This is a genomic window from Piscinibacter defluvii (assembly GCF_004011805.1).
In the GTDB taxonomy this organism is placed as follows: Bacteria; Pseudomonadota; Gammaproteobacteria; order Burkholderiales; family Burkholderiaceae_C; genus Piscinibacter; species Piscinibacter defluvii.
Map to the genome: position 1 here is coordinate 112512 of NZ_RCHJ01000004.1, position 57671 is coordinate 170182.

Here is a 57671-nt window from a genome sequence, read left to right on the forward strand (position 1 = left end):
CTGCTGTGGCCGATCAAGCAGAAGTACGGCCGCAAGCTCTCCTGGGCCGACCTGATGATCCTGGCCGGCAACGTCGCGCTCGAGTCGATGGGCTTCAAGACCTTCGGCTTCGCCGGCGGCCGGCCGGACATCTGGGAACCCGAGGAAGACATTAACTGGGGCACCGAGATGAAGTGGCTCGCCACCAGCCAGGAGGCGAACAGCCGCTACTCGGGCGACCGCCAGCTCGCCGACCCGCTCGGCGCGGTGCAGATGGGCCTGATCTACGTGAACCCGCAGGGGCCCGACGGCCACCCCGACCCGGTGGCCTCAGGTCGCGACGTGCGCGAGACCTTCGCCCGCATGGCGATGAACGACGAGGAGACGGTGGCCCTGGTGGCCGGCGGCCACACCTTCGGCAAGGCGCATGGCGCCGGGCCCGAGAGCCATGTCGGCCCCGAACCCGAAGGTGCCCCCATCGAGGAGATGGGCCTGGGCTGGAAGAACAGCCTCGGCACGGGCCGCGGTGTGCACACGATCACCAGCGGCATCGAAGGCGCGTGGAAGCCCAACCCGACGAAATGGGACATGGGCTACTTCGACATGCTGTTCGGCTACGAGTGGGAGCTGACGAAGAGCCCGGCCGGCGCGCACCAGTGGACGCCGAAGAACTGCAGGCCGGAACACCTGATTCCCGACGCGCACGACCCGTCGAAGAAGCACCCGCCGATGATGACCACGGCCGACCTGTCGCTGCGCTTCGACCCGGCCTACGAGAAGATCTCGCGCCGCTTCCACCAGGACCCGGCGGCCTTCGCCGACGCCTTCGCGCGGGCCTGGTTCAAGCTGACGCACCGCGACATGGGCCCGCGTGCCCGCTACCTCGGCAAGCTGGTGCCCGAGGAGGTGCTGGTGTGGCAGGACCCGGTGCCCGCCGTTGACCATCCGCTGGTCGACGCGCAGGACATCGCGGCGCTGAAGGCCAAGGTGCTCGCCTCGGGCCTGTCGATCGGCCAGCTGGTGCGCACGGCCTGGGCCAGCGCCTCGACCTTCCGCGGCAGCGACAAGCGCGGCGGCGCCAACGGCGCGCGCATCCGCCTCGCGCCGCAGAAGGAATGGGCCGCCAACGACCCGGCCGAGCTGGGCCGGGTGCTCGCGAAGCTGGAAGGCCTCCAGAAGGAGTTCAACGCCTCGGCCGCGGGCGGCAGGAAGGTCTCGCTGGCCGACCTGATCGTGCTGGCCGGCGGCGCCGCCATCGAGGCGGCGGCGCAGAAGGCCGGGCACACGGTCAGCGTGCCCTTTGCGCCCGGCCGCACCGATGCGTCGCAGGACCAGACCGACGTCGGGTCCTTCGCGGTGCTCGAGCCGCGCGCCGATGGCTTCCGCAACTACGTGCGCAAGGGGCTGGAGGCCGCGGTGCCGGAGCTGCTGGTCGACAAGGCGCAACTGCTGCGCCTGACCGCGCCCGAGATGACCGTGCTGGTCGGCGGCCTGCGCGTGCTGGGCGCCAACGCCGGCGGGTCGAAGCACGGCGTGTTCACCACGCGGCCCGAGACGCTGTCGAACGACTTCTTCGTCAACCTGCTCGACATGGGCACGCAGTGGCAGAAGTCAGCGACGGAGGGTGTGCTCGAGGGCCGCGATCGCAAGAGCGGCGCGCTGAAGTGGACCGCCACGACGGCCGACCTGGTGTTCGGCTCGAACTCGCAGCTGCGCGCGCTGGCCGAGGTCTACGGCTGCGCCGACGGCGAGGCGAAGTTCGTGCGGGACTTCGTGGCCGCCTGGGCCAAGGTGATGAACCTGGACCGCTTCGACCTGGGCTGAGCCGCACGGCTCAGGACGCCGCCGCGCCCTTTATCTGCAGACCCTTGCAGGGGTCGTCGCGGGGCGCGGCCGGCGTCACCCAGACCAGGTCGTACTCGCTCGCCGTGGTGGCCTGGCCCGGCTCGACGAAGCCGACGGCAAGCAGGCGCCGGCCCGGCAGCTGCGGCGCCAGCAGCTGCGGCACGCCGTAGTCGCGCCGCACATGGCCGTTGCCGGCGATCAGCAGCACCGGTCCGCGTGGCTGGGCGACCAGGGCCTCGCGCAGGGCCTGTGCCATCGCGGCGTCGCGCCCGCGCTGCGCCCACACCATGCCCGGCATGCGCGCGGCCGGCAGCTGGCCGCAATGGCCTTGCTGCAGGTCGTCCTCGAGTGCACGGCGCGCCTGCGGCGCCAGCGGCGCGGCGTCGACCGGCGCACGCAGCTCGGCCGGCAGCGCCTCGCCCCCCTCGCGGGCCAGGCGGCGGGCCAGTTCGCGCGGCAGGTTGCCGCCGCGCACGCCATGACCGGCTCGCGCCGCCGCGGCGAACACCGGCTCGTGCGCGGGCCAGGCCCAGCCCTCGGCATCGAAGCCGGCGCGCACCAGAGCGTCCCGCAGGGCGGCCCGGTCGGCGTCCGGCGGCAGCGCCGGCGCCGCGCCGCGCGGCAGCTGCTCCACCACCACCGTCGTCGGCGCGCCCAGCGCGGTCAGCAGTTCGGCGCGTATCGCGTGGTGGTGGGGGTTGTCGTGCAGCTCGCCGAGCAGCACCACGTCGCTGGCACGCAGGCGCTCCATCAGCTCGGCGCGCGTGAGGCTGCGGCCGCTGGTGGTCTCGACGATGCGCTGCGCGGGCGCGTGCAGCCCCGCGCAGCCGCCCAGCAGCGCAAGCACCAGCACCCCACGCAGCGACCGGATCAGCACGCACCGATTCTGACGCAGGCGCGCCCCGCGCCCGCGGACTACCAGCGGTAGGTCAGCGACGCCACCGCATTGCGCCGCGCGCCCCACCAGCAGTCGCCACGTGCGAGGCAGTTCGAGACGTAGACCTTGTCGGTCGCGTTGTTGACGTTCAGCGCGGCGCGCCAGTGGGCGGACTCCCAGGCGAACATCAGGTCGAGCAGGTTCACCGCCGGCACCTCGGGGGCGGCACCGTCGGCGTAGGCGCTCAGGAAGCGCCAGCCGGCGCCGGCCGAGAAGCCCGGCAGCCCGGCCAGCGTGAAGCGCCACTTGGCCCACACCGAGGCCTGGTGGCGCGGCGTGTTCTCGAGCTGCGGGTCGAGCTCGGTGTACTGGTAGCTCGCGAGCAGGTCGATGGCCGCGCCCAGGCGGCCGCTGGTCTCGAGCTCGACGCCGCGCGCCCAGGTTTCGCCGAGCTGCGCGTAGACGTTGGGCGTGACCTCGACCACGCCGTTCTTCTCCTTCAGGTCGTAGACCAGCGCGCTGAAGGCCAGGGCATCGCCACCCGGCGGTTCGTACTTGACGCCGGCCTCCCACTGCCGCCCGCGCAGCGGGTCGAAGGACCGCGCCCCGATGTTGGCCACCGGCGTGAACGACTCGCTGTAGCTCAGGTAGGGCGCCCAGCCGTTGCCCCATCGGTGCATCAGGCCCAGGCGCTTGCTGGTCGCGCTGGTCTTCTCCTGCGTGCCGGGCGCGGGCTCGCTGGTCGCGCGGTCGTGGCGCAGGCCGGCGACCACGATCCAGCGCTCGCCGAGCGTCATCTGGTCCTGCAGGTAGAGGCCGACATGGCGCTGGCCCGACTCGCCCTTGTCGAACATCTCGGGCGGCGTGAAGCCGCCGTAGACCGGGTCGTAGGCGTCGATCAGCGGTACGGTGCCGCCGGCGTAGACCGGTGCGTCGAAACCGGTGCGGCCGTTCTGCGTGAAGCGCACGGCGTCCAGCCCGGCCAGCAAGGTGTGGCGCACCGCGCCGGTGACGAGCCGGCCTTCGACATGCTGGTCGGTCGCGAGCAGGCGCACCTTGTTCAGGTCGGCATAGGCGTAGCGGCCGAACAGGCGCTTGCCGACGGGGTCGCCGGCCCAGCTGCCGGGCAGCGAGAACGAATCGCCGTAGAGCGAGCGGTAGTCGACCTCGTTGCGGCTCCACCTCAGGTTCTGGCGCAGCGTCCAGGCCTCGTCGAGGCGGTGCTCGAACAGCCAGCCGAAGCTCTCGCGGTCGGTGTCGTAGCGGTCCCAGCCCGGCTCGCCGATGAAGCGGTTCGTCGGCAAGGTGCCGTTCGGGTTCGGCGAGACCATGCCCTCCCAGGGGAAGAACTGCGAGGTCGAGCCGGTGCGGTCACGCTGCACCAGGCCCTGCAGCGTGAGCGAGGTGGCCGCGCTCGGGCGCCAGGTCAGCGAGGGGGCGAACACACGCCGGTCGTCGGGAACGAAGTCGACCTGCGTGTCGGCCTGGCGCGCCACCGCCACGAGGCGGTAGAGCCACTGGCCGTCGGCCGTCAGCGGGCCGGTCAGGTCGGCCTGCAGCTGGCGGCGTTGCCAGCTGCCGAGCTGCAGCCCGACCTCGCCGGCGGCTTCCGCCTGCGGGCGCTTGCTGACCATGTTGAGCACGCCGCCGGTGCTGCCCTGGCCGTACAGCAGCGCCGAGGGGCCGCGCAGCACCTCGATGCGCTCGAGCGTGAAGGGCTCGGTGCGGCCGTTGCTCGTGTACCAGTTGAACAGCTTGCGCAGGCCGTCGAGGTACTCGTCGGGATAACCGCCGCGGATGCGCACCGAGTCGGTCCGCGAGTCCAGCCCGTAGGCGTCGGAGCGCACGCCGGCGGCGTAGTTCAGCGCGTCCTGCAGGTTGGTGGCGCCCTGATCGATCATCTGGTCGCGTGTGATCACGGTCACCGCCGCCGGGGTCTCCGCGATCGGCGTGTCCGTCTTGTTCGCGCCGAGGTTGCGCGTGGCACGGTAACCGCTCACCGGGCCGGTGGGGCTCTCGCGTTCGGCGCTGGCGCGCACGCGCACGGCGGGCAGCGTGGCCTCGGGGGCCGAGGCGGCCGCGGCCGGCGCCGGCGTGGCCTGCGCCAGCGCCGGGTCGGCCAGCAAGGGCACGAGCGCCAGCAGCCAGCGGCCGGCGCAGCGGGAGGGTGGAGTCATCGAAGCGTTCCTTGCGGTTCGGAAAGGGAGCGAGTCGTCGCGCCGGCGGGGCCGGGCGCGGCGCGCGCCTCGTCGGGCAGCGGGCGCGGCTGCCGGCGCTGGAGCCACAGGTAGAGGCCGCTGCCCAGCACGACGATGGTCACGAGGTCGAGCAGTGCCCAGAGGATCTTCATCGGCAGGCCGCCGTAGTCGCCGAAGTGCAGCGGCTGGGACACCAGCAGCGCGGTCAGGTACCAGGGCAGCGTCGGGGCGGCGGTGGCCTCGCCGCTGCGGGCATCCACCAGCACCGGCTGCAGCAGCTTCGAGCTCAGGGGCGTCTGGCCGCGCAGGAACACGGTGTGGTGGTGCGGGCTCGAGAACGCCGTGCCCGGGAAGGCGATGAACGACAGCCGCTTGTGAGGCTGCTGCGCCAGCGCGACGTCGAGCGCGCGCTGCACCGGGCCGCGCCGGGCCTGCGGCACGACGGGCTGGCCGCGGTAGGGCGCGAGCAGCGTGTTCATGGTCTCCACCTGCCAGGCCTTGACCAGCAGGTCGGCCCAGGTGTTGATCACGCCGGTCGCGCCGACCACCAGCGCCCACACCAGCGTGACGATGCCCAGCAGGTTGTGCAGATCCAGCCAGCGGACCCGCGGCGAGCGGTCGCGCCGCACCGTGCCGAACTCGAGCTTGCGCATGAAGGGCGCGTACAGCACGACGCCGGAGACGATCGCGATCACCAGCAGCAGCCCCATCGCGCCGAGGAAAAGCTTGCCCGGCAGGCCGGCGAACAGGTCCACGTGCAGCTTGAACATCACCCACATGAAGCCTTCGTCGAAGCGCGGCTCGGCCAGCACCTGCGCCGTGCGTGCATCGACGGCCACGGAGCGGAAGTCGTCGGTCGGCTCCGGCGTCGGCGTCAGCGTGACGAACCAGATGCGGTCGTCGTCCTCGTCCTGCGAGACGAACTGCACCACACGCTCCGGGTGGCGCGCGCGGGCCGCCTGCAGCACCGCGTCGAGGCTGGCGCGCGGGCCGCGGTGGTCGATGTCCGGGGCCTCGACCTCGGTGCCGGTCAGGTGGCCGATCTCGTGGTGGAAGATCAGCGGCAGGCCGGTCAGGCACAGCAGCAGCATGAAGACGGTACACACCAGGCTGCTCCAGGTGTGCAGCCAGGTCCAGGTGCGCAGGGCGCGGGCGCTTGCCATGGTGGTCGGCCCTCAGAAATCGACCGAGCCGGACAGCACGAACGTGCGCGGCGTGCCCAGCACCAGGTAACCCGCCCCCGGGTAGCCGCCGGCCGAGGCCCAGTAGCTGCGGTCCGCGACGTTGTCGATGCGCGCGCGCAGCGCCACCTGCTGCGCGCCGAGCGCGAGCAGGTAGCGGGCCCCGATGTCCAGGCGCGTCCAGGCCGGCACGCCCTGGGTGTTGGCCGCGTCGGCGAACTGCGCTGCGGTATGCAGCACGCGTGCGTTCAGCGCCAGGTCGGGCCAGGCCGGCAGGTCCCACTCGGTGCCGAGGTTGAACTGGGTCTTCGGCGCGCCGATCGCCTGCTTGCCGCCCACGTCGGTGTCGAGCCGGCTGGCGCCGCCGAGCAGGCGCCACCCGGCGGCGGGCTCGCCGTAGACCGAGAGCTCCAGGCCGCGGTTGCGCTGGCGGTCGGTCTCGGTGAAGCGGTTCTGCGCGTCCACGCCGTAGATCGGCTTGCGCGCCTGGAACACGCTCAGCGTGGCACCCACGCGGCCCGCGTCGAGCTTCACGCCGACCTCGGTCTGCCGGGTCCGGTAGGGCGCGAACACCTCGCCCGCGTTGACGACCGGCGCACCGCCGGCCTGCGCGGGGGCGGTGTCGCCCTTCACCAGGCCCTCGACGTAGGTGGCGTACAGCGACAGCGACCTGCCCGCCCTGACCACCGCCCCCAGCACCGGCGTGACACGGCTCCTGTCGTAGGCCCCGTCCTCGATGCGCTGGTGGCGCGCACCCAGTGTCAGGCGCAGCGTGTCGTCGAGCAGTGCCAGCGTGTCGGCCGCCGCCAGGCTCGCGGTCTTCGTGTCGCTGATCGTCTCGCCCGGGAAGGCGCCCAGCGCCGGCGGGTCGAACGCGACCGGTGCATGGAGCGTGCCGGCGCTGACGCCGGCGAAGTCGGAGAAGTCGAACGGCGCGTTGGTCTTCGCGCGGTAGCGCGCCGCGGACAGCACCAGCGCGTGGCCGACGGCGCCGGTCTTCAGCGTGCCGCGCACGCCGAGTTCGCCGGTGGCGATGCGGTCGCGCCGGGTCCCGGCGAAACGCAGGAAGTTCAGCGTGCCGGCGGCGTCGACCACGGTCGGGTTCGCGAGATCGTTGCTCTCGTCGCCGCGGCGCTGCCCGTAGGCAGCCCACAGCGTCCAGTCGGGCGCGAGGTCGAGCTCGGCACGCAGCGTGCCGAAGGTGTCGCGCTCGGTCGACGCGGTCCAGGCCTGGCCGACGTTGCGCCGCGCCTCGGGTGCCGCGAGGATGGGCACGCCGGCCCCGAAGGTCACGCTCGGCTGCGCGCCGTGCAGGCGCAAGTCCTGCCAGCCCAGGTCGGCCGACACGCGCACGAGCGCGCCGCGGTAGTCCAGGCCGAGCGCGACGAGGCTCAGCGCGTGTGTCTCGTTCTCGACCTCGGTCCTGCCGTCGCGCCGCACCGCGTTCAGCCGCAGGCCGACGCTGCGGTCCGGGCCGAAGCGGCGCGCGATGTCGGCCGCCGCCTGGCCCTGGCCGCCACTGTCGGCGCCGAGCGTGAGCGTGGTCAGCGCCTCGTTGGGCGCGCGCTTGGGCACCACGTTGATCGAGCCGCCCAGCCCGCTGCCGCCCGGCGCCGCGCCGTTGAGGAAGGCGCTCGCCCCGCGCAGCACCTCGACCCGCTCGACCAGCTCGGCCGCCAGGACCTGGCGCGGCAGCAGGCCGTACAGGCCGTTGTAGGCCACGTCGTCGGAGAACACCGGCAGCCCGCGCACGAGGTAGACCTGCTGGTAGTTGCCGAAGCCGCGTGCGATGCGCACGCCCGGGTCGTTGCGCAGCACGTCGCCGATGCTGGTGGCCTGCTGGTCCTGGATCAGCGTCTGGGTGTAGCTGGTGGTGTGGAAGGGTGTGTCCATCAGGTCCTGGCTGCCCAGTACGCCGACCCGCCCGCCGCGCGCCACCTGGCCCCCGGCATACGGCGCCGTCAGGCCCCCGGCCGAGGCGTCGGCGCTGGCGCTGACGGTGACCGCCGGCAGCGTGGTCTCGGGCGCGCTGGCCGCCGCGGCAGGCGCGGCGGGCGCTGCGGTCTGGGCCTGGACGAGCAGGCTCGCGGCGGCCAGGGCGACGGCTGTGACCGGCAGGTGGTACGTCATAGGGGCTCGTGGGGGGTGTCGGATGTTTCGAGGGGGTCGCTCGCGCGCGGCGGGGCAACGAGGAGGTGGCGCGCGATCACGGCCAGCGGCAGGCCCAGCGCCAGCCAGGCCCAGGCATCGCCCCAGCCGTCCGAGACCAGGGCGCTGAGCAGCCCGCTGGCACACAGCAGGCCGAGGGCGACCGGCCAGCCCCACAGGCGCGTGTTCATGCCGCCTCCCCGGCCTGCGCCAGCGAGCGCAGCGCCCGCTGCAGCCCGCTGCGGCTCGGGTTGTCGACGAACACTCAGCGCTTGCCGGTGCGCTTGCAGTGGTCCTTCACGCGCCAGTAGGCGTCGTGGCTGATGCAGCCGGTCTGGCAGATCACCAGGTCGGCGCTGGCCAGCGTGTGGTCCAGCAGGCCGGGGTGGTCGTGTTCGCCGCCGTCGTGGTGCAGGAAGCGGCCGCCGAGGCGCTCGACCAGGCGCCGGTAGACCGGCACGCTGGCGACGCGCCCGCCGACGCACAGCACCGCGCGCTCGCCGAGCGCCGGCGCCACCTCGTCGGCGGGCTGCGCCGGCGCGGTGCGCACGGCCGCGGCACGCGCCAGCGCCTCTTCGGCCGTGGCGGCGCGGCGGCGTTCGGCCTCCAGCGCCGCGCGGGCCTGCGCCAGCTCGCGCTCGAGCACGCGGTTGCGCCCGAGCTGGCGCTCCAGCGCCTCGGTCAGCTCGGCGCGCCGGTCGCGTGCGCTGCCCGCATCCTCGTGCTGGCGCAGCTGGTCCCACACCGACGCGATCACCGTGTCCCGGCCGATCAGCTCGGCGCGGCGCGACAGCAGTTCGCCCTGCAGCTGCTCGATCTTGCGCGCCTGCTCGGCGGCGGCACGGGCGGAACGCTGCTGCAGCTGGGCCAGCTCGGCGGCCAGCGCGGCCTGCGCCTGCTGCAGCTGCGCGAGGCGGCGCCGCTCCTCGCCCTGGCGTTCGCCGAGCTGGTGCTGGCGCAGGTGGATGTCGTGCAGCACCTGCTCCTCGAAGGCCTCGTCGCAGCGCGCATGGGTCAGCGTGGCCCACAGCGCGCCGGCCAGGTCGTCGCCCTGCTGGGCGTCCTGCCACCAGGCGCGCAGCGCGTCGGTGGTCTTGAGCGCGGCCACGCGGCGCAGCGCGAGCGCGTGACGCCGGTCCAGCTCGCGCTGCAGCGCCTCGGCCAGGGGGCTGCGCTGCAGGCAGTCCTGCACCGCGCCGCTGTGCAGCGCGTAGTCGTCGGCCAGCACCTCGCCGCCGAAGGTCTTGCCGGCCAGGCGGCGCAGCGCGGCCAGGCTCAGGCACACGCCCACCACCGGGCAGTGGGCGCGCGGCGAGAGCTCCCACAGCCGGCGCCGCCGGCTCCCGGCCGCGGTCGCCGGCGGGCAAATCAGGGCCGGCGGGCAGCAGGCCTGCGCGGCGGGATGGGGTGCGTCCGACATGGCCGGTGCGTGTCCTCGAAAGGGGGCACGGGCTGGCGTCGGCTGGCTGGTGCGCGAAAGCGCGGCCACCTGGCCGCGGGCAGAGCGAAGGAACTACTTGGTCAGGATGAGCTTGCCGGCGGCCGTCAGCCGCAGGCGGTAGTGCTCTCCCCGGTGCTCGATCACCGCCTCGCGCTGCGCACCGAGCAGCGTCTGGCTGTCCCAGCGCGGCAAGGGCAGGTCCGGGCGCGCCCCGGGCAGCGGGGCAAGCGGCGCGGGGGCGGGTGGTGTCGACATGCGAAAGATTCTAAATAAGAACCAGTCGCATTTGCAACACCAGCAGGTCAGCCGGGGCTGGTGCGCCCCCGGTGCAACAGCTCCATCACCCGCTGCAGCACGCAGAACAGCCCGAGCAGCGCGCCGATCGCGATGCGCGTCCACCACGAGCTGAGCGAGCCGTCGAACATGATCAGCGTCTGGATCACGCCGAGCATCAGCACGCCGGTCAGGGTGCCGAGCACGTAGCCGACGCCGCCCGACAGCAGTGCCCCGCCGATCACGGTGGCGGCGATCGCGTCGAGCTCCAGCCCCTGCGCATGCAGGCCGTAGCCCGACAGCGTGTAGATGCCGAACAGCACGCCGCCGAGCGAGGCGCAGCCGCCGCTGACGGCGTAGACCGCGATGCGCGTGCGCGCCACCGGCAGGCCCATCAGCAGCGCCGAGCGCTCGTTGCCGCCGAGCGCGTACACGCTGCGGCCGAAGCCGGTGCCGTGCGCCAGCCAGACCGCCAGCAGCAGCACCGCGAGCGCGACCAGCACGCCGGGCGACACCTCGCCCAGCCCCGGCACCGGCAGGCGCGCCTGCGACCAGGCGGTGAGGCGCTCGTCCGAGATGGCGATCGAGTCGATGCTGATCAGGTAGCACAGGCCGCGCGCCAGGAACATGCCGGCCAGCGTGACGATGAAGGCCGGGATCTGGAAGCGCTGGATCACCCAGCCCATGCCGGCGCCGAACAGCGTGCCCGCGGCCAGCAGCAGCGGGACCAGCACGAACGGCGACCAGTGCGCCCGCTCCACGCCCCAGGCCAGGCCCATGGTGGTGAGCGCCACCACCGAGCCGACCGACAGGTCGATGCCGCCGGACAGGATCACGAAGGTCATGCCGATCGCCACCACCAGCAGGAAGGCGTTGTCGATCAGCAGGTTGAGGAACACCTGGCCGGAGAAGAAGCCGGTGTAGGCGAGCGAGCCGGCCAGGTACATCACGCCGAACAGCACCACGGCGACCCAGCTCGGCAGGGTCTGTGCGTTGAGCCTCATGCCGGTGCCCGCCTCCAGAGGCCGCGCACGAAGGCCCGCGCCTCGGCCGATTGCAGCAGGCACACCGCGAACACCACCAGCGCCTTGACCACCAGGTTCACCTCCGGCGGCACACCGAGCGAGTAGATGCTGGTGGTCAGGGTCTGGATGATCAGCGCGCCCAGCACGCTGCCGCGCAGGCTGAAGCGTCCGCCGAGCAGCGAGGTGCCGCCCAGCGTCACGGCGAGGATGGCGTCGAGTTCGAGCAGCAGGCCGGCGTTGTTGCCGTCCGCGCTCTTCACGTTCGAGCTGATCATCAGCCCGGCCAGGCCGGCGGTCAGGCCGCAGAAGGCGTACACGCCGACCAGCAGTCCGCGCGCGTTGATGCCGGCCAGGCGCGCCGCCGCCGGGTTGCCGCCGCTGGCCTGGATGAACAGGCCGAGCGCGGTGCGGTGCTTGAGCCAGGCCATCACCGCCAGCAGCCCGGCCACCAGCCAGAGCGAGAACGGCAGGCCCAGGAACCAGCCGCCGCCGATGAAGAAGTAGGGCTTGTAGTAGATGGTGATGATCTGGCCGTTGGTGATCAGCTGCGCGATGCCGCGCCCGGCCACCATCAGGATCAGCGTGGCGATGATGGGCTGGATGCCCACCGCGGCCACCAGCACGCCGTTGAACAGCCCGCACAGCATCGCCACGCCGAGCGCCGCGGCCAGCGCCAGCGGCAGCGAGGTGCGGGTCACGTAGGTCTGCTGGCCGTCGACGATCACCAGGTGCCCGCCGATCAGCGCGGCGGCCACCGCGGCGGCGATGGCCACCGTCGCACCCACCGAGATGTCGATGCCGCGCGTGGCGATCACCACCGTCATGCCCAGCGCCACCGCCATCAGCGGCGCGGCGCGGTTCAGGATGTCGACCAGCGCGCCGTAGAGGTGGCCATCGCGCCAGGTCAGCGTGAAGAACGACGGATTCAGCACGCCGTTGATGGCCAGCAGCAGCAGCAGCACGACGACCGGCCAGAACTGCGGATGTTCGCTCCAGCGCCTGGCGTTCATGCGGTCGCCTCCTCGTGCCCGGCGACGATGGCCATCACCGCGGCCTCGTCGAGCTCGGCCGCGGGCCGCTCGGCCACCTTGCGGCGCTCGCGCAGCACCGCCACGCGGTGGCTGGTGGCCAGCACCTCGGTCAGCTCGGCCGAGATGAAGACGATCGCCATGCCGTCGCCGCACAGCGCCAGCACACGCTGCATGATCTCCTGCTTGGCCGCGACGTCGATGCCGCGGGTCGGTTCGTCCAGGATCAGCACGCGCGGCCCGGTGGCCAGCCAGCGCGCCAGGATGGCCTTCTGCTGGTTGCCGCCGGAAAGCTGGCCGATCGGCGTCTCCGCGTCCGCAGTGACGATGCCGAGCTGCTCGATCAGGCGCTGCGCCAGCGCGCGCTGCTCGCGCGGCGCGAGGTGGCGGAACACGCCGCGGCGCGCCTGCAGCGCCAGCACGATGTTCTCGCGCACGCTCAGCTCGGCGACGATGCCTTCGGTCTTGCGCTCCTCGGGGCAGAAGGCCAGGCCGGCATGCAGCGCATCGCGCGGCGAATGCAGGGCCAGCGGCCGGCCGTCGAGCGTGAGACTGCCGCTGTCGGCCCGGTCGGCGCCGAACAGCAGCCGTGCGGTCTCGGTGCGGCCCGAGCCGAGCAGGCCCGCGAGGCCGAGCACCGCACCGGAGCGCACGTCCAGGTCCAGCGGCAGCACGCTGCCGCGCCGGCCCAGTCCGCGCGCCTCCAGCAGCGGGCGGCTCTCGCCCTGCGCGGGGCGCTGCGCCGCGAGGTCGCCCTCCTGCAGGCTGCGCCCGACCATCGCGCTGACGAGGGCGAGGCGCGGCAGGTCGCGCGCGAGGTGCTCGCCGACCACGCGGCCGTTGCGCATCACCGTGATGCGGTCGGCCATTGCGTAGGTCTGGGCGAGGAAGTGGGTGACGAACAGGATCGCGACACCACGCGCCTTCAGCCGCCGCATCACGGCGAACAGGCGCTCGGTCTCCGCCTCGTCGAGGCTGGAGGTCGGTTCGTCGAGGATCAGGATGCGTGCCTGCTGGCTCACCGCGCGCGCGATGGCCACCATCTGCTGCACCGCGACCGGGTACTCGCCGAGCAGGCGGTCCGGGTCGACCTCGATCTGCAGCGCCTCGAGCGCGGCACGGGCCTCGCGCCGCACGGCGCGCCAGTCGATCAGCCCGAAGCGGCGCGGCATGCGGCCGGCCAGGATGTTCTCCGCCACCGACAGGTTGGCGCAGAGGTTGACCTCCTGGTAGACGGTGGCGATGCCCAGCGCCTGCGCCTCGTGCGGCGAAGCCGGACGCACCTCCCGCCCGGCCAGCGTGATGCGGCCCGCGTCGGGCGGGAACACGCCGGTCAGCACCTTGATCAGCGTCGACTTGCCCGCGCCGTTCTGGCCCATCAGCGCGTGCACCTCGCCCGGGAACAGGCGGAAGTCGGCCTGCTGCAAGGCCTGCACGCCCACGAAGGAGCGGCTCACGCCCTTCAGCTCGAGGATCGGATCGATGGCGCAACCCTCACGAAAAAGGGCCTGCGCGCACCCTCACGCACGCGCAGGCCAACCCTGGTCGGTGGAGACACCGCCAACCAAACTGTCGTCGAAGCTCAGTACTTTCGCTTCGGGAATTCCTTGGCCGCCACCTCCATCGGGAAGATGCCTTCCTCGGTGACGATGCGACGCGGCAGCGTCTTGCCGGCCTTCAGGTCCTTGACCGCCTGCATCAGCTGGGGCCCGAGCAGCGGGCTGCACTCGACGCTGACGTTCAGCTTGCCGGCCATCATCGCCTCGAACGCGCCCTTCACGGCGTCGATCGAGATGATGATGATGTCCTTGGCCGGCTTGAGGCCCGCTTCCTCGATGGCCTGGATCGCGCCGATCGCCATGTCGTCGTTGTGCGCGTACAGCACGTTGATCTTCTTGCCCTCGGCCTTCAGGAAGGCTTCCATCACCTCCTTGCCCTTGGCGCGGGTGAAGTCGCCGGTCTGCGAGCGGATGATCTTGAAGCGCGGCTGCGCCTTGATGATCTCCTCGAAGCCCTTCTTGCGGTCGATCGCCGGCGCCGAGCCCACGGTGCCCTGCAGCTCGACGATGTTCACGTCGCCCTGGCCCTTGTAGTTCTCGAGCAGCCAGCGGCCGGACTTGCGGCCTTCCTCGACGAAGTCCGAGCCCATGAAGGTGACCCAGAGCGAATCGTCCTTCTCGTTGACCGCGCGGTCGGTCAGGATCACCGGGATCTTCGCCGCCTTGGCCTCGCGCAGCACCGTGCCCCAGCCCGACTCGACCACCGGCGAGAAGGCGATCACGTCCACCTTCTGCGCGATGAAGGAGCGGATCGCCTTGATCTGGTTCTCCTGCTTCTGCTGCGCGTCGGAGAACTTCAGCTCGATGCCGTGCTCCTTGGCCGCGGCCTTGATCGACTCGGTGTTGGCGGTGCGCCATTCCGACTCGGCGCCGATCTGCGAGAAGCCGAGCACGATCTTGCCCTGCGCACGGGCGAGCGTCGGGAAGGCCAGCGCGGCCGGGACCGCGGCGAGCGCCGCGAGGGTGTGTCGACGGGTGTTGTTCATCTTGTCTCCTGGTGGGTGGACGGCGTGTCGTCGAGGGTGGGCCGTGCCGGCAGGCCGTCGTGCGGCCGGTCGCAGCCCGGGGAGGAAACTCAGCCGCTGGCGGTGTAGGCGGTCTTCACGGTGGTGTAGAACTCGGCCGCGTACGAGCCCTGCTCGCGCGGCCCGTGGCTCGAGGCCTTGCGGCCGCCGAAGGGCACGTGCGGGTCGACGCCGGCGGTGGGCAGGTTGACCATCACCATGCCGGCCTGCGCATGGCGCTTGAAGTGCGTGGCCTTGGCGAGCGACTCGGTGCAGACCCCGGCGCACAGGCCGAAGGGCGTGTCGTTGGCCAGCGCCAGCGCGTGGTCGTAGTCGTCGGCGCGGATCAGGCAGGCCACCGGCCCGAAGATCTCCTCGCGCGCGATGCGGTGGCGCGGCTGCGCGATGAAGAGCGCCGGGCTCAGGTAGTGGCCGCGCGTGGGCCGCTCGAGGGCCTCGCCGCCGCACAGCCACTCGGCGCCTTCGTCGCGGCCGATGGCGACGTAGGCCAGGTCCTGCTCGAGCTGCTCGCGGCTGACGGCCGGGCCGATCTGCGTGCCGCGCTCCAGCGCGTGGCCGACCACCAGTGCGCGGGTGCGCTGGCGCATCGCCTCGGCGAAGCGGTCGAACACCGCCGACTCGACGATGATGCGGCTCGACGCCGTGCAGCGCTGCCCGGTCGAGTAGTAGGCACCCTGGATCGCGTGCTCGACCGCACGGTCGAGCTGCGCGTCGGCCAGCACGACGAGCGGGTTCTTGCCGCCCATCTCGAGCTGCACCTTGGCGCGCCGCGCGGTGGCCGCGGCCAGGATGGATTCGCCCACCCCCACCGAGCCGGTGAAGCTGATCGCGTCCACCAGCGGGCTCTCGACGATCGTCTGGCCGACGCGCCGCCCGCTGCCCAGCACCAGGTTGAAGGCGCCCGCCGGCAGACCGGCGCGGCTGAGGATCTCGGCCAGCGCCCAGGCACAGCCCGGCACCAGCTCGGCCGGCTTGAACACCACGGTGTTGCCGTAGGCCAGCGCGGGCGCGATCTTCCAGGCCGGAATCGCGAGCGGGAAGTTCCACGGCGCGATCAGGCCCACCACTCCCACGGGCTCGCGCGTGATCTCGACGTCCACGCCGGGTCGCACCGAGGCGAGCTTCTGCCCCGGAATGCGCAGCGCCTCGCCGGCGAAGAACTTGAAGATCTGCCCGGCGCGCGCGGTTTCGCCGATGGCCTCGGGCAGCGTCTTGCCCTCCTCGCGGGCGAGCAGCGTGCCGAGTTCGTCCTTGCGGGCCAGCAGTTCGCTGCCGACCGCGTCGAGCACCTCGAAGCGGCGCTGCGGCGTGCTCGCGGCCCAGGCGTCGCGCGCGTCGGCAGCGGCGCGGATCGCGCTCTCGGTCTGCGCCGCGTCGGCCCGCGCGAACTCGCCCACCACGTCGGCCAGGTCCGACGGGTTCTCGCTCACGCCGAGCGTGACCCCGGTCTCCCAGCGCCCGTTGATGTAGTGCTTGAAGGCGACGGCCATGGGCTCAGAGGACTCGAACGCCGCCGGCGGCAAACGAGCTGCCGTCGATCACCACCGGGTTGACCAGCGCCGCGCCCAGCGCCGGCTGCTCGATCTCGAAGCGGTCGCCCGGCTCGACCTTCACGCCGTCGGCGAAGCTCAGCGTGGCGGTGCCGAAGAAGTGCAGGTGCACGTCGCCCGGCCGGCGGTGCTGCGGGTACTTGAAGTGGTGGTACTCCAGGTTCTCCAGCGAGTGGCACATGTTGGCCTCGCCGGTGGCGAAGGGCTTCTCCCAGATCACCTCGCCGCCACGGCGGATGCGGCTCGTGCCCTGCAGGTCGGCCGGAATCGGCCCGGCCACGAGCTCGGGGCCGACCGCGCAGGCGCGCAGCTTCGAATGCGCGAGGTAGAGGTAGTTCTGGCGCTCGGTGACATGGTCGGAGAACTCGTTGCCGACCGCGAAGCCGAGCCTGCAGGGCATGCCGTCCGGCGCCACCCAATACAGCCCGACCAGCTCGGGCTCCTCGCCCGCGTCGAGCGCGAACGAGGGCGAGGGCAGCGGCGCGCCGGGAGCGACCACGATGCGGCCATCGCCCTTGTAGAACCACTCGGGCGCGACGCCGGGCTGGCCCGCGGGCGGGCGGCCGCCCTCCAGGCCCCACTTGAACATGCGCATCGAGTCCGACAGCGCCGACTCGGGCTGCGCGCCCACCTTGGCGTGCATCGCGTCGCGCGTGGCGGCGCTGCCCAGGTGCGTGAGCCCGGTGCCGCTGACCAGGCAGTGCGCCGGGTCGTCGTGCATCAGCGGCGTCAGCACGCGCAGGCCGTCGAGCAGCCGGGCCAGCGGCGTCGCCTCGAGCGCGCCGAGGCGCGTCTCGGCCAGCTGCGTCAGGCTGCGGCCAAGCTCCCAGGCCGACTGCGCCAGTGCCAGCAGGCTGGCCGTGCCGTCGAGGCGCCGCACCCGGCCGGCGTCGGTGCTGGTGCAGCCGACCCGCTGGTTGCCGTCGTCGTCGAGGTATTGGATGAATCGCATGGCCGTCGGTCCTGTGTCAGGCGACGCATGCTAAGAATCCGATCGATAACTGGCCAATAGATTTTCGGCGCCCTGACATATACGATTCGAGATACCGATGGCGAACAACTACACCCACTGGTTCATCCGCGCCCGCCTGAAGACCCGCCAGCTGCTGCTGCTGATGGCGCTGGAGGAGGAAGGCAACATCCACCGCGCGGCGCAGGTGCTGAACATGACGCAGCCGGCGGCCTCCAAGCTGCTCAAGGAGTTGGAGGACATGCTGGGCGTGCAGCTGTTCGAGCGGCTGCCGCGCGGCATGCGCGCCACCTGGTACGGCGAGACCATGATCCGCCACGCCCGCATGGCGCTGGCCAGCCTCTCGCAGGCGCACGACGAGATCGAGGCGCTGAAGTCGGGCCGCTACGGCCAGGTGAGCGTCGGCGCGATCACCACGCCGGGACTGAACCTGATGCCGGCGGCGGTGGCGCGCGTCAAGCAGCAGCACCCGAGCCTGCGCATCCAGCTCGCCATCGAGACCAGCGACGTGCTGATGGAGCGCCTCGCCCAGGGCAAGCTCGACATGGCGATCGGCCGGCTGTTCGAACGCCACGACAAGACCGACCTGCGCTACGAGGCGCTCGTCGAGGAGCCGGTCAGCGCGATCGCGCGGCCCGGCCACCCGCTGCTCGCGCAGCCGCGCCTGAGCCTGCGCGACGTGGTCGGCCAGGCCTGGATCGTGCCGCCGCCGGGCAGCGTGCTGCGGCACCGCTTCGAGCTGATGTTCCAGGAGGAAGGCCTGGAGGCGCCGGCCGACCTGATCGAGACCACCGCGCTGCTGTTCGTCACCAAGATGCTGCAGGGCAGCGAGGCGATCGCGGTGCTCGCCACCGACGTCGCGCGCTACTACGCGCAGCACGGCATGGCGGCGATCCTGCCGATCAACCTGCCCTGCAAGATGGACGCCTTCGGCCTGATCACCCGCACCGACCGGCTGCTCTCGCCGGCGGCCAAGGTGATGCTGAAGGCGATCAAGTCGGCGGCGTTGACGGTCTACGGCACCGAGCTCGATCTGACCGGGCTGGAGTGACTATCTCCAGCCCGCATCCACGATGAACTCCTGCGCCGTGCACATCTTGGCGTCGTCCGACGCGAGGAACAGCACCATCGCGGCGATGTCCTCCGGCTGCAGCCGGTCCGGCAGGCACTGGTTGCGCTCGATCTCCTTGGCACTCTCGGGCGTGACCCACAGCTTGAGCTGGCGCTCGGTCATCACCCATCCGGGCGAGACGGTGTTGACGCGGATGCGGTCGCGCCCGAGCAGCCCGGCCATGCCGCGCGTGAGGCCGTTCACCGCGCTCTTGGCCACGGTGTAGCAGGGCAGGTCCGGCTGCTTGATCTGCCAGCTGATCGAGCCGAGGTTGACGATCGAGCCACCCCCCAGCCGCTGCATGCCCGGCACCACCGCCTGCAGCGCGAACAGCGCGGCGCGCTGGTTGATGGCGATGCGGTCGTCGTAGAACTCGGGCGTGATCTCGGCCAGCGTGTGGCGGGTGTCGCTGGCGACGTTGTTCACCAGCACGTGGAAGTCGCCCAGCGCCGCGGCCGCATCCGCGATGGCCGCCTGCAGTGCCGGCACGTCGCGCACGTCGCAGGCGCGCCACCACGGCGCCGGGTGGCCCGCCGCGGCGAGCGACTCGGCCAGTGCCTGGCCGGCGTCTGCCGCCACGTCGATGAAGGCCACCTGGGCGCCCTGGGTCACGAAGGCTTCGACCATGGTCGCGCCGATGCCCGAGCCGCCCCCGGTGATGAAGACGCGCCGACCGCGCAGGCTGGGATATATCGCTTTTGACATCAATATGATCTCATTCGTTATTTTTCAGGCATCAGTGTGCGGGGCTAGCATGCGCCGCGTCAAGCATTCCCGGAGCGTCCCGTCGTGAGCGAGAAGAAACCCGTGCGCCGCAGCCAGGCCTGGTTCGGCCGCAACGACCGCGACGGCTTCGTGCACCGCAGCTGGATCAAGAACCAGGGCTACCCGCACGACCTGCTCGACGGCCGCCCGGTCATCGGCATCTGCAACACCTGGAGCGAGCTGACGCCCTGCAACGGCCACTTCCGCGAGCTGGCGGAGTTCGTCAAGCGCGGCGTGTACGAGGCTGGCGGCTTCCCGCTCGAGTTCCCGGTGATGAGCCTGGGCGAGACGCAGCTGCGGCCGACCGCGATGCTGTTCCGCAACCTCGCGTCGATGGACGTCGAGGAGAGCATCCGCGGCAACCCGATCGACGGCGTCGTGCTGCTGATGGGCTGCGACAAGACCACGCCCGCGCTGATGATGGGCGCGGCCAGCTGCGACCTGCCGACCATCGGCCTCTCGGGCGGGCCGATGCTCAACGGCAAGTTCCGCGGCAAGGACATCGGCTCGGGCACCGGCGTCTGGCAGATGAGCGAGATGGTGCGTGCCGGCGAGATGACGATGGACGAATTCACGCAGGCCGAAAGCTGCATGCACCGCAGCAAGGGCAGCTGCATGACCATGGGCACCGCCTCGACCATGGCCTCGATGGTGGAAGCGCTCGGCATGGCGCTGCCCGAGAACGCCGCCATTCCCGCCGCCGACACGCGCCGCAACCGGCTCGCGCAGCTGACCGGCCGGCGCATCGTCGAGATGGTCAAGGACGACCTGCGCATGTCGAAGATCCTGACGCGCCGGGCCTTCGAGAACGCGATCCGCACCAACGCCGCGATCGGCGGCTCGACCAATGCGGTGATCCACCTGCTGGCCATCGCCGGCCGCATGGGCGTGGATCTCAAGCTGGAAGACTGGGACAAGCTGGGCTCCGAGATCCCCTGCCTCGTCGACCTGCAGCCCTCGGGCCGCTTCCTGATGGAGGACTTCTACTACGCCGGCGGACTGCCGGCGGTGATGAAGGAGATCCGCCACCTGCTGCACCTGGACGCGCCCACCGTCAACGGCCGCACGATCGGCGAGAACATCGCCGAGGCACCCTGCTGGAACCGCGAGGTGATCCGCCCGCTGGACCAGCCCTTCAAGCCCGCGGCCGGCATCGCGGTGCTGCGCGGCAACCTCGCCCCGAACGGTGCGGTGATCAAGCCCAGCGCCGCCAGCGAACACCTGCTGAAGCACCGCGGCCGGGCGGTGGTATTCGAGACCATCGAGGACTTCCACGCCCGCATCGACGACGAGGCCCTCGACGTGGACGAGACCTGCATCCTGGTGCTGAAGAACTGCGGCCCCAAGGGCTATCCCGGCATGGCCGAGGTCGGCAACATGCCGCTGCCGCCCAAGGTGCTGCGCAAGGGCATCACGGACATGGTGCGCATCAGCGACGCGCGCATGAGCGGCACGGCCTACGGCACCGTGGTGCTGCACACCTCGCCCGAAGCGGCGGCCGGCGGACCGCTGGCGCTGGTGCAGAGCGGCGACGTCATCGAGCTCGACGTCCCGGCGCGCCGCCTGCACCTGGAGGTGAGCGACGCGGAGCTCGCGCGCCGCCGCGCGCAGTGGCAGGCGCCGGAGGCGCCCAAGCGCGGCTGGTACAAGCTCTACGTCGACCATGTGCAGCAGGCGCACCTGGGCGCGGACCTCGATTTCCTGGTCGGCGGCAGCGGCGCGCCGATCCCGCGGGATTCGCACTGATGCGCCTCGGCGCGCCCCGCCCCGTCTGGGAAGCCGGCGCCACGCTCGGCGAGGGCCTGTGCTGGTCGGCGCGCGACGCGGCGCTGTGGTGGGTGGACATCCTCGAGCGCAAGCTGTTCCGCTACCGCCCGCATGACGGCGAGCGGCGCATCTGGTCCCTGCCCGACACCGTCTCGGCCGTGGCCGAGCGCCGGCGCGGCACCGGCCTGGTGCTGACGCTGCGTCGCGGCTACGCCTTCTTCGACCCGAAGAGCGGCGCCCTGGAAACCATCGCCGAGCCCGAACCCGAACGCAGCGGCAACCGCTTCAACGACGGCAAGTGCGACGCCCAGGGACGCTTCTGGGGCGGCACGATGGACTTCGGCTGCGAGGCCCCCACCGGCGCCTGGTACCGGCTCGGCGCGGACGGCCGCTGCGTGCGCGCGCTCGATGCGCGATGGCCGGTGACCAACGGGCCGACCTGGTCGCTCGACGGCCGCACGATGTTCGCCAACGACACCGCGCGGCGCGTGGTCTACGCCTTCCCGTTCGAGCCCGACACGGGAGCGCTCGGCGCAGCGCGCGAGTTCCTGCGCTTCACCGAGGCCGACGGCTACCCCGACGGCATGACCACCGACGCCGAAGGCCGGCTCTGGATCGCGCACTGGGGCGGCGCCTGCGTGAGCTGCCACGACGCGGGCAGCGGTGCCGAGCTGGCGCGCCTGCCGCTGCCGACCGACCACATCACCAACGTCGCCTTCGGCGGGCCGCACCTGACGACGCTGTTCGTCAGCAGCGCGCGCTCCGGCCTCTCCGACGCGCAGCTCGCGCTGCAGCCGCTGGCGGGTGCGCTGTTCGCCCTCGAGACCGACGTGCGAGGCCTGCCGGCCGCGCCCTTCGCCGGTTGACCTCGATGAAGCATGACATCGCCTGGATCGAAGGCCACGGCCAGCGCCTCGGCCTGGTGCCCACGCTCGGCGGCGGCGTGGCCGAATGGACCGTGCGGCATGGCGGCGTCGACACGCACCTCTGGCGCCCGTGGAACCGGGTCAGCGACGACCGCTACACGCTGGCCTCGTTCGCGATGCTGCCCTGGTCCAACCGCATCAGCGGCGGCGGCTTCGAGCAGGGCGGGCGCTTCATCCCGATGGCCGTGAACCGCCTCGGCGAGCCCTACCCGATCCATGGCGACGGCTGGCTGCAGGCCTGGGACTGGCAGCGCCCGCAGATCCACGTGGCCGAGATGCGGCTGCAGTCGCGCCACCATGGCGGCAACCCGTACGCCTACGACGCGCTGCAGCGCTTCGAACTGGTCGCGGACGGGCTGGTGCAGACGGTCGCCGTCACCCACCGCGGCGATGCGCCGATGCCCCATGGCCTCGGCCTGCACCCGTGGTTCCCGCGCACGCCGCGCGGCACGGTCACGGCGCGGGTGGACGGCACCTGGCTGAGCGGCGCCGACCCCATCCCGACCGGCCACACGCACGAGCTGCCGGCGGACTGGAACCTGACCCGCGCTGCGCCGATGCACGGCAGCTTCATCGACAACGGCTTCAGCGGCTGGGACGGCTGCGCCACGATCGCCTGGCCCGAGCGCGGCCTGTCGCTGCAGCTGACGATGGACCCGCTCACCACGCCGCGCGGCCCGCTCGCGCCGGCCTACTGCCTGGTCTACCGCCCCGCGCAGGGCGAGGCCTTCTGCTTCGAGCCGATCACCCAGCCCATCGATGCCTTCCACCTGCCCGGCCGGCCCGGCCTGGTGGAACTGCACCACGGCGAAACCCTGATGTGTCGCGTGCATTGGCGCATCGACACTGGCACCCCTTCCTGACCCGCAGCCGCCTGGACGGCACCATTCCCACAAGGAGACAGCCCATGAGAAGAACCTTCATCAAGACCTCGCTGGCCACGATCGGCCTGGCCGCCGCGTTCACCCTGCCCGCCTTCGCGCAGGACAAGGGCACCGTCGGCATCTCGATGCCGACCAAGAGCTCGGCGCGCTGGATCGCCGACGGCGACAACATGGTCAAGGTGTTCAAGGAGAAGGGCTACAAGACCGACCTGCAGTACGCCGAGGACGACATCCCGAACCAGCTGGCGCAGGTCGAGAACATGATCACCAAGGGGGTGAAGGTTCTCGTCATTGCCGCCATCGACGGCACCACGCTCTCCGGCGCGCTGCAGAAGGCGGCCGACAAGGGCATCAAGGTCATCGCCTACGACCGGCTGATCCGCGGCTCGAAGAACGTCGACTACTACACCACCTTCGACAACTTCCAGGTCGGCGTGCTGCAGGCCAACTCGATCGTCGACAAGCTCGGGCTGAAGCAGGGCAAGGGCCCGTTCAACATCGAGCTGTTCGGCGGCTCGCCGGACGACAACAACGCCTTCTTCTTCTACGACGGTGCGATGTCGGTGCTCAAGCCCTACATCGACAGCGGCAAGCTGGTCGTGCGCAGCAAGCAGATGGGCATGGACAAGGTCGGCACGCTGCGCTGGGACGGCGCCGTCGCCCAGGCCCGCATGGACAACCTGCTGTCGGCCTTCTACGGCAAGGAGAAGGTGCACGCCGTGCTGAGCCCGTACGACGGCCTGTCGATCGGCATCCTGTCGTCGCTCAAGGGCGTGGGCTACTGCACCGCGCAGCAGCCGTGCCCGATCGTCTCCGGCCAGGACGCCGAGATCCCGTCGATGAAGTCCATCCTGAAGGGCGAGCAGTACTCGACCATCTTCAAGGACACGCGCGACCTGGCCCGCGTCACGGCCAACCTGGTGGACGCCGTGCTCGCCGGCAAGCAGCCGGAGATCAACGACACCAAGACCTACAACAACGGCGTCAAGGTCGTGCCGAGCTACCTGCTCAAGCCGGTGCCGGTGGACGCGAGCAACTGGAAGCAGGTGCTGGTGGACAGCGGCTACTACAAGGAAAGCCAGATCAAGTAAGGCGACTCCGCAACCCAGGAAGGTCCCGCTGCGGCGGGACCTTTTTGCGTGCACGATCCCGGCCGGAGAAGGAGACACGGTGGACGACGCGATCCTCGACATGCGCGGCATCACGAAGGATTTCCACGGCGTGAGCGCGCTGTCGAACGTGAACCTGACGGTGCGCCGCGGCGAGATCCATGCCGTGGTGGGCGAGAACGGCGCCGGCAAGTCCACGCTGATGAAGGTGCTCTCGGGCGTCTACCCGCACCCGGAGTACGGCGGCGAGATCCGCTACCTCGGCCAGGAGCGGCGCTTCCGCGGCATCGCCGACAGCGAGAAGCTCGGCATCATCATCATCCACCAGGAGCTGGCGCTGGTGCCGCTGCTGTCGATCGCCGAGAACATCTTCCTCGGCCACGAGACGGCCACGCGCGGCGTGATCGACTGGGCGCTGGCGCACCGCAAGACACGCGAGCTGCTCGCCAAGGTCGGCCTGAAGGAATCCCCCGCCACGCTGGTCGACGACATCGGCGTTGGCAAGCAGCAGCTGGTCGAGATCGCCAAGGCGCTGGCCAAGGAGGTCAAGCTGCTGATCCTCGACGAGCCCACCGCGAGCCTGAACGAGAGCGACTCCGACGCGCTGCTCAACCTGCTGCTCGAGCTGAAGGCGCAGGGCATCTCCTGCATCCTGATCTCGCACAAGCTCAACGAGATCGCCAAGGTGGCCGACGCGATCACCGTGCTGCGCGACGGCGCGACCATCACCACGCTCGACTGCCGCGAGGGCCCGGCCAGCGAGGACCTGATCATCCGCGCCATGGTCGGCCGCGAGATGGCCGACCGCTACCCGAGGCGCGAGCACCGTGTCGGCGAGACGCTGTTCGAGCTGCGCGACTGGCGCGTGCGCCACCCGCTGCACACCGAGCGCGAGGTGGTCAAGGGTGTGAACCTCAGCGTGCGGCGCGGCGAGATCGTCGGCATCGCCGGGCTGATGGGCGCCGGCCGCACCGAGCTCGCGATGAGCGTGTTCGGCCGCAGCTGGGGGCGCCAGATCACCGGCAGCGCGCTGATGGAAGGCCGCGCGCTCGACCTGTCGACGGTGCAGAAGGCGGTGGACGCGGGCATCGCCTACGTCACCGAGGACCGCAAGTCGCTCGGCCTGGTGCTGGGCGAGTCGATCGCGGTCAACACCACGCTGGCCAACCTGCCGGGCGTGAGCCGCGCCGGCGTGATCGACGAGGGCCGCGAGTTCGCCGTCGCCACCGACTACCGCACCAAGCTCGCCACGCGCTGCGCCGGCGTGCACCAGCCGGTGGTCAACCTCTCGGGCGGCAACCAGCAGAAGGTGGTGCTGGCCAAGTGGCTGTTCGCCAACCCCAAGCTGCTGATCCTCGACGAGCCGACGCGCGGCATCGACGTCGGCGCCAAGTTCGAGATCTACACCCTGATCGCCCGGCTGGCCGAGGAGGGCCGCGCGATCCTGCTGATCTCCTCCGAGATGCCCGAGCTGCTGGGCATGTGCGACCGGATCTACGTGATGAACGAGGGCGAGCTGATCGCCGAGATGAATGCCGCCGAGGCGACGCAGGAGAAGATCATGCGCGCCATCGTGAGCGCAGGAGCCTGACCGATGGACCACACCCTCACGCAAACCTCGACGCCGGCCGGCGGGCCGAGCGCCGGCCACTTCCTGAAACAGAACCTGCGCGAGTACGGGATGCTGATCTCGCTCGTGGCGATCATGGTCTTCTTCCAGATCATGACCGACGGCACGCTGCTGCAGCCGCTGAACCTGACCAACCTGGTGCTGCAGAACAGCTACATCGTCATCATGGCGCTGGGCATGCTGCTGGTGATCGTGGCCGGGCACATCGACCTCTCGGTCGGCTCGGTGTGCGGCTTCGTCGGCGCGCTGGCGGCGGTGCTGATGGTGCAGTACGAGTGGCACTTCGTGCCGGCCACGCTGGTGTGCCTGGTGGTGGGCGCGCTGATCGGCGCGGCCCAGGGCTGGTTCGTCGCCTACTTCCACATCCCCTCGTTCATCGTCACGCTGGCCGGCATGCTGGTGTTCAAGGGACTGGCGCTGGCGCTGCTCAACGGCCAGTCGGTCGGCCCGTTCCCGGACACCTTCCAGGCCCTCAGCTCGGGCTTCATCCCCGACCCGCTGGCCGGCGCCGAGCTGCGGCTGACCTCGCTGCTGCTCGGCGCCGCGGTGGCGCTGACCATGGTGGCGCTGGGCTGGCGCGCGCGCAGCCACCAGCAGATGCACGGCATGGAGACCGAGCCGGCGCTGCTGTTCGCGGTGCGCAACACGGTGTTCGCCGCGATCATCCTGGCGCTCGCCTGGCTGATGGCCTCGTACAAGGGCCTGCCCAACGTGCTGGTGATCATGTTCGTGCTGATGGTGGCCTACGACTTCGTCACCACCCGCACCACCGTCGGCCGGCGCATCTACGCGCTGGGCGGCAACGAGAAGGCGGCCCGGCTGTCGGGCATCCGCACCGAGCGCCTGGCCTTCCTCACCTTCGTCAACATGGGCGTGCTGGCGGCGCTCGCCGGGCTGGTGTTCGCGGCGCGGCTGAACACGGCCACGCCGAAGGCGGGCCTGGGCTTCGAGCTCGACGTGATCGCGGCCTGCTTCATCGGCGGCGCCTCGGCCTCGGGTGGCGTCGGCAAGGTGATGGGCGCGGTGATCGGCGCCTTCGTGATGGGCGTGATGAACAACGGCATGTCCATCCTCGGCATCGGCATCGACTACCAGCAGGTCATCAAGGGCCTGGTGCTGCTGGCGGCGGTGTGCGTGGACGTCTACAACAAGAAGAAGGCCTGAGGCTCAGCCCACCATCGCCGCCACGATGCTCTGGATCGAGACGCCCTCGTTGGCCGCATAGCTGCCGGGCTGGCCGTTCAGCCGCGGCATGCCGAGCTTGCCGCCGGCGTGGTGCAGCGCGATCACCTCCCACAGGTTGGCGTTGAACACCGGGCTGCCCGAGCTGCCGCCCTCGGTGGGCGCGCGGTAGTGCACGCGGCACACGCCTTCGATCGGCGGCCTGCCCTCGGGCGGGCCTTCGTGGTCGATCAGCGCGTTGTCCTGCAGCGAGAACGCCAGGCCGCGCCCGCCCGGGTAGCCGATCACGTACACATGCGCGCTCGGCTCGAGCAGCGGCAGGCCGCGCGCCAGCGCCAGCGGCTCGATGCCCGCGGGCGGCTCGGCCAGGCGCAGCAGCGTGCAGTCGTGCCGCTCCGGCGGTGACGACCAGAGGATCTCCTTGACGGCGAACGCCTTCTGTCCGTCGACCGCCTCGAACACCAGCTCGGCCGCGTCGGGGCGGATGCCGTTGTGGGCCCCCTGCGCGTTGACGACATGGAAGTTCGTCATCGCCAGCAGCTCGTCGCCGGGCGTGCGGCCGAGGTCGGCGGCACGCACCAGCCAGGCGGTGCCGATGCGCTCGCCCAGGCGCGTGCGCACCACGGCCACCGCGGCGGCGCAGTCGAGCCCGGCGCGCCACCATTGCCAGGTCTTGACGCCGACCGCGCCGAGCACCGCCTCGAGCTGGGCCGTGGGCGCGGGCGCGGCGGCGCGCTCGCGGGCGCGCTGCAGCGCCTGCGGCGCCAGGTTCAGCTCGCTGCCGCCGACCTGCAGCAGCCGGGCGCGCAGGATGTCGGCCAGCGAGCGGCCGCGCGCGTCCACCGACTCGATGTCCCACACCTGCGTGAACTGGCGCAGCGTGCTGGCGATCTGGAAGGCCTGCGCCTTGTCGTCGGCCACGTAGTCCTTCAGCGCGGCCTCGACCACGGCCCAGTCGCCCAGCCCGAGCGCCGCCTCGGCGCGGGTGGGCAGGAACCATTCGTCGCGCTGCCCGGCCGGCACCGCGTCGAGCGCCGCGAGCACGCGCCGCGCCACCGCCTCGGGCTTCAGCCCGGGCGCGTTGCGCAGGCCGAGCCGGCGCGAGCGCGTCAGCAGCGCGACCAGGTTGACCCCATGCCAGGTGTTGCGGGCCGGATCGGCCTCGAAGGGCGCGCGGTAGACCTCGATGGCCCGCTTCAGCGCCGTGGTGGCCGAGGCGGTGGTCTTGTCGCCGGCGTCGAAGAAGATCTGCTTCCAGGCGCGCCCGAGCAGGCCGGTGGCCTCGGCACGCTCGGGGTCGTCCTTGGGCAGGCGCGTGGCGAGCGGCCGCAGCACGTCGATCGCCGCGGTGGCGTAACCCTGCTCGATCAGCGCCTGGCCGTACAGGCGCCGGGTGCGCGCGTCGTCGGGCGCGCGCCGCCCCAGCGCCTCGGCCAGCGCCGCCATCTGCGGGTACAGCCGCGCGTTGCGCAGGCCGAGCACCAGCTCGCGCGCCGCCGCGACGTCCTCGTCGCTCGGGCCGCGCAGGCGCTGCAGCAGCTGCTCGGTGCGCTCGCGCAGCAGGTCGGGGTCGGCCGTCATCGCTTCAGCAGGCTGCGCAGCGCCTGCACGAAGGCCGGCTGGCGCAGGTACTTGGTGGCCGAGTGGCGCCAGGCGCCGTTGTTCATGACGGCCTGGTCGAGCACCGTGTCCTGCCCGCCGCGCCGGTAGTCGTTGGCGAGCTCGGGGTCGAAGCCGCACACCGGGTCGAGCCGGTCGAACAGGTTGAACCAGCGATCCGCCACGCGTTCGTGCGGAAAGCCGTCGGCGCGGCTCCAGCCCGGTTGCAGCTGGTCCTGGATCTCGTCGAGGCCGAGCGGGCTGCCGATCGTGATCAGGCCGTCCACGCGGGCACAGCCCTCCAGGCGCTTCAGGCAGTCGTACGCGATCACCGTGCCCATGCTGTGCGAGACGACCACGTGCGGCCCGTTCGCGCCCACGGCGGCCAGTGCGGTCCTGAAGCGCTCGCGGATGGTCGCGCGGATCGGCACCACCGGGCGGCCGGGCGGGCCGAACGGCGTGTCGAACAGGTAGTGGTGCACGTCGCGCAGCAGCACCTCCATCAGCGGCTTCTTCAGGAACCAGGGCAGCGGCACCCGCTCCAGCGCGCCCTGGCCGCCGGCCGTCGCGCTGGCGCCCGCCGCGGCGGCGGCCTCGACCTCGGCGTCGCCGGCGCTCGTCAGGCGCGCACGCAGCGCCGCCAGGAAGGCCGCCTCCTCGGGCGTGGCCGGCACCGGGGCGGTGGCGCCGCCGCTGGCGTCGATGGCCTGCGGCGTGTTCTCGAGCACGCCTTCGTGCGCGGTCAGGTCGGTGTCGGGGCTGGCGTACATCAGGTCGGCCCAGTAGACGATCGAGCTGGTCACGCCCAGGTCCGACAGCGGTGCACCCGCCTCGGCCAGGGCGCGGCACCAGATCGCCAGCAGGTCCTCGGCCGGCGGCTTGTTGGCGATGCCGTGGATGAAGGTGACGTGCGGCATGGTGTGCTCCGTCAGTCGTAGCTCGGGTCTTCGCCGATGTCCGGCACGCGCGCGATGTAGGGCGCGTCGCCGAAATCGAGCAGGTCGCGCGCCGACTCGAAGCCCGGCAGGCCGGCCTCCTTGCGCAGCGAGTTGAGCCGGTTCATCCAGCCCTTCAGGAACACCGCCTGGCTCGGCTTGCGCTCGACGATGCCGCGGTAGAAGGCCTCGCGCTTGTTGCAGTAGTCGGCCACCAGGGCGCCATGATCGCAGGCGGCCACCGCCTTCTCGGTGCCGGGGCCGAAGTCGCCGTCGACCGCGCAGCCCGCGCAGGCCTGCAGGAAGCGCACCGCGCGGCCCACGCCCATGTTGACCGCGGTGTCGAACTGCACCAGGTCCAGCGGCGTGACGAGCATGTCGCAGCGCGGCGGCAGCCAGTAGTCGCTGGCGTAGATGGCATGCACCTCGGCGTCGCTGATCTGCTTGACGTCCTGCGCGGCCTGGCCCTGGCGCCTGCGCCAACCGTCGTAGACCTTCTGCGTGACGCCCTTGTTGGTGCGCCCGCCGGGATCGGCCGGGTGGTCGACGAAGCCGCCTTCCCAGCGCAGCACGAACTTCAGGGCGGCGTTCAGGGCCGGGTTGTCCATGGTCTTCTCCTTGGGGTTTCAGCCGAGCAGCGCCCGGCTGTCGATGGTCTTCACGACAAAACTCCCGACCTCGCGCGCCAGCCGCACCATCTGGGCGGTGCCGCCGTCGCGCCCGGTGTCCACGCCGTCGTACAGCGCCAGCACGGTGACGCGGTCGGCGCCCCAGGTGTGGGCGATCTGCAGCACCCAGCGGTTGCCGCGGCTCCAGACGTCGATGCCGCGTGCGCGCACCCAGCGCGGCGGCTCGGCATGGTCGGCCAGCTGCAGCGTGCGGCCCTTCATCTCGTCGACGATGGCCAGGAAACGCGCGCGCCAGTCGTCCAGCGTGCGGAACACCAGGCGCGACACGTCCTCGGCCGGCATCGGCAGGCACAGCCGGCGCGCCAGGCCCAGCTCGCGTGCCACCTCGTGCGCCAGGATGTCGGCACCGGGCGCGCCGGAGGCCAGCAGGGTGAGCTCCTCGTCGGCCGCGGCGGCCGCCTGCAGCGCGGCCAGCTGCGTGCGGATCAGGTCGCGCGCCTTGCCTTCGGCCATGGCCGGGAAGCGCGGCGGCGCGCCCGGCGCGTCGATGCCGTGGCCGGTGAACACCACCAGGTGCTGCCGCTTCTTCGGCCGGGGCGCCTGTGCGAAGGCGGCGAACACCGCCTGCGCCGCCGGCGCCCGGAAGCCCAGCGCGGCGAACAGCTCGAGCTGGCCGCCCGCCGCATCGAAGGCCCAGGCCTTGTTGGGCGGGATCGCGTCGGTGTAGGCCTGCACGATGGCCGAGGCGTCGGCCTGCCACTCCTCGTCGGGCTGGGTCAGGAACAGCAGGTCGGCCGCGGCGATGTCGGCCCACATCTTGTCGTCGCCCTGTTCCTGCGCCACCGCGCGATTGACCGCCGCGTCGACCACATGGGTCAGCGCCGGCAGCTCGGCATCGAGGTCCTCGCGGGCCCGGTCGGCGTCCTTCTTCTTGCCCTTGAACAGGTTCGGCCAGCCCGGCAGCTCGGCCAGCTCACGCAGGATGCGGCCCATCTGCAACGCCGCCAGCCCGGGGTAGAACTTGTTCAGGTCGCACTCGAAGGCCGCGCGGTAGGCCTGCCAGGCGTCCAGCGCCTTGCCGTCGAGCGCCCGCTTGCGCGCCTCGGCCGGATCGGCCACGCCTTCGAAGCGGCCGCGCCAGAGTGTCTTCGCGTTGCGCGCCTGCAGCGCGAGCGCCTCGGCACGGTCGCGCGTGGACAGGCGCGGCGCGTTCAGCACCTTCTCGATGGCCTGGTCCGAGGAGGCGAGCAGCGCGTCGCGCTTGTCGACCCGGTACATGCGCTCGTAGACGTTGGCCAGCGCCAGGTGCGCCTCCAGGTCGCCGTCGTCGCCCTCGCGCAGGCGCTCCCAGTTCTCGCGCGCGGCGCCCAGGTCCTTCAGGCTCCACTGCGCGCGCGCGACGCGCCGCAGCGCATCGGGTTCGTAGCGCTGGCCGGCCACGTCGTCGGCGATCACGCGCAGCCAGGCCTTGTCCTTGGCGCGCTCGGCGCGCTCGACCTCGTCGATCAGGTCCAGCGGCACGACGATCACCTCGGACGGGTCGGCCTCGCTCAGCGAGGGCAGCAGCAGGAAGATCGGGCTGTCGGTCGGGCGGTCGCTCAGCAGCGTCTTCTTCAGCGCCGAGGTGAGCCGGTCCACCGAGCCGCCCGGGTTGCCGATGTCGTAGGCGAGGTAGCGGTCGGTCGACAGGTCGAACGGCGTCTTGTCGGCCGAGCCTTCGCCGCGGATAAGCACGGTGTGCTTCCGGCGCAGCGCGTGGCGGATGCCGAGCTCGTAGAACACGTTCGCGTTGTGCACCGTGATGTCGCAGATCACCACGTCGGCCTCGATGATCAGCGCGAACATGTCCTCGCGGATGTTGCCCGAGTCCTCCTCGGTGGCGGTGGTGCCGCCCGAGAGGCCGCAGGCCCGCATGGCCGGCTCGATCAGCTCGGCCTGCACCTTGTCGAAGTCGACCTCCACGCCGCTGGAGTCCTTCTTCTTGCCGAAGCCGCGGATGATGAAGGCGCGTGTCATGGGGTGCTCCGTGGCGGCCGGTGGCCGCAGGAGTCACTTGTAAGGGAAAGCGCGCGGCGCGTACAGCCGGTACCGGGGCCGGGCGGTCCCTAGTTCGAACGATTCGCCCGGACGCCGGCCCGGCCTAAGGTCACGCCGTCAGCAGCGGAGACCACCATGTGCAGTCCCTTCTTCGGCCAGCGCTTCACCTTCACCCAGCCCGACGGCAGCACGCTCGAGGTGATCGGCTGGGGCGACCAGCAGCACGCGCGCTTCGAGACGCCCGAGGGCTGGACCGTGGCGCGCAACCCCGCCACCGGCTGGTGGGAGGTGGCGCAGGCCTCGCCCGACGGCATGAACCTGGAGGCGCTGCCGGGCGTGCGCAGCGCCGCCGCGGCCTCGGCGGCCGGCGTGCCGCGCGGGCTGCGCCTGCGCCCCGAGCGCACCCGCGCGCAGGCGCGCGAGGCCGCGCTGGTGCTGGGCGGACGGCGCTGCGAGACACGCCGGCGCGAGCGCCAGCAGCTCGAGCAGGCGATGCGCACGCTGGCCGCGCGCGGCGCCGTGATGCGCGCGCCGCCGCAGCGCGGCACCGTGGGCCAGTACGTCGGCCTGTGCCTGCTGATCGACTTCCCCGACGCGCCCGGCACCATCGCCCGCGAGGAGGTCGAGCGCTTCTGCAACCAGGCCGGCTACGCCGGCTTCGGCAACCGCGGCTCGGTGCACGACTACTTCCTCGACAACTCGCTGGGCCGCTGCCGCTACACCAACCTCGTCACGCCGTACTTCCGCGCCGCGCGCAACAAGAGCTACTACACCGACGAGGCCATCGAGCAGCCGATCCGCGCCCGCGAGCTGATCAACGAGGCGCTGGCGCACTTCAAGGCGCAGGGCTTCGACTTCTCCACGCTGACCGCCGACGCCGAGAACTACGTCTACGCGATGAACGTGTACTACGCCGGCGGCGTGATGAACAACTGGTCCAAGGGCCTGTGGCCGCACGCCTTCCACATGGGCACGCCGGTGCCGCTGGGCACCGGCCGGCGCGCGATGGACTACCAGGTCACGGCGATGGGCGACGCGCTGACCCTGGGCACCTTCTGCCACGAGAACGGCCACATGCTGTGCGACTACCCCGACCTGTACGACTACGGCGGCGAGTCCGGCGGCGTGGGGGCCTACTGCCTGATGTGCGCCGGCGCCAACATCGACCCGCGCAACCCGCCGCAGATCGGCGCCTACCTGAAGCGGCTGTCGGGCTGGGCCGCGCGCGTGGAGCCGCTCGAACACGGCCGCAGCTACACGCTGCAAGCCGGCGCCAACGAGTTCGCGATGCTGTCGCGCGACGGGCGCGAGTACTTCCTGGTCGAGCCGCGCCGGCGCAGCGGGCGCGATGCGGCGCTGCCCGGCGAAGGCCTGGCGATCTGGCACGTCGACGAGAGCGGCAGCAACAACCACGAGCAGATGAGCCCGACGCGCCACTACGAATGCTCGCTCGAACAGGCCGACGGGCTGTTCCAGCTCGAACGCGGCGCCTCGAGCTACGGCGACGCGGGCGACCTGTTCGTCGGGCCCGGCGCCCGCTTCGCCGACACCACCACGCCCTCGAGCCGCTGGTGGGACGGCAGCGCCTCGCAGCTGGCCATCGACTCGATCTCGGCGGCGGGTGCGCAGATGCAGTTCCGCTGCCTGCTCGGCGACGTGGCGCCGCCGCCGGCGGCGCTGTTCCTGGAGGCCACGCCGAACCGTTCGATCCCGGACAACCGGCCGGCCGGCATCGGCTCGGTGCTGACGGTCGATCGCAGCCTCGTCATCGCCGCGGTGGAGGTCGACCTCGAGATCACCCACACCTGGCCGGCCGACCTGGTGATCAGCCTGCAGCCGCCGGCGGGCGCGGCCATCGTGCTGCACGACCGCGCCGCGGGCAACGTGGCCGGCGGCCTGAAGCTGACGCTGGACGCCACCCGCCTGGGCGCGCTGGCCGCGCTGCGCGGCGCCGAGGCGCGCGGCCGCTGGCAGCTGCGCGTGCAGGACGTTGCGCCGGCCGACCGCGGCCGGCTGGTGCGCTGGGCCCTGCGCATCGTGCCGCAGGCCGCCGTGGACAGCGGCCCGCAGCACCTGGAGGAGAGCCCCGGCACGCCGATCCCGGACGACGCCCCGGCCGGCATCACCCGCACGCTGCAGGCCGCCGGCGCCGGCACGCTGGGTGGCGTGTCCGTGGAGATCGACATCAACCATCCCTACATCGGCGACCTGCGCGTCGCGCTGGTGTCGCCGGCCGGCACCGAGGTGCCGCTGCACGACCGCGCCGGCGGCAACGCCGACAACCTGGTGGCCAGCTACACCGCCGCGAGCGTTCCCGGGCTGGCCGCACTGGCCGGTCAGGCACTCGGCGGGACGTGGACGCTGCGCGTGGCCGACCTGGCCGGCCAGGACGTCGGCAAGCTGGTGCGCTGGGCGCTGACGCTGCAGCCGGCCTGAGCCGGCGCGGCAGGGCCGCGGCGGAAGGCGGCGACAATGCGGAGCGCCCGACGCGGGCGCGTTGGCCGTCTTCGATGCCCTGGTTCCGGATCCTGCCCTTCCTGCTCGGCGCGGCCATGCCGGCCCCGGCCTGGGCCGCCGGCGAGCAGCTCGTCTGCGCAGTCACCTACGGCGGCCAGACGCAGACGCTGCGCGCCGCGCCGGTGGCCTCGCCGTATGGCGTGCAAGCCACGGCGATCGGCTCGTACTTCCTGTTCCGGCCGGTGTTCGAGCGGCCGCCCGGCGGCGCCGCGACGCTGAAGATCTACATCTATGCCGACGCCGAGGGCGGGCCGGTGCCGCTGCACGTGGCCGAGTTCGCCTACCCCGTGAAGGCCCAGGGGCGGCACGGCTTCACCGGGCTGCAGCGGGTCTACGAGCCGATGCGCGACGGCGAGCTCGAGTACTGGTGCGCGCTGCGTCGCGCCGGGCCGGCGCGGTGAGGCGGCGCGTGCTGCTGCCGGCCGCCGTGCTGGCGCTGGCGCTGGCACTGCCGGCCCGGGCCGCCGAGCCGGTGAGCCTGGTGTTCGTGGGCGACATCATGCTCGACGACGGCCCGGGCCGCAGCATCGCCGCCGGCGCCGACCCGCTGGCGGGCGTCGACACGCTGCTGCGCGGTGCCGACCTGCGCATCGGCAACCTCGAATGCCCGGTCGCCCGCGGCGGCACGCCGCTCGAGAACAAGATCTACACCTTCCGCGCCGACCCGGCCGCGCTGCGCGTGCTGGCCGGCCGCTTCGAGGCGCTCTCGGTGGCCAACAACCACTCGGGCGACTACGGCCAGGCGGCCTTCCTCGAGACGCTCGCGCACCTGCGCGACGCCGGCATCCAGCCCTTCGGCGGCGGCGCCGACCTGGCGCAGGCGCATGAGCCGCTCTGGATCGAGCGCCGCGGCGTGCGCATCGCCGTGCTCGGCTACAACGAGTTCAAGCCGCGCCGCTTCGAGGCCGGGGCCACCTGGCCGGGCATCGCCTGGAGCGAGGACAGCCACGTCCTCGCCGACATCCGCGCCGCGCGCGCGGCCGGCGCGCACGTGGTGATCCCGTTCATGCACTGGGGCTGGGAGCGCGAGACGCAGCCGAGCGACCGTCAGCGCGCACTCGCGCGGCTGATGATCGATGCCGGCGCCGACGCGGTGGTCGGCGCGCACCCGCACGTGACGCAGGGCGCCGACACCTGGCGCGGCCGGCCGATCGTCTGGAGCCTGGGCAACTTCGTGTTCGACAGCTTCACGACCCCGGAAACCACCACCGGCTGGCTGCTGCGCCTCGAGGTCGATCGGCGTGGCGTGGTGCAGGTGCAGACCCACGCGGTGCGGCAGGACGCGGCCGGCACGCCGCACCCGGCGCCCCAGTTGGCCACGCCGTGCTGGCGGCGCGGGGCGGCGGGCTTCACGGACTGCCCGGGCAACGGGCGCTGAGGGGCGGGTCGACCGGACGCTGCGGTTCGGCCGGCAGCGCTCCTCGGCGAAGGGCAGCCGTGCTGCCTGGACGCCGAGACTCGTCGACTCCTGTCCGGAGTCGGACGTGCCGCCGCGCTCAGCGCGCGCCGGCAGCCTCGAGCAGGCGCACCATCGCCGTGTAGCCGCGCGACCGCGCGAGTTGCAGCGGCGTGCTGCCGCTGCGGTCGGCCAGCTTCGGATCGGCACCGGCGTCGAGCAGCGCCTTGAGCGTGGCCTGGTGGCGCGGGCCGCCGTCGCCGAGCACGACGGCCTCGATCACCGCGGTCCAGTGCAGGTTGTTGACATGGTCCAGCGGCGCGCCGGCGGCAATGAGCTGGCGCACGACGCCGTCGTGGCCCAGGTGCGCCGCGGCGATCAGCGCCGTGCCGTCGTAGCGGCTGGTCACCAGCCTGGCACTCGCGCCGAGCTCGAGCAGCAGCGCCAGCGTCGCCTCGTCGTCGGCCACCGCGGCGATCGTCACCGCGTCGTAGCGGTCGGCGTCGAACGCGCCGAGGTCGGCCCCGCCGCGCACCAGCGCACGGAGGGCGTCGAGCCGGCGCGCGTGTGCCGCCACGTGCAGCGGCGTGCGGCCGCGCCCGTCGCGCCCGTTCGGGTCGGCGCCGCCGGCCAGCAGCGCACGCACCGCGGCGGCGTCGCCGCGCCAGGCCGCGGCGTGCAGCCCGCGGTAGGCCTGCACCTCGGCCGCGCCGGGCGGCACCTGCGCCGACGCCGGGGCCGCGGCGAACAGGCCGGCGGCGAGGGCGAGGCCGACGGCCCCGAGCGCGCGCCGGCGCCCGGCGCACGCGGGCCGCGCCGCACCGGTCGCGCTCATTGCAGCAGGTCCTTCGCCTGCTCGAGCGCGGCGACGGCGCACTGCTCGTCGAGGTGGCCTCCCGGTGCGCCACCGACGCCGATCGCGCCGATCACCTCGTTGCCCGCGCGCACCGGCACGCCGCCGCCGAGCAGCAGGTAGCCGGGGATGTGCACGAGGTTGGCCGCGGCGGGGTTCTTCTGCGAGGCGTCCATCATGGCCAGCGTCGTGTTGCGCGCCGAGGCCGACGTGAATGCCTTCTGCAAGCTGGCGCCCAGCGTGTGCGGGCCGGCGTTGTCGGCGCGCTGCACGACGCGCACGTTGCCGGCGCGGTCGACCACGGTGGCGGTCACGGCGTGGCCGTTGGCCTGGCACGCGGCGACGCTGGCGGCGGCCAGCCGCGTCGCCAGTTCGAGCGACATGTTCTTCTCGGTGCGCACGGCCTGGGCGTGCGCGGCGCCGGTGGCGACGGCGGCCGTCAGGAGCGTCGCGGTGATCAGGCGGGCGGGGGTCTTCATCGGGGGTCTCCGGCTTCGTCTTGGGGTATCGGGCGGCCGCGGCGCGACCGTGCCGGCACTGTAGGCAGCGCGCCGTCGCGCGCCCATCCGGCCGGCTACGCGCGCCACTGCGTAGAACTACGCGGTGGCGCTAGCCCGTGCCTTCGGCGTCGGCCTCGACGAGTGCCGCGTACCTGCGGATCAGCGCCGCCAGCGACTCGGCCTGCAGCTTGACGAACAGGTTGGCGCGATGCGCCTCGACGGTGCGCGGCGACAGGGACAGCGCACGGCCGATCTCCTTGTTCGTCAGCCCCGCGACGATCAGCAACAGCACCTCGCGCTCGCGCGGCGACAGCTGCGCATAGCGCTCGCGCGCGCCGGCGTCGGCCTGGCGGCGCTCGCGCGAGCGCACATGGCTGCGGATCGCCTGCTGCAGCGTGTCGAGCAGCAGGTCGTCGTCGACCGGCTTCTCGAGGAACTCGGCCGCGCCGCCCTTGAACGCGCGCCGGCACAGCTCGACCGTGCCGTGGCCGGTGAGCATCACCACCGGCTGGTCGGCGCCCTCGGCACGCAGGCGGTCGAGCACCGTCAGTCCGCTCAGCCCCGGCATGCGCACGTCGAGCACGACGGCTCCGATCGCGGCACGGTCGAAGCGGTCGAGGAACGCCTGCGGGTCGTCCCAGGGCTGCACGCGCAGGCCCACGCTGGCGATCAGCCGCGCCAGTGCATCGCGCACGCCGGCATCGTCGTCCACCAGGTGCACCAGCGGCGACTGCTGCGCGGCGTTCATGCCGTGCCCCTCGCCGCCGCGAGCGGCAGCACGAGGCGGAACTCGGCGCCGCCGCCGTCGCGGTTGCCGCCGGCGAGGCTGCCGCCCATGCCCGCGGCCAGCGTCTCGCTCAGGCTCAAGCCCAGCCCGAGCCCGCCCTGGCGCGCCGTCGCGAAGGGCTGGAACAGCCGCGGCAGCAGCTCGGGCGGGATGCCAGGGCCGCGGTCGGCCACGGTCAGCGCGCCGCCGGCGCCCGCCATCGCGGTGCGCACCTCGAGCCGGCGCCGCGCCGCGGGTGTGTCCTCGAGCGCCTGCAGCGCGTTGAGCAGCAGGTTGTGCACGATCTGCTCGAGCGCCACCGGGTCGGCCGTCACCGTCACGGCGTCCAGGGCCCGGGTGAGCTCGATGCGGTCGCGGCGCAGCCGCGGGTCGAGCAGGTGCAGCGCGTCGCGCACGGTGGCGTCGAGCGCCACCGGCTGCAGCGCCGCCGGCGCGCCGCGCGCTTCGACGCTGCGGCGCAGGCGCTGCACGACGTCGCTGGCACGCCGGGCCTGCGCAACGACCTGCTCGATCGCCTCGCGCGCCTGCGCGAGGTCGTCGTCGTCGTCGCCGGGGTCTGCGGTGTCGCGCGGCGACGCCAGCGACGCGCCGGCGAGCCGCCGCCGCGCCGCCTGCGCGTTGGCCAGCACGGCGGCCAGCGGCTGGTTGAGCTCGTGCGCCAGGCCGGCGGCCATCTCGCCGAGCGTGTTCAGCCGCGCCACCTGGCCCAGCCGCAGCAGGTCTTCCGCGCGCCGGCGGGCCGTGCGCTGGCGCTGCACTGCCGCGGCCGCGCCGACCAGCGTGGCGCTGATCAGCACCCAGGCGACCAGCGCGGCCCACGGCCACTGCGCCGGGCCGGTCGCGCGCTGCAGGTGCAGCTCGAACGGCTGGCCCGGCGCGTCGAGCGTCTTGGCCGCGACGAAGCCGGGCGTCAGCCCGAGCGGCCGCTCGGTGCGGTCGGCGCCGGGTTGCAGCACGAGCACCGCCGCGCCATGGCGCAGCTCGACCCGCACCGGGCCGTCGCGCGCCAGCGGCCAGGTATCGGCGTCGACCAGCCGCGCGGCGTCGACGACCAGCGCGTGCGACAGGCCGGCCGCACCGGCGAGCACCAGCACGTAGTGGCCGCGGGCCGCGTCGATGGCGGCGAGCATGGCGCGGCGCTCCCGGCGCGACATCGGCTCGGCGCCGCGAAGCGCAGCCTCGAGGCCGGCCTCGGGCCAGGCGGCGTCGCCGGCGCGCCGCAGCACCCGCAGCACCGTCGGGTGCAGCGCGGGCAGGCGCTGGGCCGCGTCGGCGGCGCCGGCCGTCGTGTCGAGCAGCGACAGCGTTGCCAGCGTCGCGTCGATCTCGACGGCGCGCTGGCTCAGCAGGCGGTGCACGATGCGTGCGTCGGTGGCGAAGGCGTCGCGCCGCTGCGCGATGTCCCAGCGCACGAGCGCGGCGCCGCCGGCCAGCGCCAGCACGGCCCAGCCCAGGATCCACGGGGCGGTGTGTCGCCAGCGGAGCTGCATGTGCCGATTCTGTCAGTCGCCGCTTGCACATCGGCAAAGGGGCATCGCACGAGTCCGGACGCCCTCCATCGGATCCACGCGTGTCGCTTCAGGGTCGATGCACGGAGCCTTCGCCCTCACCGCGCCGCGCCCCGCCTCACCCGTGCCGGAACGCCACCGGACTGATGAGGATGGGATTGAGGCCCCTCAAGCCGCTGCGGCGCATTGCGCCTAGGCTGCACCCGATCGACCGGAGGTCACGACGATGAACACGCTGACCAAGCTGGCCCTGGGCCTGATGGGCCACAACCCGCCGCGGCCGCCGGTGGGCGACGCGAAGAAGACGCTCGCCTTGCCGCCGCCGCACCGCGAAGGCGGGCTGCCGCTGATGGAGGCGCTGGCGCGCCGCCAGTCCTTGCGCGAGTTCGCGCCCACGGCGCTGGACGAGCAGACCTTGTCCGACCTGCTGTGGGCCGCTGCGGGCATCAACCGCCCGGCGCTGGGTGGGCGCACCGCGCCGAGCGCGATGAACGCGCAGGAAGTGCTGCTCTACGCCGCGATGCCGCAAGGCCTGTACCGCTACGAGCCGGAGGCGCACGAGCTGCAACTCGCCGAGACCAGCGACGTGCGGCGTGTCACCGGCTACCAGGACTTCGTCGACGACGCGGCGCTGGACCTCGTCTACGTCGGCGATCATGGACGCATGGGCAGGGTGCCGGCGGCGCAGCGCACCGCGTACGCCTGCGCGGCGGCGGGCGCCATGGCGCAGAACGTCTACCTGTTCTGCGCCTCGGCCGGGTTGGCGACGGTGGTGCGCGCCTGGTTCGACCGTGATGCGCTGGCCAGGGCCATGGGACTGGGCAACGACCAACAACTCCTGCTGGCGCAGACCGTGGGCCGCACGAAGGTCTGAGCGTCACGCCCTGGAGCGCGGCGTAGCGAAGTCCGAAGGCGGCGGCCGGGCGTCGCTGGCGATGAACGCTCAGTTTCTGCAGTGGGTCGATGCACGACCTCCGCCCCCACCGCGCCGCGCGCCGGCTCACCCGTGCCGGAACGCCACCGTCTTGAGCGTCGAGAAGCCGTACAGCGCCTCGAAGCCCTTCTCGCGCCCGTGGCCGGACTGGCCCACGCCGCCGAAGGGCAGCTCGATGCCGCCGCCGGCGCCGTAGTTGTTGACGAACACCTGGCCGCAGCGCAGGCCGCGCGCCATGCGCCACTGGCGGTCGCCGTCGCGCGTCCACACGCCGGCCACCAGGCCGAAGGGCGTGCCGTTGGCGATGCGCAGGGCCTCGGCCTCGCCGTCGAACGGGATCAGCACCTGCAGCGGCCCGAACACCTCCTCCTGCGACAGCGCATGCGCGGGCCCAGCGCCTTCCACCAGCGTCGGCGGCACGTACCAGCCGCCGGCCGGCGCCTCCTCGACGACGCGGCCCTGCGCCACGATGCGCAGCCCCGCACCTCGCGCCATCTCGAGGTAGCGCGACACGATGGCGTGCTGGCGCGCCGAGATCAGCGGGCCGAGGTCGAGGTCGGCCAGCGCCGGGCCGACACGCAGCGCGCGGTAGCGCTCGGCCAGGCGCTCGCGCAGCGCGTCGTAGACCGGCTGCTCGACCAGCAGGCGCGAGGCCGCCGAACAGGTCTGCCCGGCGTTCTGGATGCCGCCGTTGATCAGATGCGGCAACGCCGCGTCCAGGTCGGCATCGGCGAACACGATCTGCGGGCTCTTGCCGCCCAGCTCGAGCGTGACGGGAATCGTGTTGCGCGCTGCCGCGGCCTGCACCAGCCGCCCGGTGGCCACCGAGCCGGTGAACGAGAGGTGCTGCACGCCCGGGTGCGCGGCGAGCGCGGCGCCGGCCTCCTCGCCCAGGCCGGTGACGAGGTTCAGCGCGCCGTCGGGCAGGCCGGCCTGCTGCGCGAGGCGGGCAAAGGCCAGTGCGCTCAGGCAGGCCTCCTCGGCCGGCTTGAGCACGCAGGCGTTGCCCATCGCCAGCGCCGCGCCCACGCTGCGGCCGATGATCTGCATCGGGTAGTTCCAGGGCACGATGTGCCCGGTCACGCCGTGCGGCTCGCGCAGCGTCAGTGCGCTGTAGCCGGCGAGATAGGGGATGGTCTGGCCGTGCAGCTTGTCGGCCGCGCCGCCGTAGAACTCGAGGTAGCGCGCCAGCGCCAGCGCGTCGGCACGGCCCTGGCGCAGCGGCTTGCCGACGTCCAGCGCCTCGAGCCGGGCCAGCAGGTCGGCGTGTTCGATCACCAGGCGGCCGAGCGCGCCGAGCAGCCGGCCGCGTTCGGCGGCCGTGAGGCGGCCCCAGTCGCCCGCGCGCGCGGCCTGCGCGGCGGCCACCGCGGCGTCGACGTCGGCCGCGCGGCCGCGCGCGATGCGGGCCAGCTCGCTGCCGTCCGAGGGGTTGGCCAGCGGCAGCGTGGCACCGCCCTCGGCCGCGCGCCAGCGGCCGGCGACGAACAGCTCGGTGGTGTCGAAGGGCAGGGTCTCGGCCATGGTGGTTCTCCGCGACGTTGGGCCATCATAGAAGTGCTGATCAACGGCCGGACACCACCATCGCGCGCTTCCTGCTCCATCGCCTGGGCCTCTTCGCCGCCACGCTGCTGCTGGCCTCGGCGGTGGTGTTCGCGCTGCTCGACCTGCTGCCCGGCAACGCCGCGCAGGTGATGCTGGGCGAAAGCGCCACGCCCGAGGCGGTGCGTGCGCTCGAGCAGAAGATGGGGCTGGACCGGCCTGCCCCCGAACGCTATGCGCGCTGGGCGCTCGGCTTCGTGACCGGCGAGCTCGGCACCAGCGCCTCGTACGACGCACCGATCGGCGAGCTGATCGCCGAGCGCCTGGCCGTCACGCTGCCGCTGGCGCTGCTGGCCATGGTGCTGACCACGCTGGTCGCGCTGGCGGCCGGCGTCTACGCCGCGGCGCACCACGGCCGCCCGGGCGACCTCGTCGTGATGGCGGCCAGCCAGCTCGGCCTGGCGGTGCCGGGCTTCTGGTTCGGCATCCTGCTGGTGCTGCTGTTCTCGGTCACGCTCGGCTGGTTCCCGGCCGGCGGCTTTCCCGGCTGGACCGAGGACGAGGGTGGCGGCCTGTGGGACGGTCTGCAGGCGCTGCTGCTGCCGGCGCTCGCGCTGGCCGCGGTGCAGGCGGCGATCCTGGCGCGCTTCACGCGCTCGGCGGTGCTGGAGGTGCTGCGCGAGGACTTCGTGCGCACCGCGCGCGCCAAGGGCCTCGCGCCGCGCGCCGTGCTGTGGCGCCACGTGCTGCGCAACGCGCTGGTGCCGATCGTCACGGTGATGGGGCTGCAGTTCGCCAACCTCGTGACCGGCACCGTCGTGATCGAGAACGTGTTCGCGCTGCCCGGCCTGGGCCGGCTGGTGTTCCAGGCGATCGGCAACCGCGACCTGCCGCTGGTGCAGGCGCTGGTGATGCTGCTGGTGGCCGCGGTGATCGGCATCAACCTGGTGGTGGACCTGCTGTACGGCGCGATCGATCCGCGCCTGCGGAGGGCCGCGACATGAGGTTCGCGCAGCGCGCGCTGCGGCACGGCAGCTTCGTCGCCGGGGCGCTGCTGGTGGCGCTGCTGGTCGGCCTGGCGCTGCTGTCCTTCGTCTGGACGCCGCACCCGGCCGCCGAGATCGACGTGGCCGCCAAGCTGCGCCCGCCCTCGGCCACGCACTGGCTCGGCACCGACAGCCTGGGGCGCGACATCGCCTCGCTGCTGATCGTGGGCGCGCGCGCCTCGATCGCCGCCGGGCTGATCGCGGTGGGCCTGGGCATGGCCGTGGGCGTGGCGCTCGGCCTGCTGGCGGCGGCGCGGCGCGGCTGGGTCGAGGAGCTGGTGATGCGGCTGGCCGACTTCGGCCTCGCCTTCCCGGCGCTGCTGACGGCCATCATGCTCAGCGCGATCCACGGCCCCGGTCTCGCGACCGCGGTGATCGCGATCGGCCTGTACAACATCCCCGAGTTCGCGCGGCTCACGCGCGCTGCCGCCAACACCGTGTGGGCGCGCGAGTACGTGCTGGCCGCGCAGGCGCTGGGCAAGGGCGCCTGGCGCATCAGCGCGCAGCACGTGCTGCCCAACATCGCCGCGCTGCTGATCGTGCAGGCCACGCTGCGCTTCGCGATCGCCATCCTGGCCGAGGCGGCGCTGTCCTACCTCGGCCTGGGCACCCAGCCGCCCATGCCGAGCTGGGGCCGCATGCTCAACGAGGGCCAGAGCATGATGTTCCAGGCGCCGCTGCTGGCCGTCTGGCCCGGCCTGGCGATCGTGCTCAGCGTGCTCGGGCTGAACCTGCTGGGCGACGGCCTGCGCGACCTGCTCGACCCCAGGCTCGCACGGCGCTGATGCGGGCGCCATGCCGGCGGACTTCAACTTTGGGTCTCGCGCGGCGGGCGATGGATATGGATGATTCACCGGCAGGGCAGGGCCGTGGACGAAGGCCTGACCGCTTCGGCGTCCACTTGTTCGAATCCATCAAACATGTACCGAGGGAAGGTCCTCATGACTGCCACCGCATCGAAAGGGGTTCTCCACTGCATTGCCCTCTCAATGGGTCTGGTGATCGCGGGATGCGGCGGCGCGGAATCCCCCCCGTCGGTCGGAACGACGGACGCCACGATTGCCCAATCGAGTCCTCCAGGCAATTCGGAGCCAGTCAGTCCGCCGGCGCTCGAAGCGCAAGCGGAAGCATCCCTGTCCACCGGCACATCGGCTGCGGGGACGATCTCCGCTTCCACGCCCAGTGTCTCCTTCGCCCTCACCGCAAAGACCGGCCAAACCATTCGCTTGGCGGCCGGTGGCGAAGGCACCGTTGCGTTGCCGTTTCCGCGCATTCAGTTGTTCGACCCCAACGGCAGCGTCGTCACTGCGGCGGGCAGCGCCGGCACGCCGGTGGCCTCATTGACGCACGTGACCACTTCTGAAGGCAGTTATCGCGCCGTGGTTTCGAGCGCCCAAGCCGGGGGGATGGGCGGGTTCCGGATTCATGCGGTGATCGCTGGCGCGATAGGTAGCGAACTCGGGCCCATCAACAGCGGGTCGTCCCGTCAGCGGACCTTGGGACTAGGCGACCTGGACTCCTTCACAGTCGTGGCCAGTGGCGGCGACACGATCCGCCTTTCTGCCGCCGGCAGTGGCTCTGCGCCGCTGGCCTTTCCACGGATCCATGTTTACGGACCGTCGGGTGCGCTCGTCGCCACGGATGGTGCGGCGGGTCGTTCTGTCGCGTCGCTCGCCTACAACCCCGATTCCGCAGGAACGTTCACAGTCGTCGTGTCCTCGGCTCAGTTGGCGTCGCCCAACCGGGGTACCTATTCGATCCATCATGTCCGTGCGAACGGTGCGAGCGAGTGGGGCCGTCTGATTCCCGGCGGCTTTCGGACCGCCACCCTGATTCGAGGAGACCTGGACTCGTACAAGGTATCGGCCTTGGCTGGGGAAGCCATCCGCCTGACCGTTACCGGCAGCGGGGCGCAAGCCCTCCCGTTTCCCCGAGTGGAGCTCTACAGCCCGGCAGGCTCCCTGATCGCGTCCGCAGGCGCACCGGGCGCCTCGATGGCGACCATGAATCGCTCGGCACCGATCGACGGAACCTACACCGTGGTGGTATCGAGCGCGCAGGCTGGGGAAGCGGGCACCTATGACGCCGCGCTCACCCTCAGCGGAACGCGCATCTCGTACGCAGCTCTCGGTGACTCCTACTCGTCCGGAGAGGGGCTTCCTCCCTATCTCAACCCGAATGACTGGTGGTGGGAAGGATGCCATCGGTCGGAATCGGCGTACGCCAACTACGTGCGCCTGCCGGGCTCCAACGTGCCGTTGTCCAGGCGACCCGATGCGCAGTTCGACTTCCTGGCGTGCTCTGGCGCCACGACCGACAGCATTCGCGCCGACGGCACAGGCCAGAACGGCGAGCCGCCCCAAATGGCAGCCGGGAATGTGATCGACGATCGCCGGGACCTGATCACTATCAGCATCGGCGGCAACGACGCCCATTTCATCAAGGTGTTCATCTACTGCGTGCTGATCGCTGACTGCCGCAGCCACCAGCCCTTTCAACCACATTCCGAGCTGACCCTGCTCGACGTCGCACCGCTGCTGGTGGAATACGCGGGTCAGCAGGTGTCGACGGTCCATCAGCGGCTTCGCGCTGCCGCCCCGAACAGCACGATTGTCGTGCTCGGCTACCCGATACTGCTCAGCGGAAACGAATGCCCTGCCGCGCGCCTACCTCATCCAGGCGAAACCGTGCTCCAGTTGTCGGCGGCCGAACAGGTGTTCTTGCGCGGCATCAATGCCAGACTGAACTTCCTCATCGAACAGTCAGCGCGTGCCGCTGGGCTGCATTTCGTCTCGGTGTCCGATCGGTTCGCCGGGCATGAGATCTGCGGCCCACTTGAACCGTGGGTCAACGGCATCGTACTGGCGAACCCGACGTGGAACCCGAAGGCGAGCGTGCATCCGACCACCCGCGGTCAGTTGGCGTATGCCTACGCGGTCAACGAATACCTTGACGCCGTGGCGGCAGTGGCCTCTTCCGGCGCGCGTCAACTGCGCCTCGCGGGTCCGCTGGACTCCGACTCGATGACCGCGAGGTCGCCGGCAACGGCTGCCGCAGTTGTCGGGCCTCTGCCGACGCTCGGCGAACTTCGCGTTTCGCTCGCCAACGCACCCGCCGGCTGCGAAAGGATGGGCGGGGTGGTGCTTCCTGGGCAATCCGTGCGGTTGCAAGGCGCCGGATTCGCTGCAGACGAAGTCGTGCAGTTCACGCTCCTTTCCGGCGGCGAGCCCACTGCGTTCGGCACTGCCACAGCCGACGTCTACGGCCAGCTCGACGCCATCGCGATCCTGCCGACGGGGCTGACTGTGGGAACGTATGTTGGCGTCCAAGCGCTGGGGGCCGGGGTCACGGGTGTGGGGAATGCTCTCGTCGCAGTGGCGCGCGTTGACGACCCCGAAGTCGTTGACAGTGATCGCGACGGCTTCCCGGACATATGCGACAACTGCTCCGCCAAGGCCAACCCCGGCCAGGAGGATGCCGATCGGGATGGCTTCGGCGATGCCTGCGACGGGCGCTTCGATTCCGGCGACCTGGTGAGCCCTTTGACCCGACCCGCTTGGAAGGGCTGGCTGGACATGCAGGGGAAGCCGGATGGACCGTCGTATCGCAAGCCATGACCGTGCCCATGGCCGCACGACCTGTCGATCGCCGCGCGGCCCGTTCGTCGTACGGGTGGTGCCGCCACGAACGGCGCCAGGAGAGCCCCGACGTGCCCAGACTCAGCCCGTACCTGTTCCACGGCCGCGTGACACCGCGTCCCACCCCGAAGGAGAACCCCGCCATGAGCACCCCAGCGATCCCCGCCGGCATGACCGGCATCCTGCCCCACCTCGTCTGTGCCGGCGCGGCCGACGCGATCGGCTTCTACCAGCGTGCCTTCGGTGCCGTGGAGATGATGCGCCTGCCCGCGCCGGACGGCCGCCTGATGCACGCCTCGGTGCGCATCGGCGAGGCGGTGGTGATGCTGGTCGACGAGATGCCCGAGTACGGCGCGCTCGGGCCCAAGCAGCTCAAGGGCAGCCCGGTCACGCTGCACCGCTTCGTGCCGGACGTGGACGCGGCCATGGCGAAGGCCGTGGCGGCCGGCGCGACCGTCGTGATGCCGGCGGCCGACCAGTTCTGGGGCGACCGCTACGGCATCGTCGAGGATCCGTTCGGCCACCGCTGGTCGCTCGCGACGCACCTGCGCGACCTGACGCCCGAGCAGATCCTGCAGGCGGCGGCCAGCGCGGCGCCCTGCTGAGTAGCATCGCGGCGATGACACCCATCGCCGCCCGCAACATCGAGATCAAGGCGCGCATCGAGAGCATCGACGCGCTGCTGCCGCGCGCCCGCGCACTGGCCGGCGGCGCCGAGCCGGTGCTGATCGTGCAGGACGACAGCTTCTTCGCCTGCCCGCACGGCCGGCTGAAGCTGCGCGACTTCGGCGACGGCAGCGGCGAGCTGATCCAGTACGAGCGCGCCGACGCGAGCGGCCCCAAGACCTCGACCTACGTGCGCTCGCCCACCGCCTCGCCGGCCACGCTGCGCGAGGCGCTGGCGCGGGCACTCGGCCCGGCCGGCCGGGTGCGCAAGCGGCGCTGGCTGCTGCTGGCCGGCCGCACCCGCATCCACCTCGACCGGGTCGAGGGCCTGGGCGACTTCCTCGAGCTCGAGGTGGTGCTGGCCGAGGGCGATGACGAGGCGGGCGGCCACGCCGAGGCGCAGGCGCTGCTGCGCTCGCTCGGCATCCCCGCCGAGGCGCTGCTGAGCGGCGCCTATGTCGACTTGCTCGCGCGCGCCTGAGCCTCGACCTGCTCGCGCAGCCGGTCTTCCTGCGCACGCAGTTCGGGGGTGAACTCGGCGCCGAAGTCCTCGGCCTCGAAGACCGGACGGATCTCGATCTCGGAATCGCCCTCCATCGGGTTCGGGCAGCGCCGGACCCATTCGACCGCCTCGTCCATGGACCTGACGTTCCAGAGCCAGAAGCCGGCCACCAGCTCCTTGGTCTCGGCGAACGGGCCGTCGACCACGCTGCGCTGCGCTCCGCTGAAGCGCACGCGCTTGCCGCGCACGCTCGGGTGCAAGCCCTCGCCGGCCAGCATCACGCCGGCCTTGACCAGCTCCTCGTTGAACGCGCCCATCGCCGCCAGCAGCTCCGTGCCGGGCATGCGGCCGGCCTCGGAATCGGCCGTCGCCTTCACCATCACCATCACACGCATCGTGTCTGCTCCTTCGAGTCCGGCCCCGGCGCCGGCATGGCGCCAGGAGGCTACTCTGACACCACGACGAAGCGGCCGGGCCGAACTCGACACGCCGGCGCGGTCCCGGATTGATCCGGCGCCGCGCGCGCGCCGCCCGGCCAGGACTACGATGCGCCGATGACCCGCCCCGACAACGCCGACGACGGCTTCGCGGCCGAACGCGAGCGCATGGTCGTGCATCAGATCGAGGCGCGCGGCATCGCCGACGCGCGCGTGCTGGCCGCGCTGCGCGCCGTGCCGCGCGAGGCCTTCGTGCCCACCGTCGAGCGGGCCTTCGCGTACGAGGACCACCCGCTGCCCATCGGTGCCGGGCAGACCATCTCGCAGCCCTACATCGTCGCCCTGACCACCGCCGGGCTGGGGCTGCGCGGCGGCGAGCGCGTGCTCGAGATCGGCACGGGCTGCGGTTACGCCGCCGCGGTGCTGGGGCAGATCGCGGCCGAGGTGCACAGCGTCGAGCGCATCGAATCGCTGGCCGCGCAGGCGCGCGAGCACCTGGCCGGGCTCGGCATCGCCAACGTGCACGTGCACTGCGCCGACGGCAGCCTGGGCTGGCCGGCGGCCGCGCCCTACGACGCGATCGCGGTGACGGCCGCCGGGCCGGAGATCCCCGCCGCCCTGAAGGCCCAGCTCGCGCCCGGCGGCGTGATCGTCATGCCGGTGGGGGACCGCCACGGCCACCAGGAGTTGTTGCGCTGGTCGCGCGGGGCGGATGGCCGCGAACGGGCCGAACCGCTGTGCGACGTGCGTTTCGTCCCGCTGCTGGGAGCGCAGGGCTTTACGCCTTGACGTCGCGGGCCCGCGAGGTCGCGGGGCCGGCTTGACGGGCAGCAACTTTCGGGGTGGGCGGCAAGGGCATGCTGCCGCGCGCCGCGATCCCTCACCGTGCCCATGCCAGACCGTCCGACCGCCGCCAGCCCGCCGACGCTTTCGCGTTTCCTGCGGCGCCTGATCTGGCTGTCGAACCTGCCACTGCTGCTGCTCGCGGTGCTGCTGGCCGGCGCGAGCGTGTGGCACCAGCGCAGCGACGACGCGCAGCGCGCGCAGCAGCTGGCCCGGCAGATCGCCAGCGGGGTGGACGACATGCTGGCCGACCGCAGCGCGGCGCTCGCGTTGCTGGCCGCCTCGCCGCTGCTCGACGAACAGCGCCTGGGCGACTTCCACCGCCGCGCGCAGGTGTTCCGGCAGCACTTCGGCAGCGAGGTGCTGATCGGCGACGACCGCGGCCGCATGCTGCTGCACACCGGCGTGGCCTTCGGCACCGCGCTGCCGCCGCTGCCGCGGCCGGCCGGGCGGGCGGCGGTGCCGCTCGCGCTGGACACCGGCCGGCCGGCGGTGGGCGACCTGTTCACCGGCCCGGTCGTCAAGCGCACGCTGGTCGCGCTCGCGGTGCCGGTGCTGCGCGCCGGTCGTGCCGAGCGCGCGCTGCTCACCTCGATCGAGGCAGCCCGGTTCGAGGCCCCCCTGGTCGCGGCGGGCCGCCCGGTCGGGTGGTCGGTGGCGCTGCTGGACAGCACCGGACGGCCGATCGCCGGCGCCCTCGGACGGGGCGCCACGGCCCAGGCCGCGGCGGACGACGCCAACCGCGTCGCCGTGCCGCTGGCCCATGCCCCCTGGCAGCTGGTGGTCGACATCGACCAGCGCAGCCAGCTCGGGCCGCTCGCCGAGGCCGGCGCGGCGCTGCTGGCCGCGATCGCCGCCGCGACGCTGGCCGGGCAGGTCGCCGGGCGCCTGGGCGCGCGCCGCATCGCAGGCGCGGTGGCGGCCCTGGCGGGGCCCGGAGCCCGGTCCACGCGGGCCGGCATCGCCGAGGTCGATGCAGCGCGCGCCGCGCTCGACCATGCTGCGCTGGCGCGCCAGCAGGCCGGCCTGGCCCTGCAGCGCAGCGAGGCCACGCTGCGCACGCTGTTCGAGCAGTTGCCGGAGGCGCTGGTGACGGCCGACCTGGAGCGCCGCATCACCTTCGTCAACCCGGCCTTCACGCGGCTGTTCGGCTACTCCGCCGAGGAGGTGTTCGGCCGCACCACCGAGTTCCTGTACGCCGACCCGGCCGATTTCGCCGCCACCGGCCGGCGCTTCGTGCCCGACGCACCGGCCGGCGAGCAGCACTACGAACTGCGCTACCGCCGCCGCGACGGCAGCCTGTTCTGGGGCGAGTCGTCTGCATTGCGCATCGTCACCGCCGACGGCGCAGCAGTCGCCCTGCTCGGCGTGCACCGCGACGTGACGGCACGCCGCCAGGCCGAGGAGGCCTTGCGCCGTTCGCGCGCCCAACTCGCCAGCTTCGTGCGGCAGGCGCCGCTGCGCATCGCGATGCTCGACCGGGACATGAACTACCTGGCCACCAGCCAGCTGTGGATCCAGCGCTTCGGCCAGGGCCATGCCGACCTGTGCGGCCTGAACCACTACACGCTGGTGCCGGACCAGCCCGAGCACTGGAAGGCGGCACACCGGCGCGCGCTGGCCGGCGAGACGGTGCGCAACGAGAACGACGCCTGGCGGGACGCCGCCGGCAACGAACACTGGCTGCGCTGGGTGGTGCAGCCCTGGACCGACGAGGCCGGCGCGGTCGGCGGGGTCATCATCGCCAGCGAGGACAGCTCGGACGAGCAGCGCGCGCTGCGCGACCTGCGCGAGGCGCACGAGCGCTTCGCGGCGGTGTTCGCCCGGGCCCCGGTGGCGATGGTGGTGGGCGACCTGGAGACCGGCCGCTTCGGCGATGTGAACGCGGCGTTCGAGTCGCTCGCCGGCTGGCCGCGCGACGAGGTGGTCGGCCGCGCCAGCAGCGAGTTCGGCCTCTGGCCCGACCTCGCCTGGCGCGCCGCGATGCACGAGCAGCTGCTTCGCACCGGGAGCATCGCCGGCGTGGAGACGTCACTGCGCCGCCGCTCCGGCGAGACGGTCGACGTCGCGTTCTCCGCCTGCCGCGTCGAGGTGGCCGGCCGGGCGCAATTCGTCGCGATGATGCTGGACATCACGCCGCAGCAGCAGGCCCGCCGAGCGCTGGAGCGGCAGCAGGACGTGCTGGAGGCGCAGGTGGCGCAGCGCACCGCCGAGCTGGCCGCAGCCAACGCGACCCTCGAGGAGCGCGCCGCCGCGATCGCCGACCTGTACGACAGCGCGCCCTGCGGCTACCACTCGGTGGCGCCGGACGGCACCATCCTCGCCGTCAACGCCACCGAGCTCGCGATGCTGGGCTACACGCGCGAGGAGTTCGTCGGCCAGCCGATCGTGCGCTTCTTCACCCCGGCGAGCCAGGCGCTGTTCCGCATGCGCTTCGCCGAGTTCGCGCGCACCGGCAGCGTGCGCGACCTGGAGTACGAGGTGCTGCGCAAGGACGGCACGGTGCTGCCGGTGCTGGTCAGCGCGGCGATGGTGCGCGACGCGCAGGGCCGCCACGTGGGCAACCGCGCGACCATGGTCGACAACAGCGAACGCAAGGCGCGCGAGCGCCAGATCGCCGCCATGCAGCAGGAGCTGGTGCGGCGCGCCGACCAGGCCGAGGCCGCCACACGCGCCAAGAGCGCCTTCCTGGCCAACATGAGCCACGAGATCCGCACGCCGATGAACGCGATCATCGGCCTGAACCACCTGCTCGCGCGCGACGCCACCGACGCGCTGCAGCGCACCCGGCTGGCCAAGGTGGACGGCGCCGCCAAGCACCTGCTGCAGGTGATCAACGACATCCTCGACCTGTCCAAGATCGAGGCCGGACGCATGGCGCTCGAGCAGACCGACTTCTCGCTCGACGAGGTGCTGGCACGCGCCTTCGAGCTGGTCGGTGCGCGGGCGCGCGAGAAGGGGCTGGAGCTGATCGTCGACCCGGACCATGTGCCCGACCGCCTGCGCGGCGACCCGACCCGGCTCGCGCAGGCGCTGATCAACCTGCTGTCCAACGCCGTCAAGTTCACCGCCCAGGGCTGGGTGCGCCTGGGCGCCGAGCTGCTGCGCCGCGACGGCGACATGCTGTGGCTGCGCTTCGAGGTGAGCGACACCGGCGAGGGCATCGCACCCGCGGCGCTGCCGCTGCTGTTCGACGCCTTCGAGCAGGCCGACAGCTCGACCACCCGCCGCCACGGCGGCACCGGGCTGGGCCTGGCGCTGACGCGCCACATCGCGCACCTGATGGGCGGCGAGGTCGGCGTGGACAGCCAGCTCGGCGTCGGCAGTCGATTCTGGTTCACCGCGCGCCTGCAGGCGGACCCCGGCGTGCCCGAGACTGCCGCCGCACCGGTGCTGCTGGCGGGGCGACGCGTCCTGCTCGTCGACGACCTGGCGGAGTCGCTGCAGGCACTGTCCGACCGGCTGCAGCTGCTCGGGCTGCGGGTCGACGCCTTCGACGCGCCGGAGGCCGCGCTGGCGCATGCCGCCGCCGAGCTGGCCGCCGGCCGGGCGTACGACCTCGTCGTGCTCGACTGGCGCATGCACCCGCTGGACGGCGTGCAGACGCTCGAGCGGCTGCGCACGCTGTACGGCGAAGCGCTGCCGCCGGCGCTGCTGGTCAGCGCGCACGACGACGACCGCATGTGGCGGCAGTCGCGTGCCGCCGGCTTCGGCGCCGTGCTGCTCAAGCCGGCCAGCAGCTCGTCGCTGCACGACACGCTGCTGAGCCTTCTGCGCGCGCCGGCCGTCGCCGCGGTCGAGCCGCTCGCGCCGGGCCGCTCGGAGAGGCTGCTGCGCGAGCGCCATGCCGGTGCCCGCGTGCTGCTCGCCGAGGACAACCCGATCAACCGCGAGGTGGCCGTGGAGCTGCTGGGCGCCGCCGGCCTGCGCGTGGACACCGCGCAGGACGGCGCCGAGGCGCTGCACAAGGCACTCGCCGGGGGCATCGACCTGGTGCTGATGGACATGCAGATGCCGGAGCTGGACGGGCTCGAGGCCACGCGGCGACTGCGCGCCGCCGGCCTGGCCACGCTGCCCGTCGTGGCGATGACGGCCAACGCCTTCGGCGAGGACCGCGCGGCCTGCCTGGCGGCCGGCATGAACGACCATGTGGCCAAGCCGGTCGACCCCGAGAAGCTCTACGCCACCTTGCTGCACTGGCTGCCGGCACCGGCCACGGCCGCTGCGCCGGCGGCGCCCGAACCGGCAGCGCCCGTGCCGGTGCCGGCCCCGCTGCAGGACCGGCTCGCGGCGCTCGACGGGTTCGACGTCGGACAGGCAATGCGCAGCGTGGGCGGCCAGCCCGCGTTGCTGGCCCGGGTGCTGACCCATTTCGCCGCGGCCTATCGCCAGGGCTGCGGTGCGCTGGACCGCCACGGCGTGCACTCGCTGCGCGGGGCCTGCGCCGCGGTCGGCGCGACGCAGCTGCACGACACGCTGCTGGCGCTCGAGCGGCGCCTGCCGTCCGACGCGGCGCCAGTGGAGGCCGGCGAGGCCGCGGCGATCGACGCCGCCCTGCGCACCCTGGTCGCCCGGCTGGAGGCCGAGCTGGCGCGCTGAACAGCGCCGGTAGGGAGACCGGCGCGGCGCGCCCCGGCGTACGCTCGCGGCGTGGCCACCGACGCCCCGCGTGTTTTCGTCTCCTACGCCCGCCGCGACGGCGAGGCCTTCGCACGCGGGCTGCGCGAGCGGCTCGCCGGCGAGCGCATCGCGCTGTGGCGCGACCGCGAGGGCCTGGAGGGCGGGCGCGACTGGTGGCTGCAGATCACCGAGGCGCTGGACCGCGTCGTGTTCCTGGTGCTGGTGATGACGCCGGCCGCGCTGGCCTCCGAGCTGGTGCGGCGCGAGTGGCGCTACGCGCGCCAGCGCGGCGTGGCGGTCTACCCGGTGATGGCCGCGCCGGGGCTGGACTTCGCGGCCATGCCGCGCTGGATGCGCAGCGCGCATTTCTACGACCTGGACCAGGAATGGCCCAAGTTCCTGGCCGACCTGCAGGGCACGCCGCGGCCGCGCCGCGTGCCCTTCATGGTCGAGGATCTGCCGGCCGACCACGTGCCGCGCCGCTCGCTGATCGAGCGCCTGGTGCCGCTGCTGGTGGACCGCGCGCGCGGCGAGCCGGTGGCGCGCATCACCGCGCTGCGCGGCGCCGGCGGCTACGGCAAGACCGCGCTGGCACGCGCCGCCTGCCACCACGAGGAGGTGCAGGCCGCCTTCGACGACGGCATCCTGTGGGTCACGCTGGGCGAGAACCCGGGCGAGCTGACCGGCCGCGTCGAGGACCTGATCCAGGTGCTGTGCGGCCAGCGCCCCGGCTACGCGGGGCTGGAGGCCGCTGCGGCGGCACTGGCCGACCTGCTGGCCGAGCGCGAGCTGCTGATCGTGATCGACGACCTGTGGGACGCGGCCCATGCCGCGCCCTTCCTGCGCGGCGGGCCGCGCTGCGCGCGCCTGGTCACCACGCGCAACGTCGACACCCTGCCGGCCGGCACGCAGCGCATCGACGTGGCGCAGATGCAGCGCGACGAGGCCGCGGCGCTGCTGGCCCACGGCCTGCCCCCGGGGCAGGAGGCGGCGCTCGCCGCGCTGGCCGGCCGGCTCGGCGAATGGCCGCTGCTGATCAAGCTCGTCAACGGTGCGCTGCGCGAGCGGCTGCAGCAGGGCCAGGCGCCGGCCGCGGCGCTCGCCTGGGTCGGCACCGCGCTGGACAAACGCGGGCTGACCTTCTTCGACGCGCGCGACGCCGCGCACCGCGACCGCGCCGTGGCGCAGACGCTCGGCCTGAGCCTGGCGCAGCTCGACGCCGACGAACGCGCGCGCCTGGACGACCTGGCCATCTTCCCCGAGGACCAGGTGATCCCGCTGGCCACGCTGGCACGCTACTGGCACCGCACCGGCGCGCTCGACGAGTTCGACGCCGAGGCGCTGGCCGAGCGGCTGCACCGGCTCTCGCTGCTGCTGGACTTCGACCCGGCGCGGCGCCACATCCGGCTGCACGACGTGATCCGGCGCTTCCTGCTCGAGCGCCTCGGCGACCAGATGCCGATCCGGCACGGCGCGCTGCTCGAGGCGTTGCGCCCGGCGACCGGCGACTGGGCCGACCTGCCGCCCGACGAACCCTATTTGTGGGACACGCTGGCGCTGCACCTGGTGGCCGCCGGGCGCGCCGACGAGCTGCGCCGCACCGTGCGCGACCTGCACTACCTCGCCGCCAAGACCCGCGCGCGCCATGCCTTTGCCACCGAGGCCGACCTGCAGGCCGCCGAGCAGGCCGGGCCGGACGACCTCGCGCTGCGCGCCTGGCGCGTCGCCTTCGTGCAGTGCCAGCACCTGCTGGCGCGCTGCGACAGCCACGCCGCGCTGCACGCCACGCTGTACGGCCACCTGCCGGTGCCGGGCGACGCGCCGGCGCCGCCGCTGGTGCCGGCGCAGCCGCTGCCCGACCTGCCGCCGGCCGCGCTGATCCGCAGCCTCGCCTTGCCGCGCGGCGCCCTGCTCGCCTGTGCGATCAGCCCCGACGGCACGCGCGTGGCCGGCGCCGGCGACGACGGCCGTATCCGGCTGTGGGACGCCGCGAGCGGCCGCGAGCTGGCGGTGCTGGTGGGCCACACCGGCTGGGTGCGCCGGCTGGTGTTCCTGCCCGACGGGCGGCGCCTCGCCTCGGCCGGGCTGGACCGCCGGCTGCGCCTGTGGGACACGGCGGCCGGCAGCGAACTGGCCGCGTTCACCGGCCACACCGACGGGCTGAGCGATTGCGCCGCCTCGGCCGACGGCCGGCTGCTCGCCAGCGCCTCGCTGGACGGCTCGCTGCGGCTGTGGAGCGTGGACGACGGCGCCTGCCTCGCGGTGCTGGCGCGCGCCTGGGACGAGGAGCGCGGCGGCTGGTACGTCAGCCGCGCCGGCGACGGCCACTGGGCCGCGGTGAACGGCTGCGCGCTGAGCGCCGACGGACGCTGGCTGGCCTCGGCCTCGTCGGACCAGAGCGTGGTGCTGTGGTCGCTGGCCGAACGCGGCGTGCGCCAGGTGCTCGAAGGCCATGCCGCGGCGGTCAACGGCTGCGCCTTCTCGCCCGACGGCACCCTGCTCGCCAGCGCCGGCGCCGACGGCACGCTGCGCCTGTGGCGCACCGACGACGGCCAGGCGCTGCAGGTGCTGCAGGCGCAGCGCGGCACGGCGTGGAGCCGCTGCGCCTTCACGCCCGACGGGCGTGGCCTGATCGGCGCCGCGGCGGACGGCCGGCTGCTGCGCTGGTCGGTCGACGGCGGTGCGCCGACGCACGGCTACGTCGGCCACACCGGCGCGGTGAACGACCTGGCGGTGTCCGCGGACGGCGCCCGGCTCGCCTCGGCGGCCGACGACGGCAGCCTGCGCCTGTGGCGGCTCGACGGCCCGCCGGAGGGGGCCCCGGCCGCGCCGCGGCGGGCCCCCAGCAGCGCCTTCGCCGCCGCGGCCGGCCTGCTGGTCGTCGCACGCAGCGACGGTGCGCTCGCCTTGTGCGACGGCCGCGGCCAGGCGCTGCGCGAACTGCCGCCCGGCGCCGCCGGGCTGGCGCTGGCCTGTGCGTTGGCGCCCGACGCCGGCATGCTCGCGGTGGGCGGCGCCGATGGCAGCGTCGCGCTCTGGGGCACGCTGCAGACGCGCCTGGTGGCGCGTCTGCCGACACACCGCGGCGCGGTCACCGCCTGCGCCTTCGACGCCACGGTGAGCCTGCTGGCCAGCGCGTCGGCCGACCGCACGCTGCGCCTGGCCGACCTGCGCGATCGCACGCGCCGGCTCGGCTTCGTGGCCCATCGCGACACGGTGACCGCCTGCGCCTTCGCCCCCGACGGCCAGCATGTGGTCAGCGGCGGCATCGACGGCACGCTGCGCCGCTGGCGCGTGCCGGCCGAAGGGGATGCGCTGTGGGAAGCCTGGTTCGCCGGCACCGAGCGCCTGGCCGCCGACGCGGCGGCGCGCCGGCTCGCTCTGCTCGAGTTCGGCGAACACGCCCGCGCCGTCAACGCACTCGCCTTCGCGCCGGACGGCGGCTTCCTCGCCAGCGCCTCGGACGACGGCAGCCTGCGCCTGTGGCACTGGCCCGACGGTCGCGAGCGCCAGGTGCTGCTCGGCCACCATGCACGCGTGACCGGCTGCGCCGTGCACCCGGGCGGCCGGCTGATCGCCTCGGTGGCCGAGGACGGCGCCATCCGCATCTGGCAGGCCGGCGGCGGCACGCTCGCCGCGCTGGTGGTCGACGGCGCACTGGCGCATTGCGCCTGGCTCGACGACAGCCACCTCGCGGTGGCCGGCGCCTGCGGGCTGGTGCTGCTGCGCTGGCAGGGCTGACGAGCCGCGCCCCCCGCGAGCCGGGGGGGCGGCCGTGGCGTACCCCCGAAGTCCCGTGGCCCGGATAACGCCGGCGTAACGCCGCGCCCCGGATCATCCCGGCACGCGTCACGGCGCCGTGACGGCGCAGGCGCAAACGGGAGCATCACATGGCCATCATCAACGGCGACGACACCGCGAACAACCTTTCCGGCACGTCCGGCGACGACACCATCGCCGGCGCGCTCGGCAACGACACGCTCGCCGGCGGCGACGGCCAGGACTTCGTCGACGGCGGCGGCGACAACGATTCGCTCGACGGCGGCAGCGGCAACGACACCCTGGACGGCGGCAGCGGCAACGACACCGTGATCGGCGGCGCCGGCAACGACCTGATGTACGGCTGGACCGGCAACGACCTGCTGGTGGGCGGCAGCGGCCAGGACAGCCTGTACGGCGAGGCGGGCGACGACGGCTTCGACCTCAACA

Annotated in this window: 45 protein-coding genes (2 of these 45 cut by a window edge); 21 read left to right on the forward strand and 24 right to left on the reverse strand. The window is 72.8% G+C overall.

Features of this window, described 5'->3' with window-relative positions; all coding sequences use genetic code 11:
* A protein-coding gene (katG, locus tag D9C15_RS13260; RefSeq protein ID WP_127997944.1) for a catalase/peroxidase HPI crosses the window boundary here: on the forward strand, positions 1–1803 show its 3' portion. The gene continues 405 nt to the left of window position 1, outside the view; only the last 1803 of its 2208 coding nucleotides appear in the window; its start codon lies beyond the left edge, outside the window; it ends in the stop codon at positions 1801–1803.
* Between the two features lie 10 nt (positions 1804–1813).
* Here the strand turns inward: katG and D9C15_RS13265 are convergent, their stop codons facing one another.
* The 13 genes from D9C15_RS13265 to araD1 form a co-directional block, all read right to left on the reverse strand.
* Positions 1814–2701: a ChaN family lipoprotein gene (locus D9C15_RS13265; RefSeq protein WP_127997946.1), complete on the reverse strand. Its 888-nt coding sequence runs from the start codon at positions 2699–2701 to the stop codon at positions 1814–1816.
* A 38-nt stretch (positions 2702–2739) separates the two neighbouring features.
* Complete coding sequence (locus D9C15_RS13270; RefSeq protein WP_127997948.1) at positions 2740–4878, reverse strand: TonB-dependent siderophore receptor; 2139 nt, start codon at positions 4876–4878, stop codon at positions 2740–2742.
* Complete coding sequence (locus D9C15_RS13275) at positions 4875–6062, reverse strand: PepSY-associated TM helix domain-containing protein (protein ID WP_127997950.1); 1188 nt, start codon at positions 6060–6062, stop codon at positions 4875–4877. The genes D9C15_RS13270 and D9C15_RS13275 overlap by 4 nt, the downstream gene beginning before the upstream one ends.
* 12 nt (positions 6063–6074) lie before the next feature.
* Positions 6075–8210 (reverse strand): TonB-dependent receptor, encoded by a 2136-nt coding sequence (locus D9C15_RS13280; RefSeq protein WP_127997952.1) that lies wholly within the window; start codon positions 8208–8210, stop codon positions 6075–6077.
* Complete coding sequence (locus tag D9C15_RS13285) at positions 8207–8419, reverse strand: hypothetical protein (RefSeq protein WP_127997954.1); 213 nt, start codon at positions 8417–8419, stop codon at positions 8207–8209. Before D9C15_RS13285 ends, D9C15_RS13280 begins: the two co-directional genes overlap by 4 nt.
* Before the next feature lie 74 nt (positions 8420–8493).
* Entirely contained in the window at positions 8494–9648 is a 1155-nt protein-coding gene (locus D9C15_RS13290; RefSeq protein ID WP_127997956.1) for a DUF2325 domain-containing protein, read from the reverse strand.
* 93 nt (positions 9649–9741) lie between these two features.
* The gene (gene hemP, locus D9C15_RS13295; protein ID WP_127997958.1) at positions 9742–9924 is read right to left on the reverse strand and encodes a hemin uptake protein HemP; all 183 of its coding nucleotides are present in this window, start codon (positions 9922–9924) and stop codon (positions 9742–9744) included.
* Positions 9925–9971: 47 nt separating this feature from the next.
* Positions 9972–10946, reverse strand: a complete 975-nt coding sequence (gene yjfF, locus D9C15_RS13300; protein WP_127997960.1) for a galactofuranose ABC transporter, permease protein YjfF — start codon at positions 10944–10946, stop codon at positions 9972–9974.
* A complete protein-coding gene (locus tag D9C15_RS13305; protein ID WP_127997962.1) occupies positions 10943–11977 on the reverse strand; it encodes an ABC transporter permease in 1035 nt (344 codons plus the stop codon). The genes yjfF and D9C15_RS13305 overlap by 4 nt, the downstream gene beginning before the upstream one ends.
* A complete protein-coding gene (locus D9C15_RS13310) occupies positions 11974–13479 on the reverse strand; it encodes a sugar ABC transporter ATP-binding protein (protein ID WP_240668419.1) in 1506 nt (501 codons plus the stop codon). Before D9C15_RS13310 ends, D9C15_RS13305 begins: the two co-directional genes overlap by 4 nt.
* 98 nt (positions 13480–13577) lie before the next feature.
* Positions 13578–14540 (reverse strand): ABC transporter substrate-binding protein, encoded by a 963-nt coding sequence (locus tag D9C15_RS13315; protein WP_127997966.1) that lies wholly within the window; start codon positions 14538–14540, stop codon positions 13578–13580.
* 89 nt (positions 14541–14629) lie between these two features.
* Positions 14630–16069 (reverse strand): aldehyde dehydrogenase family protein, encoded by a 1440-nt coding sequence (locus D9C15_RS13320; protein ID WP_127997967.1) that lies wholly within the window; start codon positions 16067–16069, stop codon positions 14630–14632.
* A 4-nt stretch (positions 16070–16073) separates the two neighbouring features.
* On the reverse strand, positions 16074–17081 hold the full coding sequence (gene araD1 / locus D9C15_RS13325) for an AraD1 family protein (protein ID WP_127997969.1): 1008 nt from the start codon (positions 17079–17081) through the stop codon (positions 16074–16076).
* A 97-nt stretch (positions 17082–17178) separates the two neighbouring features.
* On the opposite strand from araD1, the gene D9C15_RS13330 reads away from it, so the two are divergent.
* Positions 17179–18150, forward strand: a complete 972-nt coding sequence (locus D9C15_RS13330; protein WP_127997971.1) for a LysR family transcriptional regulator — start codon at positions 17179–17181, stop codon at positions 18148–18150.
* On the opposite strand, the gene D9C15_RS13335 is transcribed toward D9C15_RS13330, so the two are convergent.
* On the reverse strand, positions 18151–18915 hold the full coding sequence (locus D9C15_RS13335; protein ID WP_127997973.1) for an SDR family NAD(P)-dependent oxidoreductase: 765 nt from the start codon (positions 18913–18915) through the stop codon (positions 18151–18153). It abuts the gene before it with no gap.
* 84 nt (positions 18916–18999) lie between these two features.
* Between D9C15_RS13335 and D9C15_RS13340 the strand changes: the two genes are divergently transcribed.
* From D9C15_RS13340 to mmsB, 6 genes are all read left to right on the forward strand, one after another.
* Entirely contained in the window at positions 19000–20721 is a 1722-nt protein-coding gene (locus D9C15_RS13340; protein WP_127997975.1) for an IlvD/Edd family dehydratase, read from the forward strand.
* The gene (locus D9C15_RS13345) at positions 20721–21608 is read left to right on the forward strand and encodes an SMP-30/gluconolactonase/LRE family protein (protein WP_127997977.1); all 888 of its coding nucleotides are present in this window, start codon (positions 20721–20723) and stop codon (positions 21606–21608) included. Before D9C15_RS13340 ends, D9C15_RS13345 begins: the two co-directional genes overlap by 1 nt.
* A gap of 5 nt (positions 21609–21613) precedes the next feature.
* On the forward strand, positions 21614–22531 hold the full coding sequence (locus tag D9C15_RS13350) for an aldose 1-epimerase (protein ID WP_240668403.1): 918 nt from the start codon (positions 21614–21616) through the stop codon (positions 22529–22531).
* A gap of 44 nt (positions 22532–22575) precedes the next feature.
* Positions 22576–23643 carry a multiple monosaccharide ABC transporter substrate-binding protein gene (gene chvE / locus D9C15_RS13355; protein WP_127997981.1) on the forward strand — a complete coding sequence of 356 codons (1068 nt, stop codon included), beginning with the start codon at positions 22576–22578 and terminating at the stop codon, positions 23641–23643.
* A gap of 100 nt (positions 23644–23743) precedes the next feature.
* On the forward strand, positions 23744–25252 hold the full coding sequence (mmsA, locus tag D9C15_RS13360; protein WP_127998798.1) for a multiple monosaccharide ABC transporter ATP-binding protein: 1509 nt from the start codon (positions 23744–23746) through the stop codon (positions 25250–25252).
* A 3-nt stretch (positions 25253–25255) separates the two neighbouring features.
* Positions 25256–26455 carry a multiple monosaccharide ABC transporter permease gene (mmsB, locus tag D9C15_RS13365; protein ID WP_127997983.1) on the forward strand — a complete coding sequence of 400 codons (1200 nt, stop codon included), beginning with the start codon at positions 25256–25258 and terminating at the stop codon, positions 26453–26455.
* A gap of 3 nt (positions 26456–26458) precedes the next feature.
* Here the strand turns inward: mmsB and D9C15_RS13370 are convergent, their stop codons facing one another.
* From D9C15_RS13370 to D9C15_RS13385, 4 genes are read right to left on the reverse strand one after another with little or no spacing between them, the layout of a single operon-like run.
* Positions 26459–28054, reverse strand: a complete 1596-nt coding sequence (locus D9C15_RS13370) for a serine protease (protein ID WP_127997985.1) — start codon at positions 28052–28054, stop codon at positions 26459–26461.
* Positions 28051–28989 (reverse strand): alpha/beta hydrolase, encoded by a 939-nt coding sequence (locus tag D9C15_RS13375; RefSeq protein ID WP_127997987.1) that lies wholly within the window; start codon positions 28987–28989, stop codon positions 28051–28053. The genes D9C15_RS13370 and D9C15_RS13375 overlap by 4 nt, the downstream gene beginning before the upstream one ends.
* An 11-nt stretch (positions 28990–29000) precedes the next feature.
* On the reverse strand, positions 29001–29615 hold the full coding sequence (locus D9C15_RS13380; RefSeq protein WP_127997989.1) for a glycoside hydrolase family 108 protein: 615 nt from the start codon (positions 29613–29615) through the stop codon (positions 29001–29003).
* Between the two features lie 18 nt (positions 29616–29633).
* The gene (locus D9C15_RS13385; RefSeq protein WP_127997991.1) at positions 29634–31652 is read right to left on the reverse strand and encodes a tetratricopeptide repeat-containing protein; all 2019 of its coding nucleotides are present in this window, start codon (positions 31650–31652) and stop codon (positions 29634–29636) included.
* 156 nt (positions 31653–31808) lie between these two features.
* Here D9C15_RS13385 and D9C15_RS13390 point away from each other — a divergent pair, with 156 nt between their 5' ends.
* The 3 genes from D9C15_RS13390 (at position 31809) to D9C15_RS13400 (ending at position 35568) form a co-directional block, all read left to right on the forward strand.
* Complete coding sequence (locus tag D9C15_RS13390) at positions 31809–34109, forward strand: M6 family metalloprotease domain-containing protein (protein WP_127997992.1); 2301 nt, start codon at positions 31809–31811, stop codon at positions 34107–34109.
* A 74-nt stretch (positions 34110–34183) separates the two neighbouring features.
* On the forward strand, positions 34184–34591 hold the full coding sequence (locus D9C15_RS13395) for a hypothetical protein (protein ID WP_205854795.1): 408 nt from the start codon (positions 34184–34186) through the stop codon (positions 34589–34591).
* The gene (locus D9C15_RS13400) at positions 34558–35568 is read left to right on the forward strand and encodes a CapA family protein (RefSeq protein ID WP_240668404.1); all 1011 of its coding nucleotides are present in this window, start codon (positions 34558–34560) and stop codon (positions 35566–35568) included. Before D9C15_RS13395 ends, D9C15_RS13400 begins: the two co-directional genes overlap by 34 nt.
* Positions 35569–35686: 118 nt before the next feature.
* Here the strand turns inward: D9C15_RS13400 and D9C15_RS13405 are convergent, their stop codons facing one another.
* From D9C15_RS13405 to D9C15_RS13420, 4 genes are all read right to left on the reverse strand, one after another.
* A complete protein-coding gene (locus D9C15_RS13405; RefSeq protein WP_127997994.1) occupies positions 35687–36421 on the reverse strand; it encodes an ankyrin repeat domain-containing protein in 735 nt (244 codons plus the stop codon).
* Complete coding sequence (locus tag D9C15_RS13410) at positions 36418–36918, reverse strand: GlcG/HbpS family heme-binding protein (protein WP_127997996.1); 501 nt, start codon at positions 36916–36918, stop codon at positions 36418–36420. Before D9C15_RS13410 ends, D9C15_RS13405 begins: the two co-directional genes overlap by 4 nt.
* Before the next feature lie 130 nt (positions 36919–37048).
* Positions 37049–37687: a response regulator transcription factor gene (locus D9C15_RS13415; RefSeq protein WP_127997998.1), complete on the reverse strand. Its 639-nt coding sequence runs from the start codon at positions 37685–37687 to the stop codon at positions 37049–37051.
* Positions 37684–39216, reverse strand: a complete 1533-nt coding sequence (locus D9C15_RS13420; protein ID WP_127998000.1) for a sensor histidine kinase — start codon at positions 39214–39216, stop codon at positions 37684–37686. The genes D9C15_RS13415 and D9C15_RS13420 overlap by 4 nt, the downstream gene beginning before the upstream one ends.
* Positions 39217–39460: 244 nt before the next feature.
* Here D9C15_RS13420 and D9C15_RS13425 point away from each other — a divergent pair, with 244 nt between their 5' ends.
* Positions 39461–40108 (forward strand): nitroreductase family protein, encoded by a 648-nt coding sequence (locus D9C15_RS13425; protein ID WP_127998002.1) that lies wholly within the window; start codon positions 39461–39463, stop codon positions 40106–40108.
* Between the two features lie 126 nt (positions 40109–40234).
* Here D9C15_RS13425 and D9C15_RS13430 read toward each other — a convergent pair whose 3' ends face one another.
* On the reverse strand, positions 40235–41692 hold the full coding sequence (locus D9C15_RS13430; protein ID WP_127998004.1) for an aldehyde dehydrogenase family protein: 1458 nt from the start codon (positions 41690–41692) through the stop codon (positions 40235–40237).
* 59 nt (positions 41693–41751) lie between these two features.
* On the opposite strand from D9C15_RS13430, the gene D9C15_RS13435 reads away from it, so the two are divergent.
* The 5 genes from D9C15_RS13435 (at position 41752) to D9C15_RS13455 (ending at position 47541) form a co-directional block, all read left to right on the forward strand.
* Positions 41752–42714 carry an ABC transporter permease gene (locus D9C15_RS13435; RefSeq protein ID WP_127998804.1) on the forward strand — a complete coding sequence of 321 codons (963 nt, stop codon included), beginning with the start codon at positions 41752–41754 and terminating at the stop codon, positions 42712–42714.
* Positions 42711–43541 (forward strand): ABC transporter permease, encoded by an 831-nt coding sequence (locus D9C15_RS13440; RefSeq protein WP_127998006.1) that lies wholly within the window; start codon positions 42711–42713, stop codon positions 43539–43541. Before D9C15_RS13435 ends, D9C15_RS13440 begins: the two co-directional genes overlap by 4 nt.
* Positions 43542–43697: 156 nt before the next feature.
* A complete protein-coding gene (locus D9C15_RS34570) occupies positions 43698–46373 on the forward strand; it encodes a GDSL-type esterase/lipase family protein (protein WP_164886720.1) in 2676 nt (891 codons plus the stop codon).
* Positions 46374–46537: 164 nt separating this feature from the next.
* Positions 46538–46999 (forward strand): VOC family protein, encoded by a 462-nt coding sequence (locus tag D9C15_RS13450; RefSeq protein WP_127998010.1) that lies wholly within the window; start codon positions 46538–46540, stop codon positions 46997–46999.
* Between the two features lie 14 nt (positions 47000–47013).
* Positions 47014–47541, forward strand: a complete 528-nt coding sequence (locus D9C15_RS13455) for a class IV adenylate cyclase (RefSeq protein ID WP_127998012.1) — start codon at positions 47014–47016, stop codon at positions 47539–47541.
* Here D9C15_RS13455 and D9C15_RS13460 read toward each other — a convergent pair.
* On the reverse strand, positions 47514–47957 hold the full coding sequence (locus D9C15_RS13460) for a YciI family protein (protein ID WP_127998014.1): 444 nt from the start codon (positions 47955–47957) through the stop codon (positions 47514–47516). The two genes, D9C15_RS13455 and D9C15_RS13460, sit on opposite strands and share 28 nt — an antisense overlap.
* Positions 47958–48116: 159 nt before the next feature.
* Between D9C15_RS13460 and D9C15_RS13465 the strand changes: the two genes are divergently transcribed.
* The 4 genes from D9C15_RS13465 to D9C15_RS13480 all read left to right on the forward strand — a co-directional run.
* On the forward strand, positions 48117–48788 hold the full coding sequence (locus tag D9C15_RS13465) for a protein-L-isoaspartate(D-aspartate) O-methyltransferase (protein ID WP_240668405.1): 672 nt from the start codon (positions 48117–48119) through the stop codon (positions 48786–48788).
* A gap of 102 nt (positions 48789–48890) precedes the next feature.
* Positions 48891–53441 (forward strand): PAS domain S-box protein, encoded by a 4551-nt coding sequence (locus D9C15_RS13470; RefSeq protein ID WP_127998016.1) that lies wholly within the window; start codon positions 48891–48893, stop codon positions 53439–53441.
* Positions 53442–53492: 51 nt separating this feature from the next.
* Positions 53493–57203 (forward strand): TIR domain-containing protein, encoded by a 3711-nt coding sequence (locus D9C15_RS13475; protein ID WP_127998018.1) that lies wholly within the window; start codon positions 53493–53495, stop codon positions 57201–57203.
* A 149-nt stretch (positions 57204–57352) separates the two neighbouring features.
* A protein-coding gene (locus D9C15_RS13480; protein ID WP_127998020.1) for a beta strand repeat-containing protein crosses the window boundary here: on the forward strand, positions 57353–57671 show its 5' portion. It continues 2951 nt past the right edge of the window; 319 of the gene's 3270 nt are visible here — the first part of the coding sequence; its start codon is at positions 57353–57355; its stop codon lies beyond the right edge, outside the window.

Bases quoted from the DNA above. Each gene is read 5' to 3' on its own strand.
- D9C15_RS13270 (WP_127997948.1), bottom strand. From the start codon at position 4,878: ATGACTCCACCCTCCCGCTGCGCCGGCCGCTGGCTGCTGGCGCTCGTG.
- D9C15_RS13275 (WP_127997950.1), bottom strand. From the start codon at position 6,062: ATGGCAAGCGCCCGCGCCCTGCGCACCTGGACCTGGCTGCACACCTGG.
- D9C15_RS13280 (WP_127997952.1), bottom strand. From the start codon at position 8,210: ATGACGTACCACCTGCCGGTCACAGCCGTCGCCCTGGCCGCCGCGAGC.
- D9C15_RS13285 (WP_127997954.1), bottom strand. From the start codon at position 8,419: ATGAACACGCGCCTGTGGGGCTGGCCGGTCGCCCTCGGCCTGCTGTGT.
- D9C15_RS13290 (WP_127997956.1), bottom strand. From the start codon at position 9,648: ATGTCGGACGCACCCCATCCCGCCGCGCAGGCCTGCTGCCCGCCGGCC.
- hemP (WP_127997958.1), bottom strand. From the start codon at position 9,924: ATGTCGACACCACCCGCCCCCGCGCCGCTTGCCCCGCTGCCCGGGGCG.
- yjfF (WP_127997960.1), bottom strand. From the start codon at position 10,946: ATGAGGCTCAACGCACAGACCCTGCCGAGCTGGGTCGCCGTGGTGCTG.
- D9C15_RS13305 (WP_127997962.1), bottom strand. From the start codon at position 11,977: ATGAACGCCAGGCGCTGGAGCGAACATCCGCAGTTCTGGCCGGTCGTC.
- D9C15_RS13315 (WP_127997966.1), bottom strand. From the start codon at position 14,540: ATGAACAACACCCGTCGACACACCCTCGCGGCGCTCGCCGCGGTCCCG.
- D9C15_RS13320 (WP_127997967.1), bottom strand. From the start codon at position 16,069: ATGGCCGTCGCCTTCAAGCACTACATCAACGGGCGCTGGGAGACCGGG.
- araD1 (WP_127997969.1), bottom strand. From the start codon at position 17,081: ATGCGATTCATCCAATACCTCGACGACGACGGCAACCAGCGGGTCGGC.
- D9C15_RS13330 (WP_127997971.1), top strand. From the start codon at position 17,179: ATGGCGAACAACTACACCCACTGGTTCATCCGCGCCCGCCTGAAGACC.
- D9C15_RS13335 (WP_127997973.1), bottom strand. From the start codon at position 18,915: ATGTCAAAAGCGATATATCCCAGCCTGCGCGGTCGGCGCGTCTTCATC.
- D9C15_RS13345 (WP_127997977.1), top strand. From the start codon at position 20,721: ATGCGCCTCGGCGCGCCCCGCCCCGTCTGGGAAGCCGGCGCCACGCTC.
- D9C15_RS13350 (WP_240668403.1), top strand. From the start codon at position 21,614: ATGAAGCATGACATCGCCTGGATCGAAGGCCACGGCCAGCGCCTCGGC.
- chvE (WP_127997981.1), top strand. From the start codon at position 22,576: ATGAGAAGAACCTTCATCAAGACCTCGCTGGCCACGATCGGCCTGGCC.
- mmsA (WP_127998798.1), top strand. From the start codon at position 23,744: ATGCGCGGCATCACGAAGGATTTCCACGGCGTGAGCGCGCTGTCGAAC.
- mmsB (WP_127997983.1), top strand. From the start codon at position 25,256: ATGGACCACACCCTCACGCAAACCTCGACGCCGGCCGGCGGGCCGAGC.
- D9C15_RS13370 (WP_127997985.1), bottom strand. From the start codon at position 28,054: ATGACGGCCGACCCCGACCTGCTGCGCGAGCGCACCGAGCAGCTGCTG.
- D9C15_RS13375 (WP_127997987.1), bottom strand. From the start codon at position 28,989: ATGCCGCACGTCACCTTCATCCACGGCATCGCCAACAAGCCGCCGGCC.
- D9C15_RS13380 (WP_127997989.1), bottom strand. From the start codon at position 29,615: ATGGACAACCCGGCCCTGAACGCCGCCCTGAAGTTCGTGCTGCGCTGG.
- D9C15_RS13385 (WP_127997991.1), bottom strand. From the start codon at position 31,652: ATGACACGCGCCTTCATCATCCGCGGCTTCGGCAAGAAGAAGGACTCC.
- D9C15_RS13390 (WP_127997992.1), top strand. From the start codon at position 31,809: ATGTGCAGTCCCTTCTTCGGCCAGCGCTTCACCTTCACCCAGCCCGAC.
- D9C15_RS13395 (WP_205854795.1), top strand. From the start codon at position 34,184: ATGCCCTGGTTCCGGATCCTGCCCTTCCTGCTCGGCGCGGCCATGCCG.
- D9C15_RS13405 (WP_127997994.1), bottom strand. From the start codon at position 36,421: ATGAGCGCGACCGGTGCGGCGCGGCCCGCGTGCGCCGGGCGCCGGCGC.
- D9C15_RS13410 (WP_127997996.1), bottom strand. From the start codon at position 36,918: ATGAAGACCCCCGCCCGCCTGATCACCGCGACGCTCCTGACGGCCGCC.
- D9C15_RS13415 (WP_127997998.1), bottom strand. From the start codon at position 37,687: ATGAACGCCGCGCAGCAGTCGCCGCTGGTGCACCTGGTGGACGACGAT.
- D9C15_RS13420 (WP_127998000.1), bottom strand. From the start codon at position 39,216: ATGCAGCTCCGCTGGCGACACACCGCCCCGTGGATCCTGGGCTGGGCC.
- D9C15_RS13425 (WP_127998002.1), top strand. From the start codon at position 39,461: ATGAACACGCTGACCAAGCTGGCCCTGGGCCTGATGGGCCACAACCCG.
- D9C15_RS13430 (WP_127998004.1), bottom strand. From the start codon at position 41,692: ATGGCCGAGACCCTGCCCTTCGACACCACCGAGCTGTTCGTCGCCGGC.
- D9C15_RS13440 (WP_127998006.1), top strand. From the start codon at position 42,711: ATGAGGTTCGCGCAGCGCGCGCTGCGGCACGGCAGCTTCGTCGCCGGG.
- D9C15_RS34570 (WP_164886720.1), top strand. From the start codon at position 43,698: ATGACTGCCACCGCATCGAAAGGGGTTCTCCACTGCATTGCCCTCTCA.
- D9C15_RS13450 (WP_127998010.1), top strand. From the start codon at position 46,538: ATGAGCACCCCAGCGATCCCCGCCGGCATGACCGGCATCCTGCCCCAC.
- D9C15_RS13455 (WP_127998012.1), top strand. From the start codon at position 47,014: ATGACACCCATCGCCGCCCGCAACATCGAGATCAAGGCGCGCATCGAG.
- D9C15_RS13460 (WP_127998014.1), bottom strand. From the start codon at position 47,957: ATGCGTGTGATGGTGATGGTGAAGGCGACGGCCGATTCCGAGGCCGGC.
- D9C15_RS13465 (WP_240668405.1), top strand. From the start codon at position 48,117: ATGACCCGCCCCGACAACGCCGACGACGGCTTCGCGGCCGAACGCGAG.
- D9C15_RS13470 (WP_127998016.1), top strand. From the start codon at position 48,891: ATGCCAGACCGTCCGACCGCCGCCAGCCCGCCGACGCTTTCGCGTTTC.